49 protein-coding genes, 1 tRNA gene and 1 pseudogene (2 of these 51 cut by a window edge) are annotated in these 56,782 nt (G+C 70.6%); 25 read left to right on the top strand and 26 right to left on the bottom strand.

The annotated features are described in order from the left end of the window. A protein-coding gene (locus tag OG252_RS29810; protein ID WP_266438429.1) for a hypothetical protein crosses the window boundary here: on the top strand, window positions 1–662 show its 3' portion. Its footprint begins 142 nt before the window's first position; only the last 662 of its 804 coding nucleotides appear in the window; its start codon lies off the left edge, out of view; its stop codon occupies window positions 660–662. 48 nt (window positions 663–710) lie between these two features. On the opposite strand, the pseudogene OG252_RS29805 reads toward OG252_RS29810, so the two are convergent. Both OG252_RS29805 and OG252_RS29800 read right to left on the bottom strand, forming a co-directional pair. Beyond that, window positions 711–1,453 (bottom strand): annotated as a pseudogene (locus OG252_RS29805) (GNAT family N-acetyltransferase). Between the two features lie 117 nt (window positions 1,454–1,570). Next, complete coding sequence (locus OG252_RS29800) at window positions 1,571–2,350, bottom strand: HNH endonuclease family protein (RefSeq protein ID WP_329339956.1); 780 nt, start codon at window positions 2,348–2,350, stop codon at window positions 1,571–1,573. A gap of 161 nt (window positions 2,351–2,511) precedes the next feature. On the opposite strand from OG252_RS29800, the gene OG252_RS29795 reads away from it, so the two are divergent. Next, complete coding sequence (locus tag OG252_RS29795) at window positions 2,512–2,694, top strand: Rv0909 family putative TA system antitoxin (protein WP_266438420.1); 183 nt, start codon at window positions 2,512–2,514, stop codon at window positions 2,692–2,694. A gap of 149 nt (window positions 2,695–2,843) precedes the next feature. On the opposite strand, the gene OG252_RS29790 is transcribed toward OG252_RS29795, so the two are convergent. Next, entirely contained in the window at window positions 2,844–3,761 is a 918-nt protein-coding gene (locus tag OG252_RS29790; RefSeq protein WP_329339953.1) for an SCO6745 family protein, read from the bottom strand. Window positions 3,762–3,884: 123 nt separating this feature from the next. On the opposite strand from OG252_RS29790, the gene OG252_RS29785 reads away from it, so the two are divergent. Beyond that, entirely contained in the window at window positions 3,885–4,478 is a 594-nt protein-coding gene (locus tag OG252_RS29785; RefSeq protein WP_266438417.1) for a TetR/AcrR family transcriptional regulator, read from the top strand. Window positions 4,479–4,579: 101 nt separating this feature from the next. On the opposite strand, the gene mfd is transcribed toward OG252_RS29785, so the two are convergent. The 3 genes from mfd to OG252_RS29770 form a co-directional block, all read right to left on the bottom strand. After that, window positions 4,580–8,110, bottom strand: coding sequence for a transcription-repair coupling factor (gene mfd / locus OG252_RS29780; RefSeq protein ID WP_329339951.1), 3,531 nt, complete (start codon window positions 8,108–8,110; stop codon window positions 4,580–4,582). Between the two features lie 344 nt (window positions 8,111–8,454). Continuing rightward, window positions 8,455–11,019, bottom strand: coding sequence for an ABC transporter permease (locus tag OG252_RS29775; protein WP_266438413.1), 2,565 nt, complete (start codon window positions 11,017–11,019; stop codon window positions 8,455–8,457). After that, on the bottom strand, window positions 11,016–11,804 hold the full coding sequence (locus OG252_RS29770; RefSeq protein ID WP_266438411.1) for an ABC transporter ATP-binding protein: 789 nt from the start codon (window positions 11,802–11,804) through the stop codon (window positions 11,016–11,018). Before OG252_RS29770 ends, OG252_RS29775 begins: the two co-directional genes overlap by 4 nt. Before the next feature lie 459 nt (window positions 11,805–12,263). Here OG252_RS29770 and OG252_RS29765 point away from each other — a divergent pair, with 459 nt between their 5' ends. Both OG252_RS29765 and OG252_RS29760 read left to right on the top strand, forming a co-directional pair. Continuing rightward, on the top strand, window positions 12,264–13,784 hold the full coding sequence (locus OG252_RS29765; protein ID WP_266438409.1) for an MFS transporter: 1,521 nt from the start codon (window positions 12,264–12,266) through the stop codon (window positions 13,782–13,784). A 108-nt stretch (window positions 13,785–13,892) separates the two neighbouring features. After that, entirely contained in the window at window positions 13,893–14,393 is a 501-nt protein-coding gene (locus OG252_RS29760; RefSeq protein ID WP_266438407.1) for a GNAT family N-acetyltransferase, read from the top strand. A 16-nt stretch (window positions 14,394–14,409) separates the two neighbouring features. Here OG252_RS29760 and OG252_RS29755 read toward each other — a convergent pair whose 3' ends face one another. Then, window positions 14,410–15,138: an NAD(P)-dependent oxidoreductase gene (locus tag OG252_RS29755; protein WP_266438404.1), complete on the bottom strand. Its 729-nt coding sequence runs from the start codon at window positions 15,136–15,138 to the stop codon at window positions 14,410–14,412. A gap of 229 nt (window positions 15,139–15,367) precedes the next feature. Here OG252_RS29755 and OG252_RS29750 point away from each other — a divergent pair, with 229 nt between their 5' ends. Both OG252_RS29750 and OG252_RS29745 read left to right on the top strand, forming a co-directional pair. Beyond that, a complete protein-coding gene (locus tag OG252_RS29750) occupies window positions 15,368–15,853 on the top strand; it encodes a DUF485 domain-containing protein (protein WP_266438401.1) in 486 nt (161 codons plus the stop codon). Next, a complete protein-coding gene (locus tag OG252_RS29745; RefSeq protein WP_266438398.1) occupies window positions 15,850–17,460 on the top strand; it encodes a sodium/solute symporter in 1,611 nt (536 codons plus the stop codon). Before OG252_RS29750 ends, OG252_RS29745 begins: the two co-directional genes overlap by 4 nt. Window positions 17,461–17,603: 143 nt before the next feature. On the opposite strand, the gene OG252_RS29740 is transcribed toward OG252_RS29745, so the two are convergent. The 3 genes from OG252_RS29740 to OG252_RS29730 form a co-directional block, all read right to left on the bottom strand. Continuing rightward, window positions 17,604–18,491, bottom strand: coding sequence for a cellulose-binding protein (locus OG252_RS29740; RefSeq protein WP_266438396.1), 888 nt, complete (start codon window positions 18,489–18,491; stop codon window positions 17,604–17,606). A 219-nt stretch (window positions 18,492–18,710) separates the two neighbouring features. Next, on the bottom strand, window positions 18,711–21,428 hold the full coding sequence (locus tag OG252_RS29735; protein ID WP_329339946.1) for an SUKH-4 family immunity protein: 2,718 nt from the start codon (window positions 21,426–21,428) through the stop codon (window positions 18,711–18,713). 8 nt (window positions 21,429–21,436) lie between these two features. Continuing rightward, a complete protein-coding gene (locus OG252_RS29730; protein ID WP_266438391.1) occupies window positions 21,437–22,426 on the bottom strand; it encodes an SMI1/KNR4 family protein in 990 nt (329 codons plus the stop codon). 297 nt (window positions 22,427–22,723) lie between these two features. Here OG252_RS29730 and OG252_RS29725 point away from each other — a divergent pair, with 297 nt between their 5' ends. Next, the gene (locus tag OG252_RS29725) at window positions 22,724–23,320 is read left to right on the top strand and encodes a YwqJ-related putative deaminase (RefSeq protein WP_266438388.1); all 597 of its coding nucleotides are present in this window, start codon (window positions 22,724–22,726) and stop codon (window positions 23,318–23,320) included. A gap of 107 nt (window positions 23,321–23,427) precedes the next feature. Next, window positions 23,428–23,922, top strand: coding sequence for an SUKH-3 domain-containing protein (locus OG252_RS29720; RefSeq protein WP_329339943.1), 495 nt, complete (start codon window positions 23,428–23,430; stop codon window positions 23,920–23,922). Window positions 23,923–23,951: 29 nt separating this feature from the next. Here OG252_RS29720 and OG252_RS29715 read toward each other — a convergent pair whose 3' ends face one another. Beyond that, window positions 23,952–25,277, bottom strand: a complete 1,326-nt coding sequence (locus OG252_RS29715; protein WP_266438383.1) for a sensor histidine kinase — start codon at window positions 25,275–25,277, stop codon at window positions 23,952–23,954. Between the two features lie 69 nt (window positions 25,278–25,346). Between OG252_RS29715 and OG252_RS29710 the strand changes: the two genes are divergently transcribed. The 8 genes from OG252_RS29710 (at window position 25,347) to OG252_RS29675 (ending at window position 31,285) form a co-directional block, all read left to right on the top strand. Next, window positions 25,347–25,652 carry a hypothetical protein gene (locus OG252_RS29710; RefSeq protein ID WP_266449077.1) on the top strand — a complete coding sequence of 102 codons (306 nt, stop codon included), beginning with the start codon at window positions 25,347–25,349 and terminating at the stop codon, window positions 25,650–25,652. 28 nt (window positions 25,653–25,680) lie between these two features. Beyond that, a tRNA-Gln gene (locus OG252_RS29705) sits at window positions 25,681–25,752 on the top strand. 125 nt (window positions 25,753–25,877) lie between these two features. After that, window positions 25,878–27,326: a bifunctional UDP-N-acetylglucosamine diphosphorylase/glucosamine-1-phosphate N-acetyltransferase GlmU gene (gene glmU / locus OG252_RS29700; protein ID WP_266438381.1), complete on the top strand. Its 1,449-nt coding sequence runs from the start codon at window positions 25,878–25,880 to the stop codon at window positions 27,324–27,326. A gap of 136 nt (window positions 27,327–27,462) precedes the next feature. Next, window positions 27,463–28,443 carry a ribose-phosphate diphosphokinase gene (locus OG252_RS29695; protein WP_030938877.1) on the top strand — a complete coding sequence of 327 codons (981 nt, stop codon included), beginning with the start codon at window positions 27,463–27,465 and terminating at the stop codon, window positions 28,441–28,443. Between the two features lie 213 nt (window positions 28,444–28,656). Beyond that, complete coding sequence (locus OG252_RS29690; RefSeq protein WP_266438376.1) at window positions 28,657–29,247, top strand: 50S ribosomal protein L25/general stress protein Ctc; 591 nt, start codon at window positions 28,657–28,659, stop codon at window positions 29,245–29,247. A 75-nt stretch (window positions 29,248–29,322) separates the two neighbouring features. After that, window positions 29,323–29,919 carry an aminoacyl-tRNA hydrolase gene (pth, locus tag OG252_RS29685; RefSeq protein WP_266438374.1) on the top strand — a complete coding sequence of 199 codons (597 nt, stop codon included), beginning with the start codon at window positions 29,323–29,325 and terminating at the stop codon, window positions 29,917–29,919. A 52-nt stretch (window positions 29,920–29,971) separates the two neighbouring features. Further along, window positions 29,972–30,475, top strand: a complete 504-nt coding sequence (locus OG252_RS29680) for a hypothetical protein (RefSeq protein ID WP_266438371.1) — start codon at window positions 29,972–29,974, stop codon at window positions 30,473–30,475. 138 nt (window positions 30,476–30,613) lie between these two features. After that, window positions 30,614–31,285 carry an LPXTG cell wall anchor domain-containing protein gene (locus OG252_RS29675; RefSeq protein ID WP_329339936.1) on the top strand — a complete coding sequence of 224 codons (672 nt, stop codon included), beginning with the start codon at window positions 30,614–30,616 and terminating at the stop codon, window positions 31,283–31,285. A gap of 90 nt (window positions 31,286–31,375) precedes the next feature. Here the strand turns inward: OG252_RS29675 and ppc are convergent, their stop codons facing one another. Beyond that, entirely contained in the window at window positions 31,376–34,117 is a 2,742-nt protein-coding gene (gene ppc / locus OG252_RS29670) for a phosphoenolpyruvate carboxylase (RefSeq protein ID WP_329339934.1), read from the bottom strand. Window positions 34,118–34,406: 289 nt separating this feature from the next. Here ppc and OG252_RS29665 point away from each other — a divergent pair, with 289 nt between their 5' ends. Genes OG252_RS29665 through OG252_RS29650 form a run of 4 tightly spaced genes read left to right on the top strand, consistent with a single transcriptional unit; the run spans window position 34,407 to window position 36,629 of the window. Continuing rightward, window positions 34,407–35,417, top strand: a complete 1,011-nt coding sequence (locus OG252_RS29665; protein WP_329339932.1) for an acyl-CoA desaturase — start codon at window positions 34,407–34,409, stop codon at window positions 35,415–35,417. Further along, window positions 35,414–36,091: a TetR/AcrR family transcriptional regulator gene (locus OG252_RS29660; protein ID WP_329339930.1), complete on the top strand. Its 678-nt coding sequence runs from the start codon at window positions 35,414–35,416 to the stop codon at window positions 36,089–36,091. Before OG252_RS29665 ends, OG252_RS29660 begins: the two co-directional genes overlap by 4 nt. A 41-nt stretch (window positions 36,092–36,132) precedes the next feature. Next, the gene (locus OG252_RS29655; RefSeq protein ID WP_266438359.1) at window positions 36,133–36,384 is read left to right on the top strand and encodes a type II toxin-antitoxin system Phd/YefM family antitoxin; all 252 of its coding nucleotides are present in this window, start codon (window positions 36,133–36,135) and stop codon (window positions 36,382–36,384) included. Next, entirely contained in the window at window positions 36,381–36,629 is a 249-nt protein-coding gene (locus OG252_RS29650) for a type II toxin-antitoxin system RelE family toxin (protein WP_266438357.1), read from the top strand. Before OG252_RS29655 ends, OG252_RS29650 begins: the two co-directional genes overlap by 4 nt. Here OG252_RS29650 and OG252_RS29645 read toward each other — a convergent pair. After that, on the bottom strand, window positions 36,604–36,987 hold the full coding sequence (locus OG252_RS29645; protein WP_266438354.1) for a VOC family protein: 384 nt from the start codon (window positions 36,985–36,987) through the stop codon (window positions 36,604–36,606). The genes OG252_RS29650 and OG252_RS29645 overlap by 26 nt on opposite strands. Further along, the gene (locus OG252_RS29640) at window positions 36,987–37,805 is read right to left on the bottom strand and encodes a trans-aconitate 2-methyltransferase (protein ID WP_266438351.1); all 819 of its coding nucleotides are present in this window, start codon (window positions 37,803–37,805) and stop codon (window positions 36,987–36,989) included. The genes OG252_RS29645 and OG252_RS29640 overlap by 1 nt, the downstream gene beginning before the upstream one ends. A gap of 118 nt (window positions 37,806–37,923) precedes the next feature. On the opposite strand from OG252_RS29640, the gene OG252_RS29635 reads away from it, so the two are divergent. After that, on the top strand, window positions 37,924–38,421 hold the full coding sequence (locus OG252_RS29635; protein ID WP_266438349.1) for a MarR family winged helix-turn-helix transcriptional regulator: 498 nt from the start codon (window positions 37,924–37,926) through the stop codon (window positions 38,419–38,421). A gap of 61 nt (window positions 38,422–38,482) precedes the next feature. Here the strand turns inward: OG252_RS29635 and OG252_RS29630 are convergent, their stop codons facing one another. Continuing rightward, on the bottom strand, window positions 38,483–39,256 hold the full coding sequence (locus OG252_RS29630; RefSeq protein ID WP_266438346.1) for a LuxR C-terminal-related transcriptional regulator: 774 nt from the start codon (window positions 39,254–39,256) through the stop codon (window positions 38,483–38,485). Window positions 39,257–39,517: 261 nt separating this feature from the next. Here OG252_RS29630 and OG252_RS29625 point away from each other — a divergent pair, with 261 nt between their 5' ends. Beyond that, window positions 39,518–39,973: a GNAT family N-acetyltransferase gene (locus OG252_RS29625; RefSeq protein WP_266438343.1), complete on the top strand. Its 456-nt coding sequence runs from the start codon at window positions 39,518–39,520 to the stop codon at window positions 39,971–39,973. On the opposite strand, the gene galK is transcribed toward OG252_RS29625, so the two are convergent. From galK to galT, 3 genes are read right to left on the bottom strand one after another with little or no spacing between them, the layout of a single operon-like run. Continuing rightward, window positions 39,966–41,129 carry a galactokinase gene (galK, locus tag OG252_RS29620; protein WP_329339923.1) on the bottom strand — a complete coding sequence of 388 codons (1,164 nt, stop codon included), beginning with the start codon at window positions 41,127–41,129 and terminating at the stop codon, window positions 39,966–39,968. The two genes, OG252_RS29625 and galK, sit on opposite strands and share 8 nt — an antisense overlap. A 38-nt stretch (window positions 41,130–41,167) precedes the next feature. Beyond that, a complete protein-coding gene (gene galE / locus OG252_RS29615; protein ID WP_266438339.1) occupies window positions 41,168–42,130 on the bottom strand; it encodes a UDP-glucose 4-epimerase GalE in 963 nt (320 codons plus the stop codon). Continuing rightward, window positions 42,127–43,188, bottom strand: a complete 1,062-nt coding sequence (galT, locus tag OG252_RS29610) for a galactose-1-phosphate uridylyltransferase (protein WP_266438337.1) — start codon at window positions 43,186–43,188, stop codon at window positions 42,127–42,129. Before galT ends, galE begins: the two co-directional genes overlap by 4 nt. A 188-nt stretch (window positions 43,189–43,376) precedes the next feature. On the opposite strand from galT, the gene OG252_RS29605 reads away from it, so the two are divergent. After that, complete coding sequence (locus OG252_RS29605; protein ID WP_266438334.1) at window positions 43,377–45,068, top strand: sodium:solute symporter family protein; 1,692 nt, start codon at window positions 43,377–43,379, stop codon at window positions 45,066–45,068. Window positions 45,069–45,089: 21 nt separating this feature from the next. Continuing rightward, window positions 45,090–45,446, top strand: coding sequence for a hypothetical protein (locus tag OG252_RS29600; RefSeq protein ID WP_329339920.1), 357 nt, complete (start codon window positions 45,090–45,092; stop codon window positions 45,444–45,446). Window positions 45,447–45,534: 88 nt separating this feature from the next. Here OG252_RS29600 and OG252_RS29595 read toward each other — a convergent pair whose 3' ends face one another. The 8 genes from OG252_RS29595 to OG252_RS29560 all read right to left on the bottom strand — a co-directional run. After that, on the bottom strand, window positions 45,535–46,233 hold the full coding sequence (locus OG252_RS29595) for a helix-turn-helix transcriptional regulator (protein ID WP_266438330.1): 699 nt from the start codon (window positions 46,231–46,233) through the stop codon (window positions 45,535–45,537). 311 nt (window positions 46,234–46,544) lie between these two features. Continuing rightward, window positions 46,545–48,467, bottom strand: a complete 1,923-nt coding sequence (locus OG252_RS29590; protein ID WP_329339918.1) for an outer membrane protein assembly factor BamB family protein — start codon at window positions 48,465–48,467, stop codon at window positions 46,545–46,547. A gap of 67 nt (window positions 48,468–48,534) precedes the next feature. After that, window positions 48,535–50,301: an outer membrane protein assembly factor BamB family protein gene (locus tag OG252_RS29585; protein ID WP_329339916.1), complete on the bottom strand. Its 1,767-nt coding sequence runs from the start codon at window positions 50,299–50,301 to the stop codon at window positions 48,535–48,537. 193 nt (window positions 50,302–50,494) lie between these two features. Further along, a complete protein-coding gene (locus OG252_RS29580; RefSeq protein WP_266438321.1) occupies window positions 50,495–52,303 on the bottom strand; it encodes an ABC-F family ATP-binding cassette domain-containing protein in 1,809 nt (602 codons plus the stop codon). 338 nt (window positions 52,304–52,641) lie between these two features. Further along, window positions 52,642–53,538: a 4-(cytidine 5'-diphospho)-2-C-methyl-D-erythritol kinase gene (locus OG252_RS29575; RefSeq protein WP_266438318.1), complete on the bottom strand. Its 897-nt coding sequence runs from the start codon at window positions 53,536–53,538 to the stop codon at window positions 52,642–52,644. After that, complete coding sequence (gene rsmA, locus OG252_RS29570; protein WP_266438315.1) at window positions 53,535–54,434, bottom strand: 16S rRNA (adenine(1518)-N(6)/adenine(1519)-N(6))-dimethyltransferase RsmA; 900 nt, start codon at window positions 54,432–54,434, stop codon at window positions 53,535–53,537. The genes OG252_RS29575 and rsmA overlap by 4 nt, the downstream gene beginning before the upstream one ends. A gap of 54 nt (window positions 54,435–54,488) precedes the next feature. After that, window positions 54,489–55,871: a resuscitation-promoting factor gene (locus OG252_RS29565; protein ID WP_266438312.1), complete on the bottom strand. Its 1,383-nt coding sequence runs from the start codon at window positions 55,869–55,871 to the stop codon at window positions 54,489–54,491. A gap of 141 nt (window positions 55,872–56,012) precedes the next feature. Beyond that, window positions 56,013–56,782: the 3' portion of a TatD family hydrolase gene (locus tag OG252_RS29560; RefSeq protein ID WP_266438309.1), read on the bottom strand. 112 nt of this gene lie beyond the right edge of the window; only the last 770 of its 882 coding nucleotides appear in the window; its start codon lies off the right edge, out of view — the gene reads right to left on this strand; it ends in the stop codon at window positions 56,013–56,015.

Raw genomic sequence — 56,782 nt, 5'->3', positions numbered from 1 at the left:
CGAGCACGCCGAAGGACCCGTTCGCCGGGCAGAGCGGCGGTGAGATCGCCGAGCGGGCGATCAAGGCGACCACGGGTGCCTCGTCGCTGCGTATGAAGGGCGACATCCCCGACGAGGAGAGCGGGGGCGTGATCCGGATCGACATGGCCCTGAACAAGAAGGGCGAGTGCGCCGGCACGATGAGCGTCGGCGGCCAGGGCGAGGCCGAGTTGATCAAGACCGGCGACACCGTCTACATGAAGTACGACGAGGCGTTCCTGCGCGCCCAGAGCGAGGGCGAGTCCAAGGCGGACACCGACGCGGCCGTGGCGATGCTGGCCGGGAAGTGGACCAAGATGTCCGCGAAGGGCCAGGACGCCCAGGACATCGCGAGCTTCTGCGACCTGAACACGGTGCTCGGCGATGCCGAGGACGGCCACTCGGACGCGACCCGCGGCAAGACCACCACCGTCGACGGCACGCCCGCGACCGTCCTGCACGAGAAGGACGGCAAGGACAGTTACACGCTGTACGTGGCCACCGAGGGCGAGCCGTATGTGCTGCGCGTCGACAGCACGTCCGCCGAAGACCCGGGCACCCTCACCTTCGGCGACTACGACGAGCCGGTCCCGGCGCAGCGCCCTGCCGGCGAGATCCTGGACCTGGACGCCCTGGGCGGCTGAGCCACCCAAGGGCGCGGCAGTGCGGCACCACCTGGTCGGCTACGTCGACTACAGCGGGTGCCGCATCCACACGTTGGGCTCGACATACACCGCGTATCCGCGCTCCGGTTCGCAGCGCACCGGCACCAGCGCCCCCGGCACCTCGATGTCGCCCTCGGTGTCGAAGGGCAGCCCGGTCCAGTCACGCCACTGCTCCAGCGAGCCGGACACGGTCATGGAGGCCGGTGCCACGGAGTGGAGGGTGGCGCCGGCCCGGGCGTGGACGCGCAGCCACGGGTCGTGCGGCAGCCCGTCGGGGCGTACGCGACGGGCGTACTCCTCGATCGGTGTGTGTGGTTCCAGGTGCTTGGCGCTGGGGCGGACGGGGGCGACGACCTCCCGGAAACCCTGGGCGCGGGCGTTGTCGCGCATCGCCGACAGCATGCGGGTGGACAGTCCGCGGCCCTGCATGTGGGGGGCGACGGTGATGGCGATCGCGCTGACGGTGTCGGGGGCCACGCCTCGGCGCAGGTCGGCGAAGGCCCAGGTGAGCACCGCGTCCCAGCCCCGGGCGGGCAGTTCACTCCGCCCTTCGACGGCGAGGGCGAACGGCACGCTGTAGGCGTGTGCGACGACTCGCCCCGCTCGTCCTCGGCGAACAGCACGTACTGCGGGAGTTCGGTGGCTATCCGGCCGTAGTGGGAGTCGCCCACGAGGTCCTGCGTCACGAACTCCGGCCAACTGCTCGCCATGTCGACGACCAGCCCGTGCATGTCGGGACGCTCGGCGAGACTCGACATCTTCAGATCCATGCGGTCACCGTAGAGACGGGTGCGGGAGCGCGAAAGACGTTCTCGCACGTGCTGCCCGAGTGCTGCCAGGGCCGCTCGACGCCCTCTCCGCACCCGGACCAGGATTGCCGTCGCCGCTCAACCGCCGCACTGCTTCAGCATCATCTGCCGGTCGGGCACGGTCACCGCCAGTTCGTACTTGAGGGCGACCTGGGTGAAGCGGACCGCGTAGGCGCAGCGGATCTGCTTGTTCGGCGGGAGCCAGGACGCGGGTCCGGAGTCGCCCTTGGACGAGTTGGCGCGACCCTCGGCCGGCATCAGGTTGAGCGGGTCGTTGGCCAGTTGCTCGCGCTTGTCCTCCGACCAGCGTGCGGCGCCCATCTGCCAGCTGTAGGACAGCGGGACGACATGGTCTATCTGCACCTCGGTGGCCTTCTGCTTGCGCCACTCGATGGTCGTGCCGGTATAGGGGTCGTGCAGTGTCATGGCGATGACCACGCAGTCGGAACCGGAGCGGAAGCGCAGGCTCTGACCGTCGCGCTGGAGCAGGTCGTTGCGGGTGTCGCAGCCGTTGCGGGCCAGTGGGACTCCTTCGGCCGTGTCCATCCACGCGTAGCCGAACTCGTCCCGGTCGTAGCCCGTCCTGGGTCCGCGTCCCTTCGTCCGCAGGGTCTCGATGAGCTTGCGGGCGGCGGCCTCGTCGGTCTCGCTCGTCACGGGCGCGAGTCCCGGCTCGGTGCCGTCCGGGTTCTTCAGCGGGTTGACGGCACGACCGTCCGGCGCCGGCGCCGGCGCACCGCTGTCCGTCGAGGAACCGCCCGCTTCGAGGCCTTCGCACCCGGTGACGAGAGCCATGGCGGCGATCGCCGCAAGTCCGGTCCTGACGGCGGCAGTCGCTCCGCCCCTCCGACGCGTCATGCGTCCCTCCCCTTGCCTCCCCGGTTCCCGCCCCCGCACGGGCGGGTTGTGCCGATCTCACCGTAGCGGCCGAGAGGTCCAGACCATACAGTGACAAAAGGAGCATGGCTCGCGAGTCGGGCGTATCGTCGATTGCGAGTCACCTCCGGAAGGAGCTCTGGATGGGCATCCTCGACAGATTCAAGAACCAGGCGAAGGGCAGCAAGGGCAAGGACATGTCCGACGCCGCGGAACGGAAAGTCAACGAGAAGACGGGCAAGAAGTACGAGAGCCAGGTCGATGACGCGCAACAGCGGGTCGAAGGTCAGCTCGGCATGGATCGCGACAGGCCCGAACAGCCGTAAGGCCGGAGACTCACGGAGGTCATGAGGCCCGCGGGCACAGCGTGCCGGCCGGGCTCCCGCTGAACCACCACAGGCAACAGAGGCCGTCCGCGGAGACCCACCTCCCGCGGGCGGCTTCCTGTTTCCCACCCGCACGGGCGGGGACCGACTCACACCTTCCCGATCCCCAACGTCGTCTCCGAGGGCAGCAGTCCGGACGACAGCACCGCGACCCAGAAGTCACCGAGCAGGTCGACCAGGCGGTCGGTGCCGTCCCGTCCGAGGGACTGCCAGGGAGCGGCGGCGAGTCGGTCGGTGTCCTGCTCGACGCGGCGCCGCAGCGCACGGCCCGCCTCCGTGGCCGTACCGTCCTCGTCGACCAGACCGCGGGCGGACAGCCGCTCCCGTGCGGCCGCCCACTCCGCGGCACTCCAGCCGCGGCTCTCGAAGCGGTCGACGCTCGCGGCGCCTATCGCGGCGAAGGAGACGAGCGATTCGACCGGGTCGAGGCCGGCGACGAGCAGGGCCGCTATGTGGCCGTCGCCGCGGTGCTCGCGCAGGATCGTCGCCGCGTGCCACAGCTGGAGGTGAGGGGTCTTGGGCCACTCCAGTGCGGCGTTGGCCGCGGCGAGAGGACGGCCCGCGGTGTTCGCCGCCTCGGCCGCGCGCCGGGCGAGGGCGGCGGCCTCCGCCAGTTCGGCACTGTCCGCCCGGTCGCCGAAGATCGCGCGATACGCCCCGTCAATCCCCCGCAGCCGCGCCTCCAGCATCACCTCGGGGCTCGCGACCGACCACGCCGATTCGACGTGCTCGGCGACCATGCGCGGGCTGAAGCTGTAGAAGGCGGACGTCACCCGCTCGGCGCCCACCGGGCCCAACGGTGCCGCGCGGTACGGGAAGTAGGTCGGCCAGCGCTCCCCGGTGTCATGGCCCAGTGCCGTGGCCTCCGCGAAAACCTCCGGCGCGTAGTACAGCACCGCATGCAGCGGCTCCAACAGCTGCCAGAGCTGACGCACGCGGGCGAGCTCCACCGCCCCATCGATCACCCCATCGACCGTCCCGTCGATCCCGCCGCCGTACTCCCCCATGACGTACCTCCTCGACGCATCCCGCACCAGCACCAGCACCATCGCCAGCACAACTTGACACTGACAAGATTGCCCGACCCGTCCGAACTTGTCAACGCCTAGATCGAGCGTACGCTGCTGCCCATGAGCCCCACCGAACCGAAGAAGACGGACGACGCCCCCCGCCGGTACCACCACGGCGACCTGCGCCGCGCCATCCTCAGCGCCGCGCTGGACGTCATCGCCGCCGACGGCCCCTCCGCACTGAGCCTGCGCGACCTCGCCCGCCGCGCCGGCGTCTCGCACGCGGCGCCCGCCCACCACTTCAAGGACCGCACCGGACTGCTCACGGCGATCGCGGCCGAGGGCTTCGGGCTGCTCGCGGCCGCGCTCAACGAGGCCTCGGACCTCAAGGACGCGGGCGTTCGCTACGTACGCTTCGCGCGCGAGCACCCCGCGCACTTCCAGGTGATGTTCACGCCCGAGCTACTGCGCGGCGACGACCTCGAGCTGACCACGGGCCGTGCCCTCGCCGCCGACGCCCTGCGCGAAGCGGTCTCCGCCGTGCGCGCCGAGGACTTCGGTGTCGACTCCCGCCTCGCCGGCGTCGCCGCCTGGTCCCTGGCCCACGGCTTCGCCACGCTGCTCCTCGGCCACAACCTGGACGGCGCGGTCGGCCACCGGGACCCCGAGGAGGTGTTCCGGAACCTGGCGACCACGCTGTTCCGTTCAGCCTGAGGCCCGCTGCCCGCTGCCCGCTGCCCGCGCCCGCTGGTCGCTGCCCGCTCCAAGGGGCCCCGAAAGCCCCCGACCTTCCCCCTTACAATGATTCCCAGACCCTACGACCCCAGAATCGACGTCAGGAACTCCCCGACCCAGCCCAGCAACTCCCGCCCGATCAGCGGCTTCCCGCCCACCTTCGCGGTCTTCGGCCGCGGCACCAGCACCTGATGCGCCGCCGGCTTGATGACGGTCCCCGGGTACAGCCGCTTGAGGCGCAGCTCCTGGGACTCCCTCAACTCCACCGGCGCGAAGCGGATGTTGTTGCCCTGGAGGACGACCTCGCCGACGCCGCACGCGCGCGCGAGCATGCGCAGCCCGGCCACCAGCAGCAGGTTCTCCACCGGCTCCGGCAACTTGCCGTAGCGGTCGACGAGTTCCTCGCGTACGGCCTTGATGTCGTCCTCGGTGTTGACCGAGGCGATCGCCCGGTACGCCTGGAGGCGCAGGCGCTCGCCGGGGGCGTAGTCGTGCGGGACGTGCGCGTCGACCGGGAGCTCGATCTTGACCTCGAGGGGTGCCTCCTCCTCGACGCCGCCCTCCATGGAGGCGCGGTAGTCCGCGACGGCCTCGCCGACCATGCGGACGTACAGGTCGAAGCCGACGCCCGCGATGTGGCCGGACTGTTCGCCGCCGAGGAGGTTTCCGGCGCCGCGGATCTCCAGGTCCTTCATCGCGACGTACATGCCCGCGCCCATCTCGGTGTGCTGGGCGATGGTCGCCAGGCGCTCGTGGGCGGTCTCCGTGAGGGGCTTCTCCGGCGGGTAGAGGAAGTAGGCGTAGCCACGCTCGCGGCCTCGGCCCACCCGGCCGCGCAGCTGGTGCAGCTGCGAGAGGCCGAAGTTGTCGCCGCGCTCCACGATCAGGGTGTTGGCGTTGGAGATGTCGATGCCGGACTCGACGATCGTGGTCGACACCAGCACGTCGAACTTCTTCTCCCAGAAGTCGACGACCACCTGCTCCAGGGCCTGCTCCGACATCTGGCCGTGGGCGATCGCGATCCGGGCCTCGGGGACGATCTCCCTGAGCCGGGCCGCGGCCCTGTCGATCGACTCGACGCGGTTGTGGATGTAGAAGACCTGCCCCTCACGCAGCAGTTCGCGGCGGATGGCCGCGCCGATCTGCCGCTCCTCGTACGGTCCGACGAACGTGAGCACCGGGTGGCGCTCCTCGGGGGGCGTGGTGATCGTCGACATCTCGCGGATGCCCGTGACCGCCATCTCCAGGGTGCGTGGGATGGGGGTCGCGGACATCGTCAGGACGTCGACGTTCGCGCGCAGCTTCTTCAGCTGCTCCTTGTGCTCGACGCCGAAGCGCTGCTCCTCGTCGACGATGACCAGGCCCAGGTCCTTGAACTTGGTCTCGGCGGAGAACAGGCGGTGGGTGCCGATGACGACGTCCACCGAGCCTTCGCGCAGGCCCTCCAGGACCGCCTTCGCCTCGGTGTCGGTCTGGAAGCGGGACAGAGCGCGGACGTTCACCGGGAACTGCGAGTAGCGCTCGCCGAACGTCCCGAAGTGCTGCTGCACCAGCAGGGTGGTGGGGACGAGCACGGCGACCTGCTTGCCGTCCTGGACGGCCTTGAAGGCGGCGCGGACCGCGATCTCGGTCTTGCCGTAGCCGACGTCGCCGCAGACCAGGCGGTCCATCGGGACCGTCTTCTCCATGTCCTCCTTGACCTCGGCGATGGTGGTGAGCTGGTCGGGCGTCTCCGCGTACGGGAAGGCGTCCTCCAGCTCGCGCTGCCAGGGGGTGTCCGGGGCGAAGGCGTACCCGGGGGCGGCCATCCGCGCGCTGTACAGCCTGATCAGGTCGGCGGCGATCTCCTTGACCGCCTTCTTCGCCCGCGCCTTGGTCTTCGTCCAGTCGGCGCCGCCCAGGCGGTGCAGGGTGGGGGCCTCGCCGCCGACGTACTTGGTGATCTGTTCCAGCTGGTCGGTGGGGATGTAGAGACGGTCGCCGGGCTGGCCGCGCTTGGCGGGGGCGTACTCCACCACCAGGTACTCGCGGGTCGCGCCCTGTACGGTCCGCTGGACCATCTCGATGTAGCGGCCCACACCGTGCTGCTCGTGGACGATGTAGTCGCCCGCCTCCAGGGTGAGCGGGTCGATGGTCTTGCGGCGCCGGGCGGGCATCCGGACGCCGTCCTTGCCGGCCGCCTTCTGTCCGGAGAGGTCGGTCTCCGTGAGGACGGCGAGCTTCAGCCCCGGGTCGACGAAGCCGTAGTCGATCGAGCCGCACGCCACGTGCACCACGGAAGGGCTCAGCGAGACGAGGTCCGCCTCCAGACGGGCCGCGATGCCCTCACCGCCGAGCACCTCGACGGTACGGGCCGCCGGGCCGTGGGCCTCGGTCACGTACACCGCGCGCCAGCCGTCGGCGAGCCAGCCCTTGGTGTCGGCGAGCGCCTTCGCCGTGTCGCCGCGGTACGTCTCGGGCGCGTGCATGCCGAGCTTCAGGGTGTCGGCATCCAGCTCCTCGTCCGCCGCGAACGGCGACACCGACCACCACATCATGTCCAGCTCGCGCGCCCGGTCCCGGACGTCCGCGATGGCCCACAGGGAGGCCGCGCCGACGTCGATGGGTGCCTCGCCGCCGCCCGCGGTGGCCGCCCAGGACGCCTGCAGGAACTCCTGCGAGGTGGCCACGAGGTCGGAGGCACGCGTGCGTACCCGCTCCGGATCGCAGACGACCGCCATGGAGTCCTTGGGCAGGACGTCCAGGAGCAGTTCCATGTCGTCGACGAGAACCGGTGCCAGGGACTCCATGCCCTCTACGGCGATCCCCTCGGCGATCTTTCCGAGCAGCTCGCCCAGCTCCGGGTGCTGCTCGGCGAGGGCACGCGCACGCGTGCGGACGTCTTCCGTCAACAGAAGTTCACGGCAGGGCGGCGCCCACAGGCCGTGCTCGGCGACTTCGAGGGAGCGCTGGTCGGCGACCTTGAAGTAGCGGATCTCCTCGACGTCGTCGCCCCAGAACTCGATGCGCAGGGGGTGTTCCTCGGTGGGCGGGAACACGTCGAGGATGCCGCCTCGTACGGCGAACTCGCCGCGCTTCTCGACGAGCTCCACGCGCGCGTACGCAGCGGCGGCGAGGGCCTGAACGATCTCGTTCAGGTCGGCGGTCTGGCCGGTCCGCAGGGCCACCGGCTCCAGGTCGCCGAGACCCTTGACCTGCGGTTGGAGCACGGATCGGACGGGCGCCACGACGACGGAGACCGGGCCGGTCTCGGGGTCGTCGGGGCGGGGGTGGGCCAGGCGCCGCAGCACGGCGAGGCGGCGGCCCACGGTGTCGCTACGAGGGCTCAGGCGCTCGTGCGGGAGGGTCTCCCAGGACGGGTACTCCACGACGCCCTCGGGCGGGAGCAGCGAGCGCAGGGACGCGGCCAGGTCCTCCGCCTCGCGTCCGGTCGCCGTCACCGCCAGCACGGGGCGGCCTGCCTCGCGGGCCAGCGCGGCGACCGCGAGGGGGCGGGCGGCGGGCGGGCCGACCAGGTCGACGTGCATGCGGTTGCCGTCTGCGGCCGCGGTGATCGCTTCCGCGAGGGCGGGGTCCTTGACTACGGCGTCGAGCAGACCGTGCAGGCTCATTCGGGGGCGGCTTTCGTCTGAGGGCGGGCATCGCGAAGGGCCCGACGCGGGGACCGGCCGGGGGGTCTCCAGCGTACGTCGCTGCGCGGGCGGGTGCGGGAGCTGTGGATAACGCCCTGTGGATAACGTGCGTCGCCTGGTGCTCGGCACCTGTGTGGGCGTACGAGAGGGCTCCGCCCCCTGGACCCCCGGCCTGCGCCCACCCACCACCCGACTCCGTGGGTCGAAGGGTGGGCGTCGCCCGGCTCGGTCCGTCGGAAGGTGGACCTCTGCAGACACCAATGAACCCGGCGCCGAGAAGTCCCCCTGACTTCTCGGCGCCGGGTCTTCCCCGTCCGCGGTGGCTATTCGGTCGCGATCGCGTTCAATACGTTCATCCGCCCCGCCCGGAACGCCGGGATCAGCGCCGCGAACAGGCCCACGAAGGCCGAGCCGATGAAGACGCCGATGATCGTCGCCCAGGGGATCTCGAGGACGTTGAGGCCCTCCAGGGCGAGCAGCTTCTGGGCGGTGGCGCCCCAGCCCATCCCGAGCCCGAGCCCCAGCAGTGCGCCGAAGAGGGCGATCACCACCGACTCCATGCGGATCATCCGCCGCAGCTGGCGCCGCGAGAGACCGATCGCCCGCATCAGGCCGATCTCACGGGTCCGCTCGACGACCGACAGGGCCAGGGTGTTCACCACACCCAGGACGGCCACGATGATCGCCAGGGCGAGCAGGCCGTAGACCATGTTCAGGAGCTGGCCGATCTGGTCCTTCAGTTCCTGCTTGTAGTCGGTCTGGTCGCGGACCTGGTACTGCGGGTAGTTGTCCAGCGACTTCTTCAGCGCCGCGTACGCCTGCTCCGTCTGACCTTCCTTCGCCTTGGCGAACATGATCGTGTTCGGCGGGATCTGGTCGGCCGGGACGTACTTCCGCATCGTCTCGATGCTGATGTAGCGCACACCCTGGTCGAGGGCGCTGTCGTCGCTCGTGATGGCCGCGACCTTCAGCTTCGCCGTCTCGCCGCCCTTGAACGCGACGTCGATGGTGTCGCCGACCTTCACGCCGTGCGCCTTGGCGTAGTCGGAGCCGACCGACATGGCGTCCTTGCCGTAGGCGGCGCTCAGGGTGCCCGCCGTGGTCGCGCGGCGCAGGTCCTCGGCGTACGAGGGGTCCGCGGCGGTGACGCCGGAGGTGTCGGTCTTGCCGTCGGGCGAGGTCAGGGTGGCCTCGAGTTCCTTGTAGCTGGTGACGTGGGCGAGGCCGGGGCTCTGCTCCATCGCCTTCTCGGCCTGCGGGACGATCCGCTGGTTGCCCTGGACGATGAAGTCCGCGCCGACCGACTTGTCCAGCTCGCTCGTCGCCGAGGCGACCATCGAGGAGCCGACCACCGACAGGCAGGCCACCAGGGCCAGGCCGATCATCAGGGCGGCGCCCGTGGCGCCCGTACGGCGCGGGTTGCGCAGGGCGTTGCGTTCGGCCATGCGTCCCACCGGGCCGAAGGCCCGCAGCAGCACCGCGCTGATCACCCGGACGACCCCTCCGGCCAGCAGCGGGCCGATGACGACGAAGCCGATCAGGGTCAGCACCACGCCCGCGCCCAGCATCAGCGAACCGTCGGTCGCCTTGTCGGCGGTGCCGGCCGCGTAGAGGGCGAACCCGCCCGCGCCGGTCAGCACCAGCCCGATCAGGCCGCGCACCAGCCCGGCCCTGCCGTCGGCCGGCGTACCGGCGTCGCGCAGTGCGGCCATCGGGGAGACCTTCCCGGCGCGGCGGGCCGGGAGGTAGGCGGCGAGGACGGTGACCACGACGCCCAGCAGGACACCGGCGACCGGGGTGGTCGCCTTGATGGTCAGGTCGTCGGTGGAGAGGTTCATGCCGGCCGCCGACATGAGCTTCATCAGGCCGATCGCGATGCCGACGCCGGCCCCGACGCCCAGGATGGAGCCCACGATGCCGAGCAGTGTCGCCTCGACCAGCACGGACCGGTTGACCTGCTTGCGGGACGAGCCGATGGCCCGCATCAGGCCGATCTCGCGGGTGCGCTGGGCGACCAGCATCGAGAAGGTGTTGATGATCAGGAAGATGCCCACCAGGAACGCGATCCCGGCGAAGCCGAGCATGGCGTACTTGATGACGTTCATGAACTCGCCGACGTCCTTGCGGTTCTCGTCGGCGTTCTCCTTGGCCGTCTGGAGCTTGAACGTGCCGTCCAGCGCCTGAGCGACGTTCTGCTTGAGCTGCGTGTCACTCACGCCGGCCGCGGCCGTCACGTTGAACTGCGTGAACCGGCCGGTGGAGCCGAGGAGTTCGCGCTGTGCGGTCGCGGTGTCGAAGAAGACGATCGAGGCGCCGGGGTTGGTCACCTTGAAGGTGGCGACGCCGACGATCTTCGCCGTGAAGTCACCGGCGACGGAGATGGTGCGCAGTTCGTCGCCGAGCTTGAGGTCGTGCTTGTCGGCGGTGTCGGCGTCGACCATCAGCTCGGTCGGCCCGCGCGGGGCGTGCCCGGAGGTGATCTCCATCGACCGCAGGTCGTTCTTCGTCCAGTTTCCGGCGATCGTCGGGGCGCCGCTGGTGGAGCCCATGTTCTTGTTCTCGCTGTTGACGACGGTCACGGCCGACGAACCGACCACGCCCTCGGCCGCCTTGACGCCCTCCGCCTGCTCCACCTGCTCCAGCAGGGAGGCGGGCAGCGACTCGGGCTTGCCGTTCTGCGGCGTGTCGTCGCTCTTGGCCTCCTTCGGGGAGACGGTGACATCGGAAGCGGTCGTCGCGAACAGCTTGTCGAACGTCGTGTTCATGGTGTCCGTGAACACGAGCGTGCCGCACACGAACGCCACCGACAGCAGGACCGCGACGGCCGACAGGGCCATGCGTCCCTTGTGCGCGAAGAAGTTGCGCATCGAGGTCTTCAGGACAGTCATGACGTACGCCCCCGGGCGTCGAAGTCCTTCATGCGGTCCAGGACGGCCTCGGCGGTCGGCTTGTACATCTCGTCGACGATCCGGCCGTCGGCGAGGTACAGCACCCGGTCCGCGTACGAGGCGGCCACCGGGTCGTGCGTGACGATCACGATGGTCTGGCCCAGCTCGTCCACCGACTGCCGCAGGAAGCCCAGTACTTCGGCACCCGCGCGCGAGTCGAGGTTTCCGGTCGGCTCGTCACCGAAGATGATCTCGGGCCGGGCGGCCAGGGCACGGGCCACGGCGACGCGCTGCTGCTGTCCGCCGGAGAGCTGGGTGGGCCGGTGCTTGAGCCGGTCGGAGAGCCCGACGGTGTCGATGACCCGCCCCAGCCACGCCTTGTCGGGCTTGCGCCCGGCGATGTCCATGGGCAGCGTGATGTTCTCCAGGGCGTTCAGCGTCGGCAGCAGGTTGAACGCCTGGAAGATGAACCCGATCCGGTCCCGGCGCAGCTGCGTGAGCTTCTTGTCCTTCAGCCCGGTGATCTCGGTGTCGTCCAGGTAGATCTGCCCGGACGTCACGGTGTCGAGCCCGGCGAGGCAGTGCATCAAGGTGGACTTGCCGGACCCCGAAGGACCCATGATCGCGGTGAACTGGCCGCGGGCGATGTCCACGTCGACGTGGTCGAGCGCGACGACACGGGTCTCCCCGGACCCGTACGCCTTCACGACCTGCCGCGCTCGCGCGGCAACGGCCGTACGCCCGCCAGTGCCCCCGTGCCTGGTGATGGTCACAGCCGATGTCACGGTATGTCTCCTATGTCGGTCAGCAGGTGAATCTGTTGTCCGGCGGATGCTCAGCGGGTGAGCCGTTCGCCTTGGTGCGTCGAAGTGCTACGCCGATGAGTCTGGCGCCCGGAGAGGGTCCGGCGCGCTGGTGCCGGGCCCCGTCTTGTGCTGGGGAAAACCCCACCCCCGGACGTGCGGTGAACCGCCCCCCGACCGCTCCCCAGCGGCATAAAGCCAGGTTAAGGACCGTCCCGTGCCGTCTCGTCCTCCGGCGGTACGAACCCTCCCCCAGCCGTAGTACGGAGGTACCCCTAGGGGCAGTCCACCGCCGGGTGGAGCCGCTCTCGGGGTTCGCTCCACCTCTCGGCCCACTCAGCCTCCACCCTCCCGCGGCGTCATGGTCAAGACCTCCCGCGATGCACGCGTCGGATGGGAAGCTGTCCGACGGCAGATAGGTGCAAGGGGAAAGGACTTCACGTGGGCGACACGCAACCCGCGATACAGCAGGCAGCGCAGCGCACCACACCCGACCGGCGCGGTGCCGTGGTCGCTGCCCTGATGCTCGCGATGGCGCTGGCGGCACTCGACTCCACCATCGTCTCCACCGCCGTACCGCAGATCGTCGGCGACCTCGGCGGCTTCTCCGTCTTCTCCTGGCTGTTCTCCGGCTATCTGCTCGCCGTCACCGTCACTCTCCCCGTCTACGGCAAGCTCTCCGACACCTTCGGCCGCAAACCGGTACTGATAGCGGGCGCGGTCCTGTTCCTGCTCGGCTCCCTGCTCTGCGCCCTGGCCTGGAACATGGGCGCGCTGATCGCCTTCCGGGTCGTACAGGGCCTGGGCGGAGGCGCGTTGCAGGGCACGGTCCAGACTCTCGCCGCCGACCTCTATCCCCTCAAGGAGCGCCCCAAGATCCAGGCCAAGCTGTCCACGGTCTGGGCGGTGTCCGCGGTCGCGGGACCCGGCGTGGGCGGTGTCCTGGCGGCGTACGCGGACTGGCGCTGGATCTTCCTGGTCAACCTGCCGATCGGCGCGGTGGCGCTGTGGCTGATCGTCCGCCACCTCCACGAGCCGCAGCGGGACGTACGACCTGAGGAGGAGGGAAAGGCCGCCACGCGCGCGCGTGTCGACTGGGCCGGCGCGCTCGCGGTGTTCGCCTGCGGCGGCGTCCTGCTCACCGCGCTGGTGCAGGGCGGGGTCGCCTGGCCATGGCTCTCAGCACCCTCGATGGCCCTGTTCGGTACGGGACTCGTGCTCGTGGCGGTCGTGGTGCTGGTGGAGCGCAGGGCGGCCGAGCCGATCATCCCCGGCTGGGTGTGGCGTCGCCGTACGATCGCCGCGGTGAACCTGGCCCTCGGCGCACTGGGGCTGCTGATGGTCGCCCCGGCCGTCTTCCTGCCGACGTACGCCCAGTCCGTCCTCGGCCTGGGGCCGGTGGCCGCCGGATTCGTCCTCTCCGTGTGGACGCTCAGCTGGCCGGTGTCGGCGGCGCTGAGCCAGCACGTCTACCGCCGCATCGGCTTCCGCAACACCGCGATGCTCGGCATCGGCACGGCGACGCTGATCCTGTTCGCGTTCCCCTTCCTGCCGTATCCGGGGGAGGCCTGGCAACCGACGCTGCTGATGCTGCTGTTGGGCGGCGCGCTGGGGTTGTTCCAACTCCCGCTGATCGTCGGCGTCCAGTCCACGGTGGGCTGGGCGGAGCGCGGCACGGCGACGGCCTCGGTGCTCTTCTGCCGCCAGACCGGCCAGACCCTCGGCGCGGCCCTCTTCGGCGCGGTCGCCAACGGCGTACTGGCCGCACGGCTCGGCGGCGCGAGCGACCTGGACTCCGTGACCCGGGCCCTGGACTCCGGCCCCGCGCCCGAGGCGACCCGGCACGCGATCGCGGACGCGGTGCATGCGGTGTACCTCGGGGCGGCGGGTGCGGCGGCGATCGCGTTCGTGGTGCTGCTGGTTCTCGCACCTCGGCGGTTTCCGGTGCTGACGGAGCAATGACGGGTGTCCTGCGGTGTCTTGCGGGTGTCTTGCGGCGTGGCCGGCTCACGTGGTCGGCTCACGTTTATTGAGGTGCTCGACAGCCGCCCCCCGCTTACCCTGCACCGCATGGTGAAGCTGGAACGACTGCGCCCCGACCACGCGGACGCACTCCTCGCCTTCGAGCGCGCGAACCGCGCCTATTTCGTCCGCTCCATATCGGATCGCGGCGACGCGTACTTCGCCGAGTTCGACGCCCGCCACAAGGCGTTGCTCGCCGAACAGGACGCGGGGGTCTGCCATTTCCACGTGGTGCTGGACGAAGAGGGCGAGCTGATCGGCCGGGTGAACCTCATGGACGTGACGGCGGACGGCTCGGCCGAACTGGGCTACCGGGTGGGCGAATCCGCGACGGGGCGGGGCGTGGCCACGGCGGCGGTGGCGGCCGTGGCCCGGCTGGCCGCGACGAGGTACGGATTGACCTCCCTCACGGCGGTCACCACGCTCGACAACCTGGCCTCCAGGACCGTCCTGGAACGCAGCGGCTTCTGTGCCGAGGGCGAGATCACGATCGCCGGCCGCCCCGGCATCGCCTACCGGCTCGCGTCCCTCTCACACCTCGGGCACTGACAGGGCCACCCCCTCGTCAGTCACGTACACGCGCCGCCCCCTTGTCGCCGGCTGCCTCCTTCCGGATGAGCTGAAGGAACGTCGGCGTGTTCTCAGTCGTGCGTACGTCGACGAAGGCGCGGACGAAGGCGCGCAGATGACCGGCGTCGACAACCTGCCGTACCAGCTCGTGCGCGAGATCGGCCCGCGCTGTGTACCGGCCGGGCAGGCGCGACGTGCCGACCCCGTAGTCGCTGACCGTGTCCGTGTCGAAGAGGCCGCCGGGGCGGAGGATCGTCCAGTCGAGGTCGGTGTCGCGGACGACGGCCTCCATGCGGCGCATGTCGTCGTAGACCGTGCGGCCCATGAACCGCATGACGGCCGGCTCCAGCACCTTGCGGAACAGGAGGTTCTCGCCGGGCGCGGACGTGCCGAACAGGACGGTGGAGGTCACGGCGACGAAGCGTCGTACGCCGTGCTTGGTCATGGCCTGGGTGATGTGGGTGGCGCCGGCGGAGTACACGGTCACCGGGTTCTTGCCGTACGGCACGCCGAGCGCCGAGATCACGGCGTCCTGCCCGGCCACCGCGCGCTCGACCGCGACGGGGTCGTGCACATCGGCCTCGACCACCCGCAGTCGCGGGCCCCGCACCGCAAAGGCCTCCGGGTGGCGTGTGACGGCGGTGACCGTGTGCCCCTCCGCCCCCGCCCGCTCGACGACCAGCCGACCCGTCGGCCCGTTCGCTCCGAAAACGACGATCTCCATTGCTCTGTCTCCTTCTGAGGGTCCTGCCCATCAGAGGAGTCGGGCGGCCGTGAGTGTGACACGCCGCTCAAAAATCAGAGTTAATGCGGGTAACACCCCTGGTCAGCGGAGTAAGCGCGTACCGACCAATCAGTTTGGTGAAACCCTCGCGCACACGCCTACCTCCGAGTAGCGTGCGTGGCTCCGCTCGCCCACCCCCCAACTCCTGAGCCGCGCAAGGAGCACCGGGATGTCCTACGACCCGTCACCGTCGTACCCGCATCAGCAGTACCCGCCGTATCAGCCGTATCAGAAGAACCAGCCGCACCAGCCGTACGACTCCTCACCGCCCTACTCCACCTACCCCTGGCAACCCGCCGCCCCGCCCGAACCCCCCAGACAGCGCCCGCAGCACCGCCCCGCCCTCGGTCACCACAGCGACCTGCGGATCCTGCGCAGCGCCTACCGCTGGCAGCGGCGGACGGCCACGCTCACCGCGCTCGGGTACTTCACGCTCTTTCTGATCCTGTCCGCGTTCGCCCCGGGGTTCATGTCGAGCACGGTCGCCGACGGAATGCCCACGGGCCTGCTGCTCGCGATGGTCCAACTGCCGGTCACCTGGCTGGCGATCGCGCTGTACGAGCACACGGCCCGGCGTTACGTCGATCCGATCGCGGACCGTATCCGCAGGGAGTCCCAGCTGAACGCCAAGCGGGAGGGGGAGGCGGCGCGATGACGGGATTCAGTGATTCCGCGCAGGCGATGTCCCTGGTGGCGTTCTCGACGGTCGCCACCATCACGCTGCTGCTGTGCGTGATGACCGGGCCCGATCGGGACGACCTCGACGAGTTCTACACCGGCTACAGCTCCCTGTCCCCCATGCGCAACGGCCTCGCGATCGCGGGCGACTACATATCCGCCGCGACCGTGCTCGGCACGGGTGGCGTGATCGCGCTGTACGGGTACGACGGTGTCGTCCTCGCGCTCAGTACGGCCCTGTCGCTGATGCTGCTGATGTTCCTGCTGGCCGAACCCCTGCGCAACGCGGGCCGGTTCACGATGGGGGACGCGCTGGCGCGGCGGATGCCGGGGCGCGGTGTGCGGATGACCGCTTGCGTGGTGACCATCGCCGCGCTGCTGCCGCTGATGCTGGTGCAGTTGGCCGGAACGGGGCAGTTGCTGGCGTTCATCCTCGGGTTCTCCGGCGATTCGCTGAAGACCGGCTGCATCATCGGACTGGGCGCGATGATGATCAGCTACGCGGCGATCGGCGGCATGAAGGGCACGGCACTCATCCAGATCATGAAGATCGTGATGCTGCTCGGGTCGGGCGCGGTGGTCGCCGTACTGATCATGAGCAGGTTCGACTGGGACCCGGGCGCGCTGTTCGACACGGCGGCGGAGAAGAGTGGCGTGGGGTCCGCGTTCCTGCAGTCGGGGCTGGAGTTCGCGGGCAGTCCGCATCCCCGCCTCGACATGATCAGCGCCCAACTGGCCGTGGTCCTCGGCGGGGCCTGTCTGCCGCACGTCACCATGCGCATGTACACGGCCTCCAGTGCCCGTCAGGTCCGCCGGTCGATGTCCTGGGCGGTGTCGTCGGTGGTGCTGTTCGTGCTGGTCATCACGGTCGTCGGGTTCGGCGCGACGGCGCTGATCGGCCGGGCGGTGATCGCGCAGGAGGACCCGCAGGGCAACACGGCGTATCTGCTGGCCTCCCGGGCGGCCTTCGGCGCCGACGTCTCCACGGCGGAGACCCTGCTGTTCACGACCGTCACCACGGCACTCTTCCTCACCCTGCTCGCCTCCGTCGCCGGCATGATCCTCGCCTGCGCCAACTCCCTTGCCCACGACGTGTTCGCGGCCCGGGTGCACGAGATGTCCGAGCGCCGCGAGATGATGCTGGCGCGGTTGTCGGCGCTGGCGGTCGGGGTTCCGGCGATCGTGCTGGCCACGCTGGTCCAGCACCGCAGCCTGCAACCCCTGGTGACCCTGTCCTTCTGCCTGGGCGCCTCCGCCATCGCGCCCGCCCTCGTCTACAGCCTCTTCTGGCGCCGCTACACCCGAACCGGTCTGCTCTGCACGCTGATCGGCGGCTCGCTGGTCGTGGTGCTGCTGATGCCGGGCACGAACCTGGTCTCCGGCTCCCCCTTCTCCGCCTTCCCCGAGGCCGACTTCAACTGGTTCCCCTTCACGACGACGGGCCTGGTGTCGATCCCGGCGGGCTTCCTCTTCGGATGGCTGGGCACGCTGGCTTCGGGAAGGCGCAAGTCGGAGGAGCAGCGGCGGCAGTACGAGGCGGTGGAGGGCTGGATCCTGGCGGGGGCGGTGCGCAAGGGCGGCTGATGTCGTCGGGGGCGCCCGTTCAAGGCCGGGCGCCTCCCCCGACACACAGGCGCCCGTTCACGGTCGGGCGCCCCCCGACACGGGCCCGGCTGCACGGCGGCCCGGTACCGCCGGATCCGCCGGTACCGCCGGATCCGCCGACGTCACTCCATCGCCGCCCGCCCCGTGAGCGCCGTCAAGCTGTTCCGTACGTGATCCATCTGTGCCCGTACGTCGTCCCACCGCTCCCCGTGCTCCCGTAGCACCCGCTCCGTCTCCCGGGCGATGCGCTCCTCCCACGCACGCGCCTCCGCGAGCACGGCGGCCGCCCGCGTTCGTGCCTCCTCCTGCCGACGGCTCACGGACGCCTCCGCCTCGGCGAACGCCTGCTTCGCCTCCGACAACGCCGCTTCGGCCCGCGCCACCCGCTCGGCGTTGTGCGCGTCCAGCGCGGCCGCCCGCTCCTCCGCCTCCCGCTCGGCCTCGGCCCACCGTTCGGCGTGCTCCTTGGCCTGCTCGCCGAGCATGCCGGTGGTGCGCTGCCGCACCTCGCGCAACGCCGCGAGCGCCTCCCCGCGCCCCTCCTTCACCGCGCGCCGGGCGCCGATACGGATCTCGTCGGCCTCGGCGCGCGCCGCGAGCAGGCGGTGCCGGGCGCGTTCGTCGGCCTCGGCGCGTACGGCGTCGGCGTGCGCCTGTGCGGCCTCGCGCACGCCGTCCGCACGCTCCCGCGCCTCCTCGACCAGGCGCTGCGCCTCCTGCCGCGCGCTCTCCCGTACGGCCTGCGCCTCCTCCTGCCCCAGCTCGAAGAGCCGGCGCGCACGCTCCCCGAGCGCCTCGTACGTCTGCGGGACGAGCGTCGCCACGGTCTCCCGCATCAGCGCCGCCTCCGCCTCCATCTCCTTGGCGAGCACGGTGAGACGGGCGGCGCGCTCCCAGGCGGCGTCGCGGTCCCGGGAGAGGGCACCGGCGTACGCCTCGACCTGTTCGGGGCGGTAGCCGCGCCCCCGTACGGCCACGAATCCATGGGGTGAGACCGATGCGCCGCTCATCCTGGAACCCTCTCCGTCGAACCGACACGAATGGATGCGAAATAATGATTTCGCGGACATCTTGATGTATCGGACGGAATGGTTCATAACGCGACACTCCGCGCTCCGGTTACGGTCATCACAGGTACACAGCTACGCAGGTACATGCACAAAAGGGCCGGACCCGATCAGACGATCGGGTCCGGCCCCTTCCGTGCAGCGTGTCTCAGCTGGGGTGCCTCACAGCAGCCCGTCCCACATCTGCTCCAGCAGCACCGACCACCAGCTCTCCGGCGAACCGAGCGCCGCCGGGTCGAGTGCGGCCAACTGGGCCTGGAAGTCGACGGTCCAGCGTCCCGCCTGCTCCTGGTTCAGCCCGAACCTGAGCCGCCACATCCGGCCGAGCAGCGCCAGACACCGCTGGAACTCGGGCAGCCCCGTGTTCACGAACTGCGGCGGCACGGGCGCACCGCCCGGCCCCGCCTCCACGGGTACCGCCACGATGTTCGCCGTGCCGTACTGCACGCAGACCGCCCGGCCGAAGTCGCTGCCCATCACGAGGTACGAGCCCGCGTCCGAGGCCGGCTGCACCCCGCGCTCGGCCGCCAGTTCCGCCAGCGTCGGCACCGGCCGCCCCGGCTGGGCCTGCGCCCAGAAGAACGGCCCCATGTCCATCGGCAGCCCCGCGACCACCAGCGAGTGCGCCACCACCGGCGGCACGCCCTGCCGCGAGACGGCGGCCTGCTCGAACCGGAAGACCCCCGGCCCGAACGCCCCCGCCACCTCCTGCGCCACGCCCTCCGGCGGAATCGGCGGCGCGGGCGGCACCTGCGGAACCGGCACCCGCACCGGGGCCGGGCGGGCGGGCCCGTCGGCGACCTGGTGCAACTCGCCCTGGTGCTCGAGGAGTTGCTGCATGCCCTGCTGTCGGCTCGCGTGATCCGTGCCGTACGGGGCGATGCTCGCGATCCTCGCCTGCGGCCACTGCTCCCGGATCATCCGCGCACAGTACGCACCCGGCAGCTCGCAGGACTCCAACTCCGTGTGCAGCTCCAGCACCTGGTCCGGCGGCACGTTCATCGCCCGCAGCTCGTGGAAGATCTGCCACTCCGGATGTGGCGTCCCCGGCGCCGAACGCCGGATCAACTGCTGCTCCGACCCGTCCTGCGCGCGGTACCGCAGTACGGCCTGATACCCGGGCCCGACCGTCGGCTGCCCCTGCTGCTGCGGATATCCGTACGCCGACGGCTGCCCCGGCATGGGCTGCCCGGGCGGCGGCGGCACGGCGCCCGGAGGCGGCATCGCCCCGGGAGGCGGCATGGCACCGGGGGGCATCGACTGAGGGGCACCCGGGACGCCGGGTACGCCCGGGGCTTGCGGCGGAGGAGGCGCGCCGGGGGTGCCCATCGGGGGCCCGGCCAGCATGGTCTCCGCGTGGTGTACGGCACCCCGCGCGCCGGGCGCACCAGGGGCACCGGGGGCGCCCGGAGGCTGCGGCGCGCCAGGCGTGCCCGGAGCGCCGGGCGGCTTGGGCGCACCAGGAGTACCCGGCGCACCAGGAGCTCCCGGCGGCTGCGGCCCGCCACCACCGGGGCCCAACCGTCCCGGATCGGCAAACATCGTGGGGGCATGGTGGACCTCGCCCGGAGGCGTACCGGGGGGAGCCTGCGGGGCAGGCCCTCCGGGACCCTCGGGGCCGTCGGGGCCGAGCGCCGACACCATCTGAGTCGGCACGTACCCGCCGGCCGCCGGCGCACCGGGACCACTCGGCGGGGGCGTGCTGCCGGGACGCGCCCCCGGCGTCCCCGGGGCACCCGGCGGAGGCGGCGGGTTCGCCCCGGCACGACGCGGCGGAGGCCCCGCCTTGCTCGTCGCCGCGTCGGCGATGTCCCCGGCGTTCGGCGCGAGCGACCGCCCGCCCGGAGCACCGGGCCCGGCGACGGGAGGCTGAGGCGCACCCGGCGGAGGCGGGGGCGGGGGCGTCGCCCCAGGCACCGGAGCCCCCGGCACCGGAGCTCCTGGCACCGGAGCACCCGGAGGCGGCGTACCCGGCACACCCGGGCCCTGCGGATACCCGTACGTCGAGGGCGGAGGCGGAGGCGTCGCCCCAGGCACCGGAGCCCCCGGCACCGGAGCACCCGGAGGCGGCGTACCCGGCACACCCGGCCCCTGCGGATACCCGTACGACGAAGGCGCACCCGGAGTCCCGGGCGCCGGCGTACCGCCCTGGCCGCCAGGCCCGCCGTGCCCACCCGGCGCGTTCGGCTCGTCGACCGCCGGAGCGAGCGCCGTCGGCGGGAGCCCGCTGCCACCGGACATCAGCGCCGTCTTGGCGTCCGGCGGCGCGTCCTCGTCGTCGGCACCGCTCAGCGGCGGCGCGAACACCGTCGCGGGCAGTGGAACGGAACGGTCCTCGCCGGCATCCGCGTTGGTGTCGGTCCCGGCCCACGGCGTCGCCCCGGCGGGCACACCGGAAGGCCCGGCCTGCGTCTGAGGAAGCGCCTCCCCGGCCCGAGCCTCCGCACCAGCACCAGCACCACCAGCCACACCGCCACCCGAACCCGCGGACGCCCGCCGATCCGGAATCCCCAACTTGTCCGCCGCCTCCTGCAACCACTCCGGCGGCGTCAACAGGAACGACGTCTGGTTCAGGTCCACCCGGGCCGCAGGCGCCGGCACCGCGTCGGCGACGGCATCGGCACGGCCGTACTCCTCCTCGTACCGGCGGATCACCTCGCCCACCGGCAGCGAGGGCCACAGCGTGGCCTCCCCGCTGTCCCGGGCGATGACCAGCCGCTGACCGCCGCCGTCCGAACGCGGCCCGTCCGCACGGTCCTCGGCCCACATCACGAACCCGAGGTCGAACTCCCGTACCCGCACCTCACGATGCTGGTACGACGGCACATCCCCGTTGATCCACTCTTCGGCGCGCTCCTGCGCCTGCGCAAAGGTCACCATCGTTCCGCTCACTCCCCCACCGACGAGACGGGCACGGACCGCGCGAACCCGCCGTCCACCATCAGGTTCGCCACCGTCTCCAACTCCGGCGGACTGCCCGCGAGCCGCGACAGGAACGCGTCGAAGTCCTCACCGCACGGCAGCAGCAACCGCTCCACGCGCTCGGCCGGCGCCCACGACGGATCGACGTCCCGCGCGTCGTCGTACGCGCAGAACCACACCGAACCGGCCCGCTCGCCCTTCACCTTCACGGCCAGCAACCCGCCCTGGACGAATCCGACTCCCAGGTAGTCCTTGGTCAGATGGTCCCGCAGGCACTTGTTGACGTACACGAGGTCGTTGACCGCCGCCTCGTCCCGCACCGTGAAGAACGGCTGGTCGATCAGCAGGCCCAACTCGGCGTCCAGGGCGGTGCCCACCGGCGCGCACCCGCCCGCCGCCTTCAGGAACGACCGGTACGCACCCGGCAGCCGGTACCCGAGGTCCTCCTCGACGCCCAGCACCTGCGACTCGGTCACCGCCACACCCGACTTCGGCAGCCCGAAGTGCGCGGGACGCGTCTCCTGGAGCGGCCGCGTGCCCCTCTTGTTCTGGTCCACCGCCGCCGTCGCGATGCCGCCGTGATGCCGCAGCAGCGCCTTCACGTCGACCGGCACCAGTTCCAGCCGTCGCGAACCCGCCGCGTGATGCCACGTCCAGCCGTGCGGAGTCGCCACCGCGGGCACCGTGTCCCACAACTCGTGCCCCGAAGCCGCCAGGGCCGCGTTCGCCGACACGTAGTCCGTCAGCCGCAACTCGTCGACGCCGAAACCCTCCGGCGGATCCGCGATCTCCGCGACCGCACGCGCGTAGGGCGAGAAGACGGGGAAGCCGTGCTCGTCCACCCGCACCCCTCTCGGGTGACGGGCCGCCCGGACCGGATCCGGGAAATGCACGACCTGCCCGGCGTAGGCCGCGTTCGGCGGCGCGGCTTGCTGCCCGAGCCGACCTGTCGTCATGGCGGTTGCCCCCTGCGGCACTCTGGTACGACCCGCAGCGACCCCCTTCGGCCACTACGCACCGTATCGACTGTCTCGTCCGACTCCACGCGTCGACCGCGTGGATCGCGGTGCGGACAGCCTATGCGGTACGACAAGACCGGTCACCGGGCACCGGTCAGCACCCCTCCGCTTCCGTGACCAGCCGTCACCCCCTCGTGACTGCCTGCCCAAACCCGGGCGTGTCGCACCGCCCCAGCTTCCGCACCAGCCACGCCGTTTGGCACTCTGTGTCGTCCGGGGGATGCTCGGGAGGGGATGACGATCATGAACGCGACGCAGACGGGACCACACGCAGGACCGCGACCAGGCACGTCCGGCGACCCCCGGACGGCCCGGCAGACGACACCGCACGCAGGCCCGCACACCGGCGCCTCCGGCGACCCCCGCGTCGGCTGGAGCAGCACCGAGACCCCGCACGCCCCCACCCTGCGCCACCGCCGCGACGGCATACTCCCCACCGTCGCCGCCGCCCTCTCCGTACGCGGCGCCACCCTCACCGGCACCGCCGCCCGCGGCGACCAGCCGCCCGCCCTGCACCCTCTCGTGCAGGACTTCCTCGACACCCTCCCCAGCGACCGACGCGACCGCTTCACCGGACGCTGCGCCGAAGTCATGCTCATCTCACGCCACATCACGGCCATCGACGCCGCCCGCACCAGACGCGCCGCCCGCAGACCGATGACCAACGGCGAGGCCCGCAAGGCCCTCAAGCAGGCCAAACTCACCACCAGACGCATCCGCGAGGACGGCGACCCCCTCCACGGCAGCTTCGCCGCCCCCTGCCGCGCCTGCGCGGCCCTCAGCGCCCACTTCGGCGTCCGCGTGGTCGACTCCACGACCACGGACGACTGAGCCCGACCGGCTCCGGCCGAATCCGACCGGATCCGACTGAATCCCTCGGGCACGCCCCACGTACATCAGCAGGACGCACCACGACGATCTCGACGAACCAAGGGAAGATGCACCCCGACCGCACCTCCACCACACGCTTCCCCGTCCCCGTCGACGCCACCCTGCGCGCCGCCGGCTGGCAGCCGGGGCGCTGGGACATAAAGCAGGCCGAGATCTGGGCCGACGCCCTGCGCGACCACGCCTCACCCGCCGGACACCGGCACGCCGTCTTCCCCGCCGCCGTCGAGGCCTGGGCCGAATTCGGCGGACTCCACCTCACACCCACCGGCCCCGGCCGCCAGATCGCCCCCGCCGCCGTCCACCTCGACCCGCTGCACGGCCTCCACATGGCCCGCACCCTCGGCGACCTCGGCCGCGCCCTGGACACCGAGGTCTGCCCGCTCGGCGCCGAGACCGACACCCAGGCCATCCTCGCCATCGACACCGAGGGCCGCGTCTACGCCCTCGACCACACCGGCGACTGGTACCTCGGCCCCGACCTCGACCAGGCCCTCGCCGCCCTCGTCTCCGGCATCGAACCGACCCGCCTGACGGCAGACTGACGCCTCCCGAGCGATCGCCCTACGCGCCCCTACGAGGCCGGAATCACCGCCGACACCCGAAAACCCCCCGCGTCCGTCGGCCCCGACACGAACACCCCGCCCAGCGCCACGACCCGCTCCCGCATGCCCACCAGCCCGTTGCCACCGGACGGCAACCGCGCCGACGACTCCGACGCCACCTCCGGCGGCGGCTCGTTCTCCACCTGCATCGCGATCTCCGACACCCGATGCGCGAGCCGTACGTACGTCTTCGCCCCCGCCGCGTGCTTGTGGACGTTCGTCAACGCCTCCTGCACCACCCGGAACGCCGTCTGCTCGATGTCCGAGGCATACGGCCGTGTCTCCCCCTCCACCGACAGGTCGACCACCATCCCCGCGGCCGCCGACTGCCCCACCAGCACATCCAGATCGGACAGCGAGGGCCCGGGCCCGTCGCCCGCACCCTCGTCCTCGGCGACCCGGGAAGCCGCCACCGCCGCGGCCGCCCCCACCGCCGCCAACGGCACCTCGTCGCGCCGCGCGGCGGCCGCTCTGCCGTCCCCGGTCCGCAACACCCCGAGCATCTCCCGCAACTCGGTCAACGCCTGCCGCCCCATGTCCCCCACAAGCGCGGCATTCTTCACAGCCTTCTCGGGGTCCTTCCGAGCAACGGCCTGCAGCGCGGCCGCATGCACGACCATCAGGCTCACCCGGTGCGCCACCACATCGTGCATCTCCCGCGCGATCCGCGTCCGCTCCTCGTTCCGCGCCCACTCGGCCCGCTCCTCGGCCCGCTCGGCCAGCAACTGCAGCTCCCGCTCCAGACTGTCCGCCCGCTCCCGCAGGCTCTCCATCAGCCGCCGCCGCGCCCCCACGTACATCCCGAACAGCAACGGCGGCGCGGTCAGCCCCAAGGACGCGGTGATCGCCGCGAACGGGAGGAACCAGTCCCCCAGCGTCAGGTCCCCCCGCACCATGTCCTGCCGCACCCGCACGAACGTCACGATCAACGTCCCCACCAGCTGCATCCCCGCCAGCGAACCGATGATCCGCCTCGGCAACTCGGACGCCGCCAGCGTGTACAGGCCGACGATGCCCATCAGGAAGCCCATCTGGGCGGGCGTGATCGCGATCGACACGAGCACCACAGCGATCGGCCACCGCCGCCGCAACACCAGCACCGAGCCGGCCAACAGTCCGAACACGATCCCCGCGGCGACCGGAATCCCCGCGTCCCGCGCGAACGGATACCCCTCCACCGCACACTCCACCGCGGACACCACGGCCAGACTCACGTCCAGCACCGCACTGCGCCGCCTGACCCACCACCACGGCCCTCCCAAGGCCGTCGTGTGGTCTTCCCCCGTCGTGGTCATGCCTCCAGCCTACGGGCGCCGGGTGCCCCTTTTCCGGCGAGTTTCCGTGACTGGCCTACACCACAGTCCGTGACCGAACGGCGACGAATCCGCCCGATATCCCTCGAACTGCTGAATCGCTCACCGTTCGACCCCGGAAGATCGGATTCCGCCCGGACGGTATGCCCTTGGCACATCCACAGGGCAAATACGCCGAACAAGGAGGAGCGCCGACACACGAAGGCCGCCGCCGAGCAAGCGGTCGGCTTCCGGAAGAACACCTCGGAGGCATACCGCGACTGCCTGATCGTTTACGTCAGGAAGAGCGCCGAGTTGTACCGTCGCACGGAAGGCGCTTGGTACGGCATAGTGTTGGGTGCCACCTCGGCGATCTAGCCGTATGTCCGGTTTTAGCCGAGTTCCATCCCCCGTGGTGTAATTGGCAGCACTGTGGCTTTTGGTGCCATCTGTCCGGGTTCGAGTCCTGGCGGGGGAGCACATGCTCGTTTCGGGCCCTGACCAGTGACAGCACTGTCAGGGCCCACTCTCATGTCCCCCACGAAACGCCCCGGTATCCTGCGGATGTCCGACCCTCCCCCTCCACAGCCGAAGGGCAACTCCGTGAGCGCCATTCGCCCGGCAGCCGTCGTCGTTCTCGCAGCGGGTGAGGGCACCCGTATGAAGTCGGCCACACCCAAGGTTCTGCACGAGATCTGTGGCCGGTCCCTCGTGGGACATGTGCTTGCCGCCGCGCGTGAGTTGCAGCCCGAGAACCTCGTCGTGGTCGTCGGCCACGCCCGCGAGAAGGTCACCCCGCATCTCGCCGAGATCGACGCCGACGTACGTACCGCGGTCCAGGCGGAGCAGAACGGCACGGGGCACGCCGTACGGATGGCGCTGGAGGAGCTCGGCGGGTCCGTCGACGGGACCGTGGTCGTCGTATGCGGGGATACTCCGCTGCTCACCGGTGAGACCCTCCAGGCCCTCGCCGCCACGCACTCCGCCGACGGCAACGCGGTCACCGTGCTGACCGCCGCGGTTCCGGACGCGACGGGTTACGGCCGTATCGTGCGCGACGAGGTGTCCGGGGCCGTCACCGCCATCGTCGAGCACAAGGACGCCAGTGAGACGCAGCGGGCCATTCGGGAGATCAACTCCGGGGTGTTCGCCTTCGACGGGCAGCTCCTCGCCGACGCTCTCGGCAAGGTGCGTACGGACAACTCGCAGGGCGAGGAGTACCTGACCGACGTCCTCGGGATCCTGCGTGAGGCGGGGCACCGGGTGGGCGCCTCCGTCGCCGGTGACCACCGTGAGATCGCCGGGATCAACAACCGGGTACAGCTCTCCGAGGCGCGGCGGATTCTCAACGACCGGTTGCTGAACCGCGCGATGCTCGCCGGCGTGAGCGTCATCGATCCGGCCACGACCTGGGTCGATGTCGACGTCACCTTCGAGCAGGACGCCGTCGTGCATCCGGGGACGCAGCTGCACGGCTCGACGCACCTCGGCGAGGGTGCCGAGGTCGGGCCCAACTGCCGGCTGACGGACACGCGGGTGGGCGCGGGGGCGCGCGTCGACAACACGGTTGCGGACGGGGCCGAGGTCGGGCCGCAGGCGACGGTGGGGCCGTACGCCTATCTGCGGCCGGGTACGCGTCTTGGGCTGAAGGCCAAGGTGGGTACGTACGTGGAGACCAAGAACGCCTCGATCGGCGAGGGGACGAAGGTTCCGCACCTGTCCTATGTCGGTGACGCGACGATCGGTGAGTACACCAACATCGGTGCCGCCAGCGTCTTCGTGAACTACGACGGGCAGGACAAGCACCACACCACCGTGGGGTCGCACTGTCGCACCGGTTCGGACAACATGTTTGTGGCGCCTGTCACGGTCGGGGACGGTGCGTACACCGCCGCCGGGTCCGTGATCACGAAGGATGTGCCGCCCGGTTCGTTGGCCGTGGCCCGCGGTCAGCAGCGGAATATCGAGGGTTGGGTGGCTCGTAAGCGTCCGGGGAGCGCGGCCGCGAAGGCGGCCGAGGAGGCCTCCCGGCAGGGGGAGAGCGAAGGCTGACCGGAAACGGCTGCGTCAAACACGGCGTACCGTGATAAGTGCACATCCGCACGCCCCACCAGCCGAGACGGCCTCTCGCAGCCAGCTGAGACGGTCTGTCGGCACCCAGTTGAGACACCTCTGAGGAGACAGTGCTGTGACCGGGATCAAGACGACCGGCGAGAAGAAGATGATGTTCTTCTCCGGCCGCGCCCACCCCGAGCTTGCCGAGGAGGTCGCCCAGCAGCTGGGTGTCGGGGTTGTCCCGACGAAGGCCTTCGACTTCGCGAACGGGGAGATCTACGTCCGTTATCAGGAGTCGGCGCGCGGTGCGGACTGCTTTGTGATCCAGAGCCACACGGCTCCGATCAACCAGTGGATCATGGAGCAGTTGATCATGATCGACGCGCTGAAGCGTGCCTCGGCCCGCTCCATCACCGTCATCGTGCCGTTCTACGGTTACGCGCGGCAGGACAAGAAGCACCGTGGGCGTGAACCCATCTCGGCGCGTCTGATCGCGGACCTGATGAAGACGGCCGGTGCCCACCGCATCCTGACCGTGGATCTGCACACGGACCAGATCCAGGGCTTCTTCGACGGCCCGGTGGACCATCTGTTCGCCCTTCCCCTGCTCGCGGACTACGTGGGCAAGAAGGTCGACAAGGACAAGCTGACGGTCGTGTCTCCGGACGCCGGCCGGGTGCGTGTCGCCGACCGCTGGTGCGACCGGCTGGGTGCGCCGCTGGCCATCGTGCACAAGCGGCGTGACAAGGACGTGGCGAACCAGGTGACCGTCCACGAGGTCGTGGGTGAGGTCAAGGGCCGGGTGTGTGTGCTGGTCGACGACATGATCGACACCGGTGGCACCATCTGCGCGGCGGCGGACGCCCTGTTCGCGCACGGCGCGGAGGACGTCATCGTGACGGCGACGCACGGTGTGCTGTCGGGTCCGGCGGCGGACCGGTTGAAGAACTCGCGGGTGAGCGAGTTCATCTTCACGGACACGCTGCCGACGCCGGGTGAGCTGGGCGCGGACCTGGACAAGATCAAGGTGCTGTCGATCGCGCCGACGATCGCGAGTGCGGTGCGTGAGGTGTTCGAGGACGGTTCGGTGACGAGCCTGTTCGACGAGCAGTAAGGGTTCCTCTGTTCCTCGCGGAAGATCCTTTTGGGTGCGGCCTCCCCCTCCGAGTAGACTGCTGAAGTTGCTCGGCGAGGGAGGCCGTTCTCCGTCTGTACTTGTTACTTGTACGACGGTGGATCGGCTGTCCGTTATCGACGCGCTCTTCGTAGCAGGCCGTTCGTGGCCGGGTGACCACGTCCGTCGCTGTTTCTACGAGGAGTGATCCACATGTCCGAGGTCAAGCTCGCCGCGTCGACCCGTACGGAGTTCGGCAAGGGTGCCGCCCGTCGTATCCGCCGTGACAACAAGGTTCCCGGTGTTCTCTACGGTCACGGTTCCGACCCGATCCACCTCTCCCTTCCGGGCCACGAGCTGCTGCTCGCGCTGCGTACGCCGAACGTCCTGATCTCCCTGGACATCGACGGCAAGAGCAACGAGCTGGCGATCCCGAAGTCCGTGCAGCGTGACCCGATCAAGGGCTTCCTGGAGCACGTCGACCTTCAGCTGGTCACGCGCGGCGAGAAGGTCAACGTCGAGATCTACGTGCACACCGAGGGTGACCTGGCCCCCGGTGCCTTCCTGGTGGAGCACGTCCTGAACGCGCTTCCGGTCGAGGCCGAGGCCACGCACATCCCCGAGTCCGTCACGGTCTCCATCGCGGGTCTGTCGGCCGGTGACTCCATCCTCGCCAAGGACATCCCGCTGCCGTCTGGCACCAAGCTGGGCGTCGACGGTGACACCGTCGTCCTGCAGGTCCTGGCCGCGCAGGCCGAGGAGGCCGCCGCGGACACCGAGGGCGAAGAGTCCGCCGAGGCCTGATCCTCACCTTCGTCGTTCCGTCAGCCGCTGTTCCCTCGGGGAACGGCGGCTGGCGCGTATCAAGGAGACACGCACGTGACGACCGATGCAGGCGCCCCCTGGCTGATCGTCGGCCTCGGCAACCCCGGCCCCGAGTACGCGGCCAACCGGCACAACGTCGGCTTCATGGTCGCCGATCTGCTCGCGGAGCGGATCGGGGGCAGGTTCAAGCGGGCCGGCAAGGCGCAGGCGCAGGTCGTGGAGGGGCGGATCGGGCCGCCCGGGCCGGGGAACCGGCGGGTGGTGCTGGCAAAGCCGATGTCGTACATGAACCTGTCGGGCGGGCCGGTGAACGCGCTCAAGGACTTCTACAAGGTGCCCGTGGCGAACATCGTGGCCATTCATGACGAGTTGGACATCGACTACGGGGTCCTCCGGCTGAAGCTCGGCGGCGGGGACAACGGGCACAACGGGCTGAAGTCGATGACGAAGGTGATGGGTCCGGAGTATCACCGGGTGCGGTTCGGGATCGGGCGGCCTCCGGGGCGTATGCAGGTCGCGGACTTCGTGCTGAAGGACTTCTCGTCGGCGGAGCGCAAGGAGCTGGACTACTTCGTGGACCGGGCCGCCGATGCCGTGGAGTGCCTGGTGATCGAGGGGCTGGAGCGGGCGCAAAGCACGTACAACTCCTGACTTGTCGGTCGGCGGACCCGGCCGAGTTTGACTGCCCGTCCAGGCATGGCCAATGATCCCCGCCATGCCTGCCACACCCACCAGTTCCCGTCAGGCCTCGCTCGTCGCGTTGCGCTTCGGTCGCCTCGCGGCGATGGCCACGGTCGCGGCGCTGATCCTGATCGCGGGCGTGTGGGGGTCCTGGGGCACCGCCCAGCACGTGATGCTCACCAAGGGCCGGGAGCGCGGCACGGTCGAGGTGACGCGGTGCGGTGCCGAGACCTGTACGGGGCCGTACACGCCGATGTCGACCGGTTCGACGGCGCGCAAGAGCGTCGTCATCGAGCACACGGTGGCCGTGCGCAAGGGGCGGACGTACGACGTGGTCGTGAAGCCCGGCAGTGACGACGTGGTCCGGTCGGGTCCCGCCGGGATCCTCTACTCGTGGGTGCCGATGGGCGGCGCGCTGCTGCTCGCGTCGGTGGTGGTGGCGGGCGGGCTGCGGCGGACGCGGGTCGCGTGGGTGATGGCGGGGTCGGGGATCGCGCTGCTGACAGCGGTGTTCGTGACGATCTGAGGGGTTTTTGCGTTCTCAGGTCCTGTGGAGGAGTCGAGTGTTTCCTGTTCGTGATTGACCTGCGGTCAGTCCCGGCTGGATGCTGAGCCGCCCCCTCCACATCTTCCCGTTCGCTTCTCGAAGATGGACTACTGACCCATGCGTACCCTCTCTCGCGCCGGCGTCCTGTCCGCCGTCGCAGCGGCGGCCTTCCTGGCCGCTCCCCTCGCGCACGCCACCGCTCCGGGCGACAACGGCACCGTGAAGATCCACGACGCCACCACCGGCGAGGAGCTCCGCAAGAACGAGCCCCACGTCTGCACCTTCTACCTCGACGCCTTCGGTTTCGACGCCGCCCAGGAGGTCGACTGGCACATCGAGGCCTGGGCCCCGACCGCCGACGTCAAGGGCGAGACGGTGAAGTCCGGCGAGATCACCCTCGACGCCGACGGCCACGGCCGCACGGACGACCTGTCGCTGCCCGACGGGCACTACAAGCTGTTCTGGAACTTCGACGGCGAGAACGGCGCCGCCAAGCACAAGGTGTTCTGGACGGACTGCGAGGACGAGGGCGAGCCGGGCGGCGGGACGACCTCGACGCCGAGCGCGTCGGCATCCGTCTCTCCGTCCACGTCCGCGTCCGCGCCTGCTTCGGATGCGGCTTCTCCGGCCGCCTCCGGCAGCCCGGCCGCCTCCCCGTCCCCGCAGGGCGGCACCGGCGGGGACCTCGCCGAGACCGGCAGCGGCGCCCCGGTGGGCCTGCTGTCCGGGCTCGCGGCCGCGCTGGTCGCCGCGGGCGGTTACCTGGTGGTCCGTCGCCGTAAGGCCTGATCACACGTACGAACACGCACAAAGGTGCCCCCGAGTCTCCTGTACGAGGCTCGGGGGCACCTTTGCGTCCGATCTATGCCCGAAGGGCCGTCAGCCGGTGTTGCGCAGGCCCGCCGCCACGCCGTTGACCGTCAGCAGCAGGGCCCGGGACAGCAGCGGGTCGGGCTGCTCGCCCGCGGCTGCCGCGTCGCGCTGGCGCTTGAGGAGGGTGACCTGGAGGTAGGAGATCGGGTCCAGGTAGGCGTCGCGGATGGTGAAGGTCTGCTTCAGCACCGGGGTGGCGTCGAGGAGTTCCTTCTCGCCCGTCACCTTCAGCACCTCGCGCACGGTCAGTTCGTGCTCGGCCCTGATCGTCTCGAAGACGTGCTTCAGGTCGTCCGGGACGAGTGTGTCGACGTAGTGGGCGGCGATCCTGAGGTCCGTCTTGGCCAGCGTCATCTCGACGTTGGAGACGAAGTTGCGGAAGAAGTGCCACTGCTCGTGCATCTCGTCGAGCACGGTGTCCAGGCCGGCCTCGCGCAGCGCCTTCAGGCCGGAGCCGACGCCGAACCAGCCGGGCACGATCTGCCGGGACTGGGTCCAGCCGAAGACCCACGGGATGGCCCGCAGTCCGTCGAGGCCCGCGCCGGAGTCGGGCCTGCGGGAAGGCCTCGATCCCAGGTGCAGGTCGGCGAGCTGGTCGACCGGGGTGGCCTTGAAGAAGTACGCGGGCAGGTCGGGGTCCTCGACGAGCCTGCGGTAGGCGGAGTGGGCGGCGTCCGACACCAGGTCCATGGCCGCGTCCCAGCGGGCCAGGGCGTCGTCGGACTGGCGGGGCGCGGTGTGCAGGGCGGAGGCCTGGAGGGTGGCCGCGACGGTCAGCTCCAGGTTCTCCCGGGCCAGGGACGGCACGAGGTACTTGTCGGAGATGACCTCGCCCTGCTCGGTCACCTTGATCTCGCCCTCCAGGGTGCCCCAGGGCTGGGCGAGGATCGCGTCGTGCGAGGGGCCGCCGCCGCGGCCGACGGTGCCGCCGCGGCCGTGGAAGAGCCTGAGGCGCACCCCGTACCGGTGTGCCACGTCGCGCAGGCGCCGCTGGGCGCGGTGGATCTCCCACTGCGAGGTGGTGATGCCGCCGAACTTCGAGGAGTCGGAGTAGCCGAGCATGACCTCCTGGACGTCGCCGCGCAGCGCGACCAGGCGCCGGTAGGACGGGTCGGAGAGCATGTCCTCCAGGATGGTGTCGGCGGCCTTGAGCTCGTCGGTGGTCTCCAGGAGCGGCACGATGCCGATCTTCGCCCAGCCGGCGTGCAGGTCGAGCAGGCCGGCCTCGCGGGCCAGTACGGCCGCCGCGAACACGTCGTCCGCGCCCTGGCACATCGAGATGATGTACGACTCGATGACCTCGGGCCCGAAGACCTCCAGGGCCCGCTTCACGGTCTGGAAGACACCGAGGGTCTTCTCGCCGGCCGCGTCCACGGGTGCCGGGGTGGGGCCGAGCGGGCGGCGGGAGCGCAGCTCCTTCGCGAGCAGCTTGCCCCGGTACTCGCGGGGCATGTCGGCGTACCGCCAGGACTCCTCGCCGAGGCGGTCGAAGAGCTGGCCGAGGGCGTGGTGGTGGGCGTCCGCGTGTTCGCGTACGTCCATGGTGGCGAGCTGGAGGCCGAACGCGGCGAGCGTGCGGATCGTACGGTCCATGCGGCCGTCGGCGAAGAGGCCGCCGCGGTGTTCCCTGAGGGAGGTCTGGATCAGCTTGAGGTCGGTCAGCAGCTCGGCGGTGCCGAGGTAGTCGCGGCCCGGCTCGTGCGGGATGCCCTTGGCCAGGCGGGTCTTGGTGTTCTCCAGCTTCTGCCGGATGCAGGTGGCCTTGAGGCGGTAGGGCTCCTCGGCGTTGAGGCGCTTGTAGCGGGGGCTGATCTCCGGGAGGCGCTCCAGGTCGGTGCCGAGGGAGTCCAGGAGCTCGTCGGTGGCGCCGGTGTAGCGGATGGAGTTGGAGAGGAAGCCGCGCAGCTCGTCGATCATCTCCAGGGCGTCGTTGATGCCGTGCTCGTGCTGGAGGATCAGGACGTCCCAGGTGACCTGGGGGGTGACGTTCGGGTTGCCGTCGCGGTCGCCGCCGATCCAGGTGCCGAAGGTGAGGGGCCGGGTGCTGTCGGGGAGCTTGACGCCGACCCGCTCCAGCTCGGCCGTCAGGTCCTCCAGGACGTCACCGACCGCGCCCGCGTGCAGCTCGTCCAGGTAGTAGATGGCGTTGCGGGCCTCGTCGGCGGGCTCCGGGCGTACGACGCGCAGCTCGTCCGTCTGCCATACGAGGTCGATGTTCTCGGCCAGGCGGGTGTCGTAGCGGCGGCGGTCGGCCTCGATGACCGGGACCTCCAGGAGGGCCGCGATGCGCCGGAGCTTGTTGAGGACCGAACGGCGGGCGGCCTCGGTGGGGTGGGCCGTGAACACCGGGCGAACGTTCAGGTTGGCGACCGTCTGGCGCAGGTGCTCGGGGTCGGCGTCCTTGAGGCGGTCGGCCGTACGGGCGAGGAGGCTGCCCTCGGCTGCGCGCCTGGCGCGCAGTTCGCGGCCGCGGTGCACCTGCTCGGTGACGTTGGCCAGGTGGAAGTAGGTGGAGAAGGCGCGGACCAGCTTGGCCGCGGTCTGCAGTTCGGTGCCGCGCAGCAGCTCGGCGGCGGCTTCGCCGTCCTCGCGGGTGAGGCGGCGGACCTTCTCGACCAGTTCGAGCAGCTCGGGACCCTCCTGGCGCACGAGGGTCTCGCCGAGCAGGTCCCCCAGTCGCCGGATGTCGGCGCGCAGCTCGCTGCTGGTCGACATGGTGCTCGTCGTCAGGTCGTCGGCACTGCTCACAGGTGCGGCTCCTTGCAGTGTTGAAGCTCGTCCGGAGGGGAACCCGGATGGCGGTCTGGCGGCTGTGTGCCGCATACGGGCCGGACATCCGGGAAGAAATCAGTGCGGACCGCGCTGTCCGACCGATCCAAGGATAGGTGTCCATGCGGACGCGCAGAATCTCGGGCTCTTGCCGCAGGGCAACGCGCTGCCATACTTACGAAACCGTAGGTTACGGAACCGTAGGAAGTCCGGCGCGGTTCCCTCGCCCCGGCATCTGCCTCAATCCCAGACCCCACAGGGGACGCGCATGACCACGAGCTCCGATGTGATCGAAGGCAATTCGAAGGCCCCCGACGACACCCCCACTCCCTCCGCCACCCTGGGCGGTGAGCAGAAGCGCTCGCTGGAGCAGATCACGCTGCTGCTGTTCATCACCGTTCCGTTCCTCGCGCTGCTGTCGGCCGTGCCGCTGGCGTGGGGCTGGGGCGTGAGCTGGCTGGACCTCGGCCTTCTGGTCTTCTTCTACTACCTGGGCTGCCACGGCATCACGATCGGTTTCCACCGCTACTTCACGCACGGCTCCTTCAAGGCGAAACGGCCCCTGCGGATCGCGCTGGCGATCATGGGGTCGATGGCGGTCGAGGGGCCGCTGGTGCGCTGGGTGGCCGACCATCGCAAGCACCACAAGTTCTCCGACGCCGAGGGCGACCCGCACTCGCCGTGGCGTTTCGGGGAGACGGTCCCCGCGCTGATGAAGGGCCTGTGGTGGGCCCACATCGGCTGGATGTTCGACGAGGAGCAGACCCCGCAGGACAAGTACGCGCCGGACCTGATCAAGGACAAGGCGATCCGGACGATCTCCCGGCAGTTCATCATGTGGACGCTCGTCTCGCTGTCGCTGCCCGCGGTGATCGGCGGTCTGGTGACGATGTCCTGGTGGGGCGCCTTCACCGGCTTCTTCTGGGGCTCGCTGGTCCGGGTGGCGCTGCTCCACCACGTCACCTGGTCGATCAACTCGATCTGCCACGCGGTGGGCAAGCGGCCGTTCAAGTCGCGCGACCGCTCGGGCAACGTGTGGTGGCTGGCGGTCCTGTCCTGCGGCGAGTCCTGGCACAACCTGCACCACGCCGACCCGACGTCGGCGCGGCACGGGGTGGAGCGGGGCCAGCTGGACTCCTCGGCACGTTTCATCCGTTGGTTCGAGATGCTCGGCTGGGCCTATGACGTGCGCTGGCCGTCACGCTCGCGTATCGATTCCCGCCGTAACACGGGTGAGGACGGTTCCCGACGCGAGAGGGAGACGGCCGAGGCGGCATGATTGACGCCGTGGCGACCGACTCCAGCAGCACCCCGAGCAATGAGAAGCCGCGGCGTGCGCGTCGCACCCGGATGACCGGTGCCGAGCGCCGGGCTCAGCTGCTGGAGATCGGTCGCACCCTCTTCGCCTCCAAGGGTTTCGAGGCCACGTCGGTGGAGGAGATCGCGGCGAAGGCCGGGGTGTCCAAGCCGGTGGTGTACGAGCACTTCGGCGGCAAGGAGGGGCTGTACGCGGTGGTGGTGGACCGCGAGATGAGCCGCCTGTTGGACATGGTGACGAGTTCGCTGACGGCCGGGCATCCGCGGGAACTGTGCGAACAGGCGGCGTTCGCACTCCTCGACTACATCGAGGAGTACACGGACGGTTTCCGCATCCTCGTCCGTGACTCCCCCATCCCCCAGTCGACGGGGTCCTTCGCGTCCTTGATCTCGGACATCGCCACCCAGGTGGAGGATCTCCTGGGCCGCGAGTTCAAGAGCCGCGGCTTCGACCCCAAACTGGCCCCGCTCTACGCCCAGGCCCTGGTCGGCATGGTCGCCCTGACCGGCCAGTGGTGGCTCGACGTCCGCCGCCCGAAGAAGGCCGAGGTCGCCGCTCACCTGGTCAACCTGGCCTGGCACGGGCTGGACGGGCTGGAGGCCAAGCCTCGGTTGATAGGGCGCCGGAAGAACTGAAGGAACGTTCCACTAGATTAACCTTGTGCTACCTTCGTGGCATGATTGAGATCACGATCAGCGCTGCCCGTGCCCAGCTCGGCGACCTGGTGCGCCGCGCGGCCCACAGCCGCGAGACCATCGCCCTCACCGACCACGGGCATGTGGCCGCGCTTCTCGTCTCTCCGCAGGTGATAGAGGATCTCGAGGACTCCCTCGCGGTCGCCGACTACCAGCGGCGCAAGGCGGAGGGCACACTCGGCGAGGGCATCCCGCACGAAGAGGTCGGCCGCATGCTGGGGCTGCGTCCGTGACCTACAGGATCATCTGGGAGCCGAACGCCACGAGTGCCGCCGTACGGTTCCTCAAGGACGACCCTGCCGGGCTCGCCGCCGTCTACGAAGCCGTCGACGAACTAGCGCACAATCCACGCCCCCCAGCCTCGTCACCGTACGGCGTGGACATCCGGCGCCTCCGCGTCGGCGACTACCGAGTCATGTACGTCATCGACGACGAAGTGATCCACATCCTCGTCACCCACCTGGGCCGAACGGCCTGACCACCGGCTCCAGGAACTCCAGCCGATTGCCCACCGGGTCCGCGGAGTAGAAGCGGCGGTGACCCGGGAGGTCGTGGTCCCAGGTGACCGCCACCCCGCGGGCCTCCAGCCGGGCCGCATACGCGCCTATGTCCGTCACCCGCAGCCCTGGGTGGGCCTTCTTCGCCGGCCGGAAGTCGGTCTCGATGCCCAGGTGCAGCTGAACACCCCCCACCTGGAACCAGCACCCGCCCCGCGCCGCGAGTACCGGCGGCTTCGGAACCTCCGTCATGCCGAGGACGCCGACGTAGTACGCCCGCAGCCGCTCCTCCGAGCCGGGCGGGGCGGCGAGCTGCACATGGTCGACGGCGGTGATCATCACGCCTCCTTGCGGGCGACCGCGAAGATGCGGCGGAAGGGGAAGGGCGTGCCGTGCGGGCCGGTCGGATAGGCCTCGCGCAGGGCGGCCCGGTAGGTGCTCACGAACTCCTCCCTGGCCGCCGGGTCGTCATCGAGGGCGGTGAGGACGGGGCGCAGGCCGGTCCCCTTCACCCAGTCGAGCACCGGATCCTCGCCCTCCAGCAGGTGGACGTACGTCGTCTCCCACACGTCCGCCGTGCAGCCGAGGTCGGTCAGTCGCTCCAGGTAGGCCTCGGGCGTGAGGACGGCGTCGCCGTGGCGCAGGGTGTCGGCGAGGCGGTCCTTCCAGCGGGCGGAGTGGGCGAGTTCGCGCATCAGCCGGTGGCTGGGGGCGTCGAAGTTGCCGGGGACCTGGAAGGCGAAGGTGCCGCCGGGCACGAGTCCCGCCACCCACTGCGCGAACCGCTCGACGTGCCCCGGCACCCACTGGAGGGTGGCGTTGCTGACGATCAGGTCGTACGGCTCCGGCGGCGCCCAGCCGCGTACGTCGGCGTGGGCGAAGTCGAGGCGGCCGCCGCCGGGGGTGGGGCCGGCGTGGTCCGTGTGCGCCTTGTCGAGCATCTCCGGCGAGTTGTCGTACCCGGTGATGTGCGCGGCGGGCCAGCGGTCGGCGAGCAGGGTGGTGACGTTGCCGGGCCCGCAGCCGAGGTCGGCGATGCGGGGTGGGTCGCCAGGGAGATCGGGGACGCGGGCGAGAAGGTCGACGAAGGGGCGGGCGCGGTGGTCGGCGTGGCGCAGGTACTGGGCGGGGTCCCAGGTGGGGGCGGTGGCGGGCATGGGCGGGCCTCCTCGTCGTGACCGTGTCCGACGTCCCAGCCTGCCGCCGATGTACCTTGACGTCAAGAGTGTTGACGTCAAGAGACTTCACATCGACACAACCACTACACTGATCGTCATGGAGGACGAGGTCGATCGGCTGGTATCAGCATGGCGCCGGGAGCGCCCGGACCTCGACGTGGAACCGCTCGAGGTACTCAGCCGGGTGAGCAGACTGGCCCGGCACCTGGACCGGGCACGCCGGCTGGCCTTCGCCGAGCACAGCCTGGAGCCCTGGGAGTTCGACGTGCTGACGGCGCTGCGGCGCGCGGGCACGCCGTATCAGCTCTCGCCGGGACAGCTGCTGACCCAGACCCTGGTCACATCGGGCACGATGACGAACCGCATCGACCGCCTGGCCAAGAAGGGCCTGGTCGAGCGGCTGCCCGACCCGAGCGACCGGCGCGGCGTGCTGGTCCGCCTCACGGACGACGGCAAGGACCGCGCCGACCAGGCCCTGGCCGGGCTCCTCGACCAGGAGCGGGCGATCCTCGCCGAACTGTCCCGCGCCCAGCGGGGCGAGCTGGCCGGACTGCTACGCCAGTTGACCGCCCCGTTCGACAACATCCCCGGCTAAGGGCCTGCCGGGCGGATCCTGCCGGAGACGCGGGGTCCGGCACGCACATCTGCCGCGTTGATCAGGCACTGCTGCTTTCCTCCGGCATGATCCGCCCGGCAGGCCCTAGGTCGACCGGACCCACGCCCGCCCGCCGCGCCAGCGCGACGGCCGCCAGCGTGGAGTGCACGCCGAGCTTGCCGAGCACGTTCTGCATGTGGGTGCGGACGGTGTGCGGGGAGAGGAACAGTCGCTCGGCGACGGCCTTGCGGCCCAGCCCCGCGACCATGCAGCGCAGCACTTCCCGCTCCCTCGGCGTGAGGGACTCCACCAGCTGTTCGCTCTCGGTGCGGTGCTTGCGCGCGGCGGTCAGCTCCCGCAGGACGCCGGTGAGCAGGGCGGGCGGCAGGTGGGTCTCGTCGCGCAGGACCCCTCGGATGACCGTCAGCAGCCGGGACAGCGAGCAGTCCTTGGCGACCCAGCCGGAGGCTCCGGCCTGCAGGGCGAGCGCGGCCCGCCTCGGGTCGTCCTTCTCGGCGAGGACGACGATCCGGACGGCCGGCTGCGAGGCACGCACCCCGACGACCAACGAGATCCCGTCGACGAGGCCGTCCTCGTTGCCCTCCTGAACAGGTACGGCGGGCCGGACACCCAGGGCGTTGCCGCCCAGGTCGGCGTCGACCAGCAGCACGTCGTAGCGGCGCCCCTCGGCTGCCGCGCGCTCCAGACTGCGCACCGCGGCGGGACCGCTGCCCGCCGCGGAGACGTCCACGTCGGGCTCGGCTGCCAGCGCCGCGGCGAGTGACTCGGCGAAGATGCGATGGTCGTCGACGACCAGGACTCGGATGCGAACCACGAAACCCCCTTCCCCAAGCTCCTGAAGAGCAGGGGATACCTCAAGGTCGGGAGAACGAAGACGGATTCGCGGGTACGACGCCCGGAGGCATCGGTCACCGCACGGCCGCCGCCGTGCAGTACCTGCTACCCCCACTTCGGGCGTCGTACCCGACTGTCTCGCCCCCTGATCAGCACCGGCCCCCACCGGTGCTGCTCATCAGGGTACGGCCGGGGGCCAGGAGCGGAAGGCAATTTGCAGAACTGGCCGTCCGACGCGTTTATGGTGAGCCGCATGTTTCGTATGGAGACAGAAGTCGACAAGGAACGGCGCGATCTTCTCCGGACCCGGCTGCGGGAGACGAACACGGCGTCCTCTCCCGTACTGCGCGCCCTGCGCGGCACCCCCGGCGAACGCGAACACCCGCTGCACGTCTGGATCCTGGACGAGGCCGACCGCCTGGCCGGCGGCCTCGTCGGCCACACCTGGGCGACCTGGCTCCATGTGACGTACCTGTGGGTCGACGACCGTCACCGGGGCGCGGGCCTGGGCTCCGGGATGCTCGCGCAGGCGGAGCGGACGGCCCGCCGGGAACGGGGCTGTGCGGCCGTACGCCTGGAGACCTGGGACTTCCAGGCGCCGAGGTTCTACCAGAAGCAGGGGTACGAGGTGGTGTGCGTGATCCCCGACTATCCGCCGGGGATCACGGAGTACACACTGACGAAGCGGCTCAGCTGAGCCTGCGCGCTCCCGCCGCCGGGACGGCCTCGAAGACCCGCGGTGCGGTGAAGTCCGCCGCGGCGAAGGCCTCCTGGACGGCCTTGGTGATGGTGTCGACGTCGGCTGCCTCCGCGAGGACGATCGCCGAGCCGCCGAAGCCGCCGCCGGTCATCCGGGCGCCCAGCGCGCCCGCGCCCAGCGCGGTGTCCACCACCAGGTCCAGCTCCGGGCAGGAGATGCGGAAGTCGTCCCGCAGCGAGGCGTGGCCCTCCACCAGCACCGGGCCGATCGCACGGGTGTCGCCCGACTCCAGCAGGGACACGACGCGTTCGACCCGCTCGTCCTCGGTGACGACATGGCGGACCAGGCGGCGGACCTCCTCCTCGTCGCCGAGGCGGTCGAGGGCCGCGTCGAGTCCGTCGTACGGCACGTCCCTGAGCGCGTCGACGCCCAGCAGGGCCGCGCCCTTCTCGCAGCCGGCGCGGCGCTTGCCGTACTCGCCGTCGCTGTGGGCGTGCTTGACCTGGGTGTCGACGACCAGCAGGCGCATGCCCTCGGCGGCCAGGTCGAAGGGGATCTGCTTCTGGGAGAGGTCGCGGGTGTCGAGGAACAGGGCGTGGCCGGCCTCGCAGCAGGCGGACGCGGTCTGGTCCATGATCCCGGTGGGGGCGCCCACGTAGACGTTCTCGGCGCGCTGGCACAGGCGGGCCAGCTGCCAGCCCTTGAGGCCGAGCTCGTACAGGTCGTTCAGGGCGAGGGCGACCACGACCTCCAGCGCCGCCGACGAGGACAGGCCCGCGCCGGCCGGAACGGTCGAGGTCAGGTGGACGTCCGCGCCGGTGACGGCGTGACCGGCCTCGCGCAGGGCCCAGACCACGCCCGCCGGGTACGCCGTCCAGTTGCGGTCGGTCTCCGGGGCCAGGTCGTCGACGCGCAGTTCCACGACGCCGCCGTCGATGTCGGCCGAGTGCAGGCGCAGTACGCCGTCCTCGCGCCGGGACACCGCCGCGACCGTGATGTGCGGCAGGGCGAACGGCATGACGAAGCCGTCGTTGTAGTCGGTGTGTTCGCCGATGAGGTTGACCCGGCCCGGCGCCGCCCACACCCCCTCGGGACCGGCCCCGTACAGCTCCTCGAACCGCTCGGCGACAGCCCCTGCGACAGCCTCGCTCATGCCCTGACCCCTGACCTTTCCGTACGCACTCGTTGGTACTACTTGCCCCGCCGCTGCGCGAAGTCCCACGCGTCCGCGACGATCCCCGCGAGGTCCGCGCGGGACGGGTTCCAGCCCAGTTTCTCGCGGGCGGTGGCGGCCGAGGCCACCAGGACCGCCGGGTCGCCGCCGCGGCGGGGGGCCACGACCTCGGGGATCGGGTGGCCGGTGACCTGCCGGACCGTCTCGATGACCTCGCGGACGGAGAAGCCGTTGCCGTTGCCGAGGTTGCAGATGAGGTGCTCGCCGGGGGTGGCGGCCCGCACCGCGAGGAGGTGGGCCTCGGCGAGGTCCGCCACGTGAATGTAGTCGCGGACGCAGGTGCCATCCGGCGTCGGGTAGTCGTCGCCGTAGACGGAGATCGCGTCCCGCTTGCCCTGCGCGACCTGGAGGACGAGCGGGATGAGGTGCGACTCGGGGTCGTGGCGCTCGCCGTACGCGCCGTACGCGCCCGCCACGTTGAAGTAGCGCAGGGAGACCGCCGCCAGTCCGTGGGCTGCCGCCTCGCTCGTGATCATGTGGTCGACCGCGAGCTTCGTGGCGCCGTACGGGTTGGTGGGCTGGGTCGGCGCCGACTCGACGATGGGCACCTCGGTCGGCTCGCCGTAGGTGGCGGCCGTGGAGGAGAAGACCAGCCGGCGCACGCCCGCTTCGCGCATGGCGCCGAGCAGGGCCATGGTGCCGCCGACGTTGTTGTCCCAGTACTTCTCGGGCTTGACGACCGACTCGCCGACCTGGGAGGAGGCGGCGAAGTGCAGAACGGCGTCGAAGGAGGAGTCCAGCCACTTGGCGGCGTCGCGGATGTCGCCCTCCACGAAGGTGGCGCCCGCCGGCACCCCCTCGCGGAAGCCGGTGGAGAGGTTGTCGAGGACGACGACCTCGTGGTCCGCCTCCAGCAGATGCTGGGCGACCACGCTGCCGACGTACCCCGCACCGCCCGTGACCAGATACTTGCCGCTCATGAACTCGCTACCTCTCGCAGTCGCTCGGCCGCGGCTTCCGGCCGGATGTCGTTGATGAACACGTTCATGCCCGACTCGGAGCCCGCGAGGAACTTCAGCTTGCCGGAAGTGCGGCGGATGGTGAAAAGCTCGAGGTGCAGCGCGAAGTCGTCCCGGCTGACGCCCTCGAACTCCTCCAGCGCACCGAACGGCGCCTGGTGCCAGGCGGCGATGTACGGCGTCGGAGACTCGCCCTCACCGAATATCCGGTCGAAGCGCCTCAAGAGTTCCAGATAGACCTTGGGGAACTCTGTGCGCGCCTCCTCGTCCAGGCCGAGCAGGTCCGGCACCCGGCGCTTCGGGTACAGGTGCACCTCGTACGGCCAGTGCGCCGCGTACGGCACGAAGGCGACCCAGTGCTCCCCTTCCAGGACGACCCGCTCATCGGCGAGTTCGCGCTCCAGGACGGCGTCGAAGAGGTTCTCGCCTCCGGTCGCCTCCTTGTGAGCCGCCACTGAACGCAGCATCAGCGCGGTGCGCGGGGTGGTGAAGGGGTAGGCGTAGATCTGGCCGTGCGGGTGACCCAAGGTCACACCGATCTCCGCACCCCGGTTCTCGAAACAGAACACCTGCTCCACGGAGGGCAGATGCGACAGCTCCGACGTCCGGTCGGTCCACGCGTCCAGGACCAGCCGTGCCTGCTCCTCCGTCAGGTCGGCGAAGGACGCGTTGTGGTCGGAGGTGAAGCAGACCACCTCGCAGCGGCCCGAGTCGCCGGCCAGCGAGGGGAAACGGTTCTCGAAGACCACGGCGTCGTACGACGAGTCCGGGATCTCGCTCAGCCGCTCGCCCCGCGACGGGCACAGGGGGCACTCGTCGGCCGGCGGGTGGTAGATGCGGCCCTGGCGGTGCGAGGCGACGGCGACCGCGTCGCCGAGCAGCACGTCCCGGCGGACCTCGGACGTGGTGACGGTCGGGTCCAGGGGACGGCGGTCGACCGCGTCCCGCACGGTGTCGTCACGCAGGTCGTAGTAGATCAACTCGCGACCGTCGGCCAGTCGGGTCGAGGTCTTCTTCACGCCGGACTCCTCATTCGAGCCACCGAATCATCACCGAATCATCAAACAGAACTAAACACATCGAAACACAACTCACCACAACCGTCAACATCACAATCAAACAAAAAGCGTCGCCCAGAGTGTTCAATCACTGAACGCGGAGGCGTAGGTTCCGCTCTGGATCGGTTCACGCAACGAAGCGAGTACTTATGCAAATCCCCACATATAGCCCCACATATATGGCGGCCGAGCTGCGACTCCCGACGAACTGGCTCGACTACACGATCCTCGGCATCTACTTCGTCGTCGTCCTGGGCATCGGCTTCGCCGCCCGCCGCTCGGTGAAGACCAGCCTCGACTTCTTCCTCTCCGGCCGCTCCCTGCCCGCCTGGGTCACCGGCCTCGCCTTCATCGCCGCGAACCTCGGCGCCACCGAGATCCTCGGTATGGCCGCCAACAGTGCGCAGTACGGCGTCTACACCACCCACTGGTACTGGATCGGCGCCATCCCGGCCATGGTCTTCCTCGGCCTGGTGATGATGCCCTTCTACTACGGCAGCAAGGTCCGCTCGGTCCCCGAGTTCCTGCTGCTGCGCTTCGACAAGGCAGCACACCTGCTCAGTTCGATCCTGTTCGCCTTCGCCGCCATCCTGATCGCCGGCGTCAACCTCTACGCCCTCGCGATCGTCGTAGAGGCGCTGCTGGGGTGGCCGGAATGGGTCGCGATCGTGGTCGCCGGCGCCTTCGTCCTCGCCTACATCACCCTCGGCGGCCTCTCCTCCGCGATCTACAACGAGGTCCTCCAGTTCTTCGTGATCCTGGCGGCGCTGATCCCGCTGACCGTGCTGGGTCTGAAGAAGGTCGGCGGCTGGGACGGTCTGTCCGACTCCCTCACCAAGACACACGGCGCCGACTTCATGACCTCATGGGGCGGCACGGGCATCGGCAACGAGAACCCGCTCGGCGCCAACTGGCTCACGATCGTCCTCGGCCTCGGCTTCGTCCTCTCCTTCGGCTACTGGACGACGAACTTCGCCGAGGTCCAGCGCGCCCTGTCGGCCAAGAACCTCTCCGCGGCCCAGCGCACCCCGCTGATCGCCGCGTTCCCGAAGATCTTCATCGTCTTCCTGGTGATGATCCCGGGCCTGGTGGCGGCGGTCCTGGTCCCGAAGATCGGCACGTCCGGCTCGGACCTCCAGTACAACGACGCGATCCCCTACCTGATGGAGGCGCTGCTCCCCAACGGCGTCCTCGGCATCGCGGTGACGGGCCTCCTCGCCGCGTTCATGGCGGGCATGGCCGCCAACATCTCGTCCTTCAACACGGTGTTCACCACCGACATCTGGCAGAAGTACGTGGTCAAGGACCGCGAGGACACGTACTACGTGCGCTTCGGCCGCATGATCACGGCGCTCGGCGTCCTGGCGTCGATCGGCACGGCGTTCCTGGCCTCGTCGTTCTCGAACATCATGAGCTACCTCCAGACGCTGTTCTCCTTCTTCAACGTCCCGATGTTCGTCGTCTTCATCATCGGCATGTTCTGGAAGCGCTCGTCCATGAAGTCCGGCTTCTGGGGACTGCTCGCGGGCACCACGGCGGCGATGGTCAACTACTTCTGGATCTACAAGCAGGGCATCATCGACATCCCCTCCGACCAGGGCGCCAACTTCGTCTCCGCGATCGCCGGATTCGTGGCCGGCGCGGTCGTCATGATCGCCGTGACCATCTTCACCGCCCCGAAGCCGGCCGAGGATCTCCAGGGCCTCGTCTACGGCACGACCTCCCCCGGCATGTCCGAGCCGCCCGCCGTCGGCGACGACGCCTGGTACCGCAAGCCGGCCCTGCTGGGCTGGGGCGCGGTGATCCTGGCGGCCGCCTGCTACATCCCGTTCTCGTTCTGACCGCGGGAGGATGGAGAAACCATGTCCGAGCACTCCGAGCACTCCAAGGACCAGGGGCACCCCGAACACCGCGGGCTCTCCGAGAAGGACGTCCTGCGGGAGGTCTCCGAACTGCAGACCAAGTCCGCGACCGCGGCCCGCCTCTTCGACATCCGCCGCATCATCGGCGGCCTGTTCGTCGTCTACGGCGTCATCGTCACGATCGCCGGCTTCACCGCGTCCGACGCCGACATCGACAAGGCCGCGGGCGTCAACATCAACCTGTGGACCGGGTTGGGGATGCTCGCCCTGGGCGTGTTCTTCCTGGTCTGGCTGAAGCTGCGGCCGGTGGCTCCGCCGCCGCCGGACGCGGTGCCGGGGGACGAAACAGCGCAGTGAGGTTCGGGGCGGGGGGCGGCACAGCCCGGCGATACGGGGTGCCGCCCCCGCCCCGAGTCATCCGGACGTCACCCGGCTCGTCCGCACGTCACCCGGCCCCCGCCTCCGGTGGCAGGTGCGGCACCGGACCCGCCCGGTCCAGCAGGCCCGTCCGGGCCGCCAGCGCCGCCGCCTCCAGTCGTGAGCCCACGCCCAGCTTCATCAGTACGCGCTGGACATGCGTCCGGGCCGTGGAGGGGGCGATGCCCATGCCGGCCGCGATCAGCCGGGTGTCCTCGCCGTCGGCGACCCGGACCAGGACCTCGACCTCCCTGGGCGTCAGCATCTGCAGCAGGCGCTGGCCCTCGTCGTCCGGCTGGGCCACCGGGTTGAGCAGTTCGCTGAACGCGCCCTGGAGCAGTTGCGGCGCCACCGCCGCCTCGCCCGCCCGGGCCTTCATGATCGCGCGCTCGACCCCCTCGATCCGCTCGTCATGCCGTACATAGCCGGAGGCTCCCGCGGCGAACGCCGCCGCGATCCCGCGCGGACTGGGCACCGGGCCCAGCACCAGCACCGCGACCTGCGGACGCTCCCGCTTGATCCGTACCACCGGGTCGAACATCCCCGGCTCCGCCGGTGTCGCCGTCCCCAGCAGGCACACCTCCGGCGCCCGGCTGATCACCAGCTCCGCCGCGCCCGCGGCAGGCGCCGCCGCGGCGAGCACCCGGTGCCCCCGCAGTTTCAGCGCCGAGGCCAAGGCCTCGGCGAGCAGTCGGTGGTCGTCGACCACCATGAGCCGCACTCCCATCGAGCCCAACCCCCCAGTCCCCCAATGGATCCCCATGCATCAACTGAGTGCATCACTGTGGATGCCCCACTATGGATGCCCACTGGTCCGCACGGACAGAAGCCCCCTCCCGGCTCCCCCCGTCCTTCATGCCCCCGGAAGCTACACGCTTGTTCGACGTTGCGCTTCCCCTACCGGGACAGAAGTGCCCCGGATCGACGGAATTTCTGGTTTTCCTCGCATTCGAGGGTGATGAGCGGTACGCGCACGGCCCCGCCCCTGAGCAGGGACGGGGCCGTGTCAACGAAGGTCCACAAGGCGACTCGAACGGTTCAGTTCGCGCCGAACGCGATCACCAGGTACTCCTTCTCGTCGCCCGTACTCCCCAGGTCACTGGCGAAGATGTCGGACATGAACAGGTGTCCCTGCGAGTAGAGGATCTCGGAGTAGTCCGGCGACATGCTGGTCTCCACGTCCCGCACCGACTCCGTGGCCGGGTTCTCCAGCAGCTTGGTCTCCTTGAAGGTGCTGCCGTCGATGCTGACGATCTGACCGCCCTTGTCGTACGGCGGACGCTTGTACGCGATGATGTTGGTGCCGTCCATCCGCAGCGGCATGATCGTGTAGTCGTCGCCCGCGTCGGCCCGCTGGCCGGCCAGCTTGCCGGTGCCGAGGTCGATCGCGACGATGTGGTTGGTCTGCGAGAACTCGCCGGAGCCGTCTTCCTCCTCGGTCGCCACGTAGAGCCGGTCCTTGCCGACCGCGACCTGGTGGCACTCCTCGATCTTGGTGATGCCGTCGCAGCTGGCCGCGTACTGGTCGCTGGGCGCCGAGATACGGGTGCGCAGCTTGCCGGTCTTGTTGTCGATGGAGAAGAAGTCCGAGATGCCGCTGCCGTCCTTCGCGGACTCGCCGACGTCGGCGGCGACGACCAGCGGGTCGGTCGACACGACGCTGGCGTAATTGATGCCGGTCGCCATCTGGTAGTCGGAGATCACCTTCCCGGACTTCGGGTCGATGGTCTGGATGTGCAGCTCGGGTGCGTCGTACGAGCCGCACCTGCGCACCGCGACCAGCTTCGCGCCGCCGCCGTACCCGGTGTCGTAGCAGGTGTCGGTCGGCTTCGGGGCCCACAGCTGCTTGCCGGTGCCGATGTCGAAGGCGGCGCCGCCGCTGGAGCTGCCCAGGGCGACGGTGTTGCCGCTGACGGTGATGTTGTTGAAGCTGATCGCCTCGTCACCGGAGTTGGCGGTCTTGGTCCACAGCTTCTTGCCGGTGGCGAGGTCGATCGCCGCGATCTGGCTGCAGCCGTGCGAGGGCTCGGCCTTGGTCGGCATCTTCGGCTGGTAGGTGATCGCCGTCCGGCTGTCGGTGGTCATGTGGTTGCTGCCCTGGCACACCGGGCCGGGGAGCTTGATCGTCCACAGCTTGGTGCCCTTGTCCGGGTCGTAGCCGACGACCTCGGCGACGCCGCTCTTGGCGTACACCTTGTCGGTGAGCCAGGAACCGGCCGTGGAGATGGTGCTGTCCTTGCTGACCTCGGGCGCCGGGACCTGGAAGAGGACCTTGGAGGCGGGGTTGCCGGGAACCTTCTCCACCGGGGTGGTGGAGGTGCCGGTGCCGCCTTCGGCGTCGCTCCCGCCGGTGCCGCCCCCGTCGCCTTCCTTGTTGTCGTCGGTGCCGCCGGTTTCGCCGGTGCCGCCGCTGGAACTGGCGGTGTCGTCCTTCTTGCCCTCGTCACCGGAGCTGGACGCGTACCAGACGCCGCCGCCGACGATCAGCGCGATGGCCACGACGGCCGCGACGATGATGGTCAGCTGCGCGTTGAACTTCCGCCCGCCGCCCGGCCGGCCCGGCTGCGGCTGGAGGGGCATGGTCCCGTGCGGGTAGCCGTAACCGGGCTGCTGGCCGTACGGGTTGGGCTGCTGGCCGTAGGGGGCGGCAGGCTGCTGGCCGTACGGGTTCGGCGGCTGGCCGGGGTAGCCGTAGCCCGGGGGCGGCGGCGGGGTCTGGGGCGCTTGGGGTGCCTGGGGTGCCGGCGCCTGCGGATAGCCGTAACCCGGAGGGGTCTGCGGCGGCTGGGGCTGCTGCGGCTGGGGCTGCTGCGGGTAGCCGTAGCCCGGCTGCGGCTGGCCCGCCGGAGGCGTCGGGGGCGTCTGCGGGGCGGCCGGCTGCTGCGGCGGCTGGTCCTGCGGCGGGCCGAAACCGCCTTGCTGCGGGGGCTGGTTGGGCGGCGGAGGGGGCGGTTGGGTCATGACGTGAGTACCTCGGGAGCGGTGTCGGCGGGTGCGGCGGGGACGGTGAACTGCCGGAAGAGAAGGGTCACTTGCCGTAGGCGAGCATCAACTTCTCCTTCTTGTCGGTGTCTCCGGCGAGCCGTGTGGTCGAGAGGTAGAAGCGCCCGTCGACCCAGTCGACGTCCTTGGAGTAGAAGCCGCTCTCGATGTCCACGGTGCCCTCCGGCATCTGCAGCAGCGTCGTCGGAGTGCGCGTGCCGCCGGTCGTCGGGATCGAGACGATCCGGCCGCCCGCGTCGTACGACGGCTGCACATAGGCGACGAGCTTGCCGCCCTCGGTCTTCATCGGCAGCATCGACTCGTCCGCCGGGGACTTCACGCGCCACTTCTCCTTGCCGTCGGCGAGGTTGATCGCGACGATCTCGTTCGCCCCGGTGGTCGCCTCGGTGGGCAGGTAGAGGGTGTTCGCGTCGGCGGCCACGCCCTCGCAGGCCGGGAGGTCACCGCCGAGGAATCCCCAGCCGCACTCGGGGGCGAAGTCCTCGTCGACAGCGACCTGCGAGCGGAAGGTGCCGGTGGCGGTGAGTGTGGAGATGTTCCACGCGTTCTTGTCGTCGTTGGTGCTGTAGACGACGAGCGGGTCGGCGGAGTACACGTGCTCGACGGTCCAGCCCTTGTCGAACTTCTGGGTCCACTTGACCTTGCCGGTGCTGGGGTCCAGCTCCTGCATCTCGTCGTGCTCGGTCGTCTTGCCGGCGTCGCAGGAGGCGACGACGAGCAGCCGGGCGCCGCCCGCGAAGGCGGTCGGGAAGCAGGCGGTGCCGTACTTCTTCTTGTCGAACAGCTTCTTGCCGGTCGTCACGTCGTACGCCGTGCCGGACTGCGAGCGGCCCACCATCAGGGTCTTGCCGGTGATGGACAGCTCGATCGAGGCGGTGCTGTCGAACAGCGCGCCGTCCTCGACCTCGCCGGTCCAGCCCTTCGCACCGGTGTTGAGGTCGATCTCCTGGAGCTGGTTGCACTCGGCGCGGTCGCTGGTGCCGTTCATGTACGCGACGACGATCTTGTTGTCGGCCGTCTTCTGCGGGGTGACCGCGCAGATCTTCTGCCCGAAGGTGATGGTGTCCCAGGAGGGGGCACCATCACCGACGTTGTAGGCGACGAGCTGCTTGTACGCCGCCTTCACCGCGGTCTTGTCGGTGATCCACATGCCGGGGGCGTCGGCTCCGTCGCCGGGTGCGTCGGGCGCCTCCTTGTACCAGAGCACCTTGGCCTCGCCGGCCTTCCGGCCCTCGTTGAGGTTCTCCGGGTCCGCGCCGCCGGCGCCGCTGCCGTCACCGGGGTTGATCGGGGACTCGGAGGCGGAGGGCTTGGGGTCGTCGCTCTTCTGGGCGGTCGGCTTCTTGTCGTCGTCACCACCGCCGGCGACCGCGAACACGGTCCCGCCGACGACGAGCAGCGCGGCCACGGCGGCACCGATGACGAGGGCCGGCTTGCCCTTGAAGCGGTTCCCGGAGCCGGGCGGCGGAGTGCCGGGCGCGCCGGGGTACTGGGGCTGCGGCGGATAGCCGTACCCCTGCGGTTGCGCGTACGGCCCCGGCTGCTGCGGCTGGCCGTACGGTCCCGGCTGCTGCGGCTGTGCGTACGGCCCCGGTTGGCCGTAGGGGCCGGGCTGCGGTGGGGCGTACGGGCCGGACGGCGGCGCGGGCTGCTGCGGATAGCCGTAACCGGGTTGCGGCGGCGCCTGCGGTGGTGGCTGCGGGGCCCCGAAGCCACCACCCTGCTGTGGTGGTGGCTGGTCCTGCGGTGCTCCGAAGCCACCCTGCGGCGGCTGGTTGGGCGGCTGGGTCATCAGCGCGTTCCCCCGTTCAGTCACTGATTTTTAGCCACGCCCTGAGGTTCGTGTCGCGCCCAGAGTCGTACTCAGAAAGTTCTCAGACGGCCATTTCTATCACTCGGGACCACAAGGCACCGGGCCGGTTCTGCCCCTGTTCCCAAGGGAGGACCGGCCCGTGATGCCGCCGTTATGCGCCTTCACGCACCCTTCACGCGTCGTCGGCGAGTTCCAGCCAGCGCAGCTCCAGTTCGTCCCGCTCACCGACCAAGTCGCGCAGTGCGGCATCGAGTTTGGCCACCTTCTCGAAGTCCGTGGCGTTCTCGGCGATCTGGGCGTGCAGCCTGGCCTCCTTCTCGGAGACCTTGTCCAACTGCCGCTCGATCTTCTGGAGTTCCTTCTTGGCGGCACGCTGGTCGGCGGCGCTCTTCTCCGGTACGGCCTTGTCGGCGACCGGCGCGGGGGCCGAGGCGGCCGCCGCCTCCTCCATGCGCCGGCGCCGCTCCAGGTACTCGTCGATGCCGCGCGGCAGCATCCGCAGCGTGGCGTCGCCGAGGAGGGCGAAGACCCGGTCGGTGGTGCGCTCGACGAAGAACCGGTCGTGGGAGATCACGATCATCGACCCGGGCCAGCTGTCGAGCACGTCCTCCAGCTGGGTCAGGGTCTCGATGTCGAGGTCGTTGGTGGGCTCGTCGAGGAAGAGCACGTTGGGCTCGTCCATCAGCAGCCGCAGCAGCTGCAGCCTGCGCCGCTCACCGCCGGACAGGTCGCCGACCGGCGTCCACTGCTTCTCCTTGTTGAACCCGAACGTCTCGCACAGCTGCCCGGCGGTCATCTCGCGCCCCTTGCCGAGGTCGACGCGCTCGCGCACCTGCTGCACGGCCTCCAGCACCCGCAGCTTGGGGTCGAGTTCGGAGACCTCCTGGGAGAGGTAGGCGAGCTTGACGGTCCGTCCTACGGTGACCCGCCCGCCGACCGGCTGCTTGTCGCCCTGCGTCCACGCGGCCTCGGCCATGGCGCGCAGCAGGGAGGTCTTGCCTGCGCCGTTCACCCCGACGAGGCCGATCCGGTCGCCCGGGCCGAGCTGCCAGGTCACGTGCTTGAGCAGCACCTTGGGGCCGGCCTGGACGGTCACGTCCTCCAGGTCGAAGACGGTCTTGCCGAGCCGCGAGGACGCGAACTTCATCAGCTCACTGCTGTCCCGGGGCGGCGGCACGTCCGCGATGAGCTCGTTGGCGGCCTCGACGCGGAAGCGCGGCTTGGACGTACGGGCGGGCGCGCCGCGCCGCAGCCACGCGAGCTCCTTGCGGACCAGGTTCTGCCGCTTGGTCTCCTCCGTGGCGGCGATGCGCTCACGCTCCGCGCGCGCGAAGACGTAGTCGGAGTAGCCGCCCTCGTACTCGAAGACGTCGCCCTTCTGCACGTCCCACATCCGGGTGCAGACCTGGTCCAGGAACCACCGGTCGTGGGTCACGCACACGAGCGCGGAGCGGCGCTCGCGCAGGTGCCGGGCGAGCCAGGCGATGCCCTCGACGTCGAGGTGGTTGGTGGGCTCGTCCAGGACGATCAGGTCCTGCTCCTCGATGAGCAGCTTGGCAAGCGCGATCCGGCGCCGCTCGCCGCCGGAGAGCGGGGCGATGACGGTGTCGAGCCCCTGCGGGAAGCCGGGCAGGTCGAGCCCGCCGAACAGCCCGGTGAGTACGTCCCTGATCTTGGAGTTTCCGGCCCACTCGTGGTCGGCCATGTCCCGGATGACCTCGTGCCGGACGGTCGCCGTCGGGTCGAGGGAGTCGTGCTGGGTCAGCACGCCGATCCGCAGGCCGCCGGAGTGGGTGACCCGGCCGGTGTCGGCGTCCTCCAGCTTGGCGAGCATCCGGATCAGCGTCGTCTTGCCGTCGCCGTTCCGCCCGACCACGCCGATGCGGTCGCCCTCGGAGACGCCGAGCGAGACGCCGTCCAGCAGGGCACGGGTGCCGTACACCTTGCTGACGTTCTCGACATTGACCAGATTGACGGCCATTACTCTCCTGACAAGGGGGACGATCGACCTTCCAGGGTAGTCGGCGGGGTGGATGGTCATTCCCGGCCGGGTTCTCGCCCCCGCCGCCCCTACCCGTCCCATCCTCCAGGGGCGCTGCCCCTTCGACCCCGTACCAGGGGGCTCCGCCCCTGGACCCCGGCCTTCGCCCACCCACCACCCGACTCGGTGGGATGAGAGGGACCCTCTACCTCCGACTCGGTCGGACGAGAGGGAGCCCTCGGCCTTCACCTCTCGACCCACCGAGACGGGTGGTGGGTGGGCATAGGCCCGGGGGTCTGGGGGCGGAGCCCCCAGGGACGCGCACCCCCCGCCGGGGATCAGCTCGTGACCGTGGCCCCCGGTGCCGGCCCGGACGTCGTCCGTACGCTCCGGCACGTGCCGGACGTGCTCAGCGCCTCTGCCACCTTCACCGCCGACTCGGCGTCCCGGGCGAGGAAGGCCGTGGTCGGGCCCGAGCCCGAGACAAGGGTCGCCAGGGCGCCCGCGGCCCGACCGGCCGCGAGGGTGTCGGCGAGTTCGGGGAAGAGGGAGAGGGCGGCGGGCTGGAGGTCGTTGGAAACGGCGGCGGCGAGCGCCTCGGGGTCGCCCTTGGCGAGGGCGTCGAGCAGGGGCTGGGATTCGACCGGCTCGGGGACGTCGAGCCCCTCCGTCAGCCGGTCGAACTCGCGGAAGACGGCCGGGGTCGACAGCCCGCGCGACGCCATCGCGAACACCCAGTGGAAGGTGCCACCGACCTCGAGCGTCCTGAGCTTCTCGCCCCGGCCCGTGCCGAGTGCCGCCCCGCCCACCAGGCTGAACGGCACGTCACTGCCCAACTCGGCGCAGATGTCGAGGAGTTCCTCGCGGGAGGCCCGCGTGCCCCACAGCGCGTCGCACGCCAGCAGGGCCCCCGCGCCGTCCGCGCTCCCGCCCGCCATGCCCCCCGCCACCGGGATGTCCTTGTTGATGTGGATGTGCACGGCGGCGTCGAGGCCGCGACGCTCGGCAAGGACGATCGCCGCGCGCGCCGCCAGATTCGTACGGTCCAGGGGGACCTGGCCGGCGTCCGGCCCCGCGCAGGTCACGCGGAGTGCGTCGGCCGGGGTCACCGTCACCTCGTCGTACAGGCCGACCGCGAGGAACACGTTGGCCAGGTCGTGAAACCCGTCGGGCCGGGCGGCGCCGACCGCGAGCTGGACGTTGACCTTGGCGGGGACGCGGACGGTGACGCTCACTGCTCGGCCTGCTCCTTGTTGTCGGGGTGGTCGTGATCCACCTTGCTCTCGGCGATCCGCGCGAACTCCTCCACCGTCAGGGACTCCCCGCGGGCCTGCGGCGAGACGCCGGCGGCGACGAGGGCGGTCTCGGCGGCGGCCGCGGATCCCGCCCAGCCGGCGAGCGCGGCCCGCAGGGTCTTCCGCCGCTGGGCGAACGCGGCGTCGACGACGGCGAAGACCTCGCGCCGGGAGGCGGTCGTCTTGAGCGGCTCGGCCCGTCGCACCAGCGAGACCAGCCCGCTGTCGACGTTCGGCGCGGGCCAGAAGACCTTGCGGCCGATGGCACCGGCCCGCTTGACCTCGGCGTACCAGTTGGCCTTGACCGACGGGACGCCGTACACCTTCGAGCCGGGCGGGGCGGCGAGCCGGTCGGCCACCTCCGCCTGGACCATCACGAGGGTCCGCTCGATGCTCGGGAAGGTCTCGAGCATGTGCAGCAGGACCGGCACGGCCACGTTGTACGGCAGGTTCGCGACCAGCGCGGTCGGGGCGGGGCCCGGCAGCTCCCGCACCTGCATCGCGTCGGAGTGCACCAGCGCGAACCGGTCGGCCCGGTCCGGCATCCGCGCCGCGACGGTCGCGGGCAGCGCCCCCGCGAGCACGTCGTCGATCTCGACGGCGACGACCCGGTCGGCGGCCTCCAGCAGGGCGAGCGTGAGCGAGCCGAGTCCCGGTCCCACCTCGACCACCGTGTCGTCGGGGCGGACATCCGCGGTGCGGACGATACGGCGGACCGTGTTCGCGTCGATCACGAAGTTCTGACCGCGCTGCTTGGTGGGACGCACACCGAGCGCGGCCGCGAGTTCACGGACGTCGGCGGGCCCGAGGAGGGCGTCAGGGGCGGGGCTGCTCACGGGACAAGAGTACGGGGCACCACCGTCGCGCTCGTCCCACGCAACTGTCGACGCTCACCCCTGCAACCGCGTCCCGCAGTGCGGCCAGGGACTCGCCCCCCGCCGCACATACAGCTTCTTCGCCCGGAACGTCTGCTCCGCCGCCGACGCGTCCTGCGGCCGCCCCTTCCCGCCGAGGCTCTGCCAGGTCCGGGTGTCGAACTGGTAGAGCCCGCCGTACGTCCCCGAGGGATCGACCGCGCCCGGCCGTCCCCCGGACTCACACGCCGCGAGCCCCTGCCAGTCGAGAGCGTCGGCTCCCTGTACGGACGTCGGCATCGGCTTCGTGCCCACCTTCACCACCTGCGCGCGCGGCTCCCGCACCAGCTCGGTCCGGGTCCGCCGCGGCTTCTGCTTGACGCCGTTGACGGTCCGCAGGGAGTAGGTGACCCGTCGCAGCCCCGGCTGCCCGGCCCGCTCGACGACCTCGGTGCCCCGGAACAGGGTGGGGTCCACGGTCCGGTGCACCTCGAAGGGGATCGCCTCGTCGCGGACCTCCTTGCTGCCGGTGATCCGCAGCACGGTGACGGTCTGCCCGTCGCGCGGGAAGCTCTCCGGCGCGACGGACGTGGCGTCCTGCCCGCGCAGGGTGACCCCGGCCTCCTCGACGACCTCGCGCACGGTCGCCGCGTTGGTGCGGATCGTGCGCGCCCGGCCGTCCGCCATGACCGTCACGGCCCGCTCGGTACGCACGTCCAGCGCGAGCCCCTCGCGCCCGATGCGCCGGGAGCGCGAGGCGGACAGATACGCGCCCTCCGCACGCACCCCCATCTGCTGAAGCGCCCCCTCCACCGTGCGCGCCGTCGTCCACACCTCGCGCGGGTGCCCGTCGAGCGTGAGCCGGACGGGACGCCCGTAGCGCACGGCTACCTCGTCGCCGCTGTCCAGTTCCTCGCCGGGGGCGGGCGCGACCACGTCGTGCGCGCCGACCCGCACGCCTTCCTCGGCGAGCAGTTCGGTGACGTCGTCCGCGAAGGTGTGCAGGGTGCGCGGCTTGCCGTCGACGCTGAGCTCGATCGCCTTGTCCTTGGCGACGAACGCGGTGGTGCCGCCCGCGAGGAACGCGACGACCAGCGCCTGCGGCAGCAGTCGGCGCATGGTCCCGTCCGAGCGCTCGGCGTACCGGGCCCTGCGCCGGCGCGCGGCCCGCCCGTTCCCACCGTCCTCCACCACGGGCTCCGGCGCGCTGTACCGCGGCGGCGCGGGCTCGCGCGCCTCGTAGGCGGGCGTGTACGTGTCGTCAGCGGGCGGGGACATGTCGTCGGCCGGCGGATGCGAGTCGTCGTACGACGTCGGCGCCGCGTACACGCCGTAGGCCAGCGTCTGCGCGCTGTGCACGTCGGTGTACGGCTCGCTCGGGCCGTACGTCTCGTACGTCTGGTTGTGCGAGTTGCTCACGCCGACACGCTCCAGGGGCCGGAGGGGTCCAGAAGGGTCCGGATCGGGCCCCCAGAACCTAGCGGAGCGACTGTCACTCTCCAAAGCGACGCGGCTACCCAGAGTGGTGTTCGGGCGGGTCGGTAACGGAACGGTCGCGGCTCAGTAGCCGAACGCGCGTGCCGTGTTGGCGGCGAGTGCCGACGCCAGCGCGTCCTCGTCCATGCCGCGCACGGCGGCCAGCGCGCGCACCGTGACCGGAATGAGATACGGGGCGTTGGGCCGTCCGCGGTACGGCACCGGCGTCAGGAACGGCGCGTCGGTCTCCACCAGGAGCAGCTCCGACGGGGCCACGGCCACCGCGTCCCGCAGGTTCTGGGCGTTCTTGAAGGTGACGTTGCCGGCGAAGGACATGAAGTATCCGGCGGCGGCGCAGATCTCGGCCATCTCGGCGTCGCCCGAGTAGCAGTGGAAGACGGTGCGCTCGGGGGCGCCCTCTTCCTTCAGCACGCGCAGCACGTCGGCGTGGGCGTCACGGTCGTGGATGACCAGGGCCTTGCCGTGCCGCTTGGCGATCTCGATGTGGGCGCGGAACGACCTCTCCTGCGCCTCCTTGCCCTCCGGCCCGGTGCGGAAGTAGTCGAGGCCCGTCTCGCCGACGCCCTTGACCTGCTCCAGCCCGGCCAGCCGGTCGATCTCGGCGAGCGCCTCGTCGAGGCCCGCGTCCCCGCCCGGCGTGCGCGCGCCCTGCCGGGACCAGCCGTCGGGGTCGCCGTGGACGATCCGCGGGGCTTCGTTGGGGTGCAGGGCGACGGTCGCGTGGACGGCGTCGTACCGCGCGGCCGTCTCGGCCGCCCACCGGGAGCCGGCCACGTCGCAGCCGACCTGCACGACCGTGGTCACGCCCACCGACGCGGCTTTCGCGAGCCCCT

It is taken from the genome of Streptomyces sp. NBC_01352 (assembly GCF_036237295.1).
Taxonomy (GTDB): domain Bacteria; phylum Actinomycetota; class Actinomycetes; order Streptomycetales; family Streptomycetaceae; genus Streptomyces; species Streptomyces plumbiresistens.
Note: the sequence above shows the minus strand (reverse complement) of the source record. Positions and strands in the feature narration are given on the sequence as shown.

Bases quoted from the DNA above. Each gene is read 5' to 3' on its own strand.
- OG252_RS29800 (WP_329339956.1), bottom strand. From the start codon at position 2,350: ATGACGCGTCGGAGGGGCGGAGCGACTGCCGCCGTCAGGACCGGACTT.
- OG252_RS29795 (WP_266438420.1), top strand. From the start codon at position 2,512: ATGGGCATCCTCGACAGATTCAAGAACCAGGCGAAGGGCAGCAAGGGC.
- OG252_RS29790 (WP_329339953.1), bottom strand. From the start codon at position 3,761: ATGGGGGAGTACGGCGGCGGGATCGACGGGACGGTCGATGGGGTGATC.
- OG252_RS29785 (WP_266438417.1), top strand. From the start codon at position 3,885: ATGAGCCCCACCGAACCGAAGAAGACGGACGACGCCCCCCGCCGGTAC.
- mfd (WP_329339951.1), bottom strand. From the start codon at position 8,110: ATGAGCCTGCACGGTCTGCTCGACGCCGTAGTCAAGGACCCCGCCCTC.
- OG252_RS29775 (WP_266438413.1), bottom strand. From the start codon at position 11,019: ATGACTGTCCTGAAGACCTCGATGCGCAACTTCTTCGCGCACAAGGGA.
- OG252_RS29760 (WP_266438407.1), top strand. From the start codon at position 13,893: ATGGTGAAGCTGGAACGACTGCGCCCCGACCACGCGGACGCACTCCTC.
- OG252_RS29755 (WP_266438404.1), bottom strand. From the start codon at position 15,138: ATGGAGATCGTCGTTTTCGGAGCGAACGGGCCGACGGGTCGGCTGGTC.
- OG252_RS29750 (WP_266438401.1), top strand. From the start codon at position 15,368: ATGTCCTACGACCCGTCACCGTCGTACCCGCATCAGCAGTACCCGCCG.
- OG252_RS29745 (WP_266438398.1), top strand. From the start codon at position 15,850: ATGACGGGATTCAGTGATTCCGCGCAGGCGATGTCCCTGGTGGCGTTC.
- OG252_RS29740 (WP_266438396.1), bottom strand. From the start codon at position 18,491: ATGAGCGGCGCATCGGTCTCACCCCATGGATTCGTGGCCGTACGGGGG.
- OG252_RS29735 (WP_329339946.1), bottom strand. From the start codon at position 21,428: ATGGTGACCTTTGCGCAGGCGCAGGAGCGCGCCGAAGAGTGGATCAAC.
- OG252_RS29730 (WP_266438391.1), bottom strand. From the start codon at position 22,426: ATGACGACAGGTCGGCTCGGGCAGCAAGCCGCGCCGCCGAACGCGGCC.
- OG252_RS29725 (WP_266438388.1), top strand. From the start codon at position 22,724: ATGACGATCATGAACGCGACGCAGACGGGACCACACGCAGGACCGCGA.
- OG252_RS29720 (WP_329339943.1), top strand. From the start codon at position 23,428: ATGCACCCCGACCGCACCTCCACCACACGCTTCCCCGTCCCCGTCGAC.
- OG252_RS29715 (WP_266438383.1), bottom strand. From the start codon at position 25,277: ATGACCACGACGGGGGAAGACCACACGACGGCCTTGGGAGGGCCGTGG.
- OG252_RS29690 (WP_266438376.1), top strand. From the start codon at position 28,657: ATGTCCGAGGTCAAGCTCGCCGCGTCGACCCGTACGGAGTTCGGCAAG.
- OG252_RS29680 (WP_266438371.1), top strand. From the start codon at position 29,972: ATGATCCCCGCCATGCCTGCCACACCCACCAGTTCCCGTCAGGCCTCG.
- OG252_RS29675 (WP_329339936.1), top strand. From the start codon at position 30,614: ATGCGTACCCTCTCTCGCGCCGGCGTCCTGTCCGCCGTCGCAGCGGCG.
- OG252_RS29665 (WP_329339932.1), top strand. From the start codon at position 34,407: ATGACCACGAGCTCCGATGTGATCGAAGGCAATTCGAAGGCCCCCGAC.
- OG252_RS29660 (WP_329339930.1), top strand. From the start codon at position 35,414: ATGATTGACGCCGTGGCGACCGACTCCAGCAGCACCCCGAGCAATGAG.
- OG252_RS29655 (WP_266438359.1), top strand. From the start codon at position 36,133: ATGATTGAGATCACGATCAGCGCTGCCCGTGCCCAGCTCGGCGACCTG.
- OG252_RS29645 (WP_266438354.1), bottom strand. From the start codon at position 36,987: ATGATCACCGCCGTCGACCATGTGCAGCTCGCCGCCCCGCCCGGCTCG.
- OG252_RS29640 (WP_266438351.1), bottom strand. From the start codon at position 37,805: ATGCCCGCCACCGCCCCCACCTGGGACCCCGCCCAGTACCTGCGCCAC.
- OG252_RS29635 (WP_266438349.1), top strand. From the start codon at position 37,924: ATGGAGGACGAGGTCGATCGGCTGGTATCAGCATGGCGCCGGGAGCGC.
- OG252_RS29625 (WP_266438343.1), top strand. From the start codon at position 39,518: ATGGTGAGCCGCATGTTTCGTATGGAGACAGAAGTCGACAAGGAACGG.
- galK (WP_329339923.1), bottom strand. From the start codon at position 41,129: ATGAGCGAGGCTGTCGCAGGGGCTGTCGCCGAGCGGTTCGAGGAGCTG.
- galE (WP_266438339.1), bottom strand. From the start codon at position 42,130: ATGAGCGGCAAGTATCTGGTCACGGGCGGTGCGGGGTACGTCGGCAGC.
- OG252_RS29605 (WP_266438334.1), top strand. From the start codon at position 43,377: ATGCAAATCCCCACATATAGCCCCACATATATGGCGGCCGAGCTGCGA.
- OG252_RS29600 (WP_329339920.1), top strand. From the start codon at position 45,090: ATGTCCGAGCACTCCGAGCACTCCAAGGACCAGGGGCACCCCGAACAC.
- OG252_RS29595 (WP_266438330.1), bottom strand. From the start codon at position 46,233: ATGGGAGTGCGGCTCATGGTGGTCGACGACCACCGACTGCTCGCCGAG.
- OG252_RS29590 (WP_329339918.1), bottom strand. From the start codon at position 48,467: ATGACCCAACCGCCCCCTCCGCCGCCCAACCAGCCCCCGCAGCAAGGC.
- OG252_RS29585 (WP_329339916.1), bottom strand. From the start codon at position 50,301: ATGACCCAGCCGCCCAACCAGCCGCCGCAGGGTGGCTTCGGAGCACCG.
- OG252_RS29580 (WP_266438321.1), bottom strand. From the start codon at position 52,303: ATGGCCGTCAATCTGGTCAATGTCGAGAACGTCAGCAAGGTGTACGGC.